We start from the raw sequence: 57671 nt of genomic DNA on the forward strand, positions 1-57671 counted from the left end.
GCGTGTTTTCGTAATTCCAGGGAAGCCAGGCTTGAGGCTCTTTAACAATTTGGTCTTTGTAAACCTGGAGTGCAATTAGGTATTCAAAGGGGTTGATGCCTGCTAACTCACAGGTATAAATAATACTTGTGAGTACGCCGCCTACCATAGCTCCGTATTCGGTTTTATAAAACAACCAGGTGTTACGTCCTCGGATAGGGATTTTTAATCCTCGTTTTAAGGGCAGCAAGGTTAGCTAGCAGTCCTAATAAAATCAATAGGTTGGGGCGAAAATAATGACTCAATGCTTTTTTGCCGTAAAGTCACGATAATCATACTTAGTGGTATTAGCGGATTGGCGGATTCAACTCGTTAACGCAACAACACTAAATTGTGTAATAAATATTACAAAATCATTTTTGCACTTGGAAGAATTACTTCCTATACTAATTTATTTCTTAAAAAGTCCTTGCTCTATCAAAAATTGCACTCTTGACGCCATGGCTTCTGCATCAGGTTTTATATCTGATTTCTTTATAGGTAATAAGGTTCCAAGAAAATTAATATTTTCTGGATCATTCAACATCGCATGTCTGAATGTATCAACCCAGCAGAGCTTTGCATACAGCTTTTGAATGCTTTAGGAATTGCAGCCAGAAAATTTTCTAATTGGAAATCATCCTTTAACGCTTTTTCTGCTTTCTCATTGACCACAGCGTTGGTTCTAGGCGGTATCACGACATCAGCATCAGGAGAATGTGCTAGAACTGCCTCGTAAACAGGGGTTTCATCATAAGCCCCATCGTCTGTGAACTGGTCGATGGGTTCATTAGCCTGTTTCAGTAATGGCTTAACCTGGCTGTCATCATGACAAAAACGGTCAGTTACTGTGCAGGCTTCAAAATAATGATTTTGATTGACTGCTGCATGAAATTTACGCCAGCTGGCTTTACTCGCCAGCAATTCGTTTTGAATATGCCTATAATGAAAATAAGTATTAATGGGAGCCATAATGCCTTACTTTCAAACAGCATTTATTATAAGCAATCAGAATTTCGCCCAGGCAGTTCAAGACTTACAAGCCAACCGAGTGAATTCTAATATCATCCAGTTTAAACTGACAAAGCCTTTAACTCAAAACGAATTAAATGCCTTACAGGCAGCATTGGTTCAGCATCAAGCAGTGGCGTCATCCAATGTGTTTTGCTTGGCTGGGTGCCAAAGCTCTCGCTTAGAACTATTAAACATGTTTCGCGGATTAGAAGACTTTGAGTGGCTGTCTCTTCAAATGGATTATCCATTAAAACTCAGCCTAGAAGAATTTGGAGTGGTATGTCACATTATCCAAGATGCCAAAGAATCGCTTAACATGCTTTCCCTAAGCATCCCCGAAGGGAATGAACAAACTGTGTACCAAGCTCTAGCAAATAATTATTACCTGACAACGATAAATCTTTTCGGACAAGATGAATTTAATTCAATGCCCATTGGATGGGAGTTTGCAGCTCGAAATAAGGCGTGGCTAGATACACTAGAAAATTGGGTGTGTCATGATTTGATGGAGTCAGACTCAAAAGGACTTCCTCCTCGTCCCTTGCAAAACGTCATAGAATTTTCAGCAGACTACCAACTTCACGAAGGGCTCAAAGGATTAAGACAACCCTTGACCGATGAAGGAAACTGGGAAGTATTTCAAATTCTTACACAGTGTTACCCCCATCCCACACTCCAAAGCACTGCATCTCATGCTTTAGGATATTTCTTATATTTAAATCCCAATTTTTTTAAAACAAATCAAGATCAAATAGCTCAAAGCCTATTCATATTAAATGCGTTTCAAGATCTAGACCTTGATCCTACAGACGAAAGTGATATCACCAGAGCAACGCAAATCATGGCGGTGGCTTATGCCATTCAAAAACTTCAACAAAAAGAGCTCTCTCTAGTAGATGTACGGGCATTCCTATCTGGTAACAAAGTATTGCTAAATTCTTTTGTTGTAGGAGAACTCATTGATAAAGCTCGAGAAACACTAACCCAAGCTCAAGACCCAGCATCAAAGAATGAACTCAACTTATTAAACGCCATTTCAAATCAACAAAACTATCACCCTCTTTTTATGGATTACTTGTTACAATGCCCCTCTTTTGTAAGACAACTTAAAATGACCTACCCTTCATCAGAATCTTTTTATATAATAGATGATGGTTTATTCAAAAACAGCGTTATCAGAGAGAAGTCTTTAACAGATGGACAGGTTGTAAAACCAGATCAACAAGGAATACCCAAAGATCTATGCCCTGATTTTGCAGCGACATTACGCGCAGCACCAGCCTTAGTTCCTATTGATATAGAAAGCATCAGAGGCCAAATAAGAGCTTGTGTTTTACCTCATGTCCATTCACGCTATAGAATGTTTCAGCAGGAGCCTCAAGCTGAAAGTTCAGATCCTCGACCAAGTTCATCACATCAGCTAGGCAAATCCTAAATGATTGCCTCGCTAGGGCTTTGTTGCTTAACCCCATGTTTAATGAATACTTATTTTCGCATTGCCTGCTGCATATGGTTAAAGTTTTGGAAGAGAATACTGAAGATATAAGCCATGAGTGAGTGGGATGTAAGAGTTTATAGCGTGATAGGACTACTTTATTTCTAGCTCATAAGCATTGTTACTCAAATATGCCATCTTAATACTAAAATCATTTTTTTCTGTAGTTCTTGAATTTTTTTGATGTATTTTTTTTCCATTTTTGCACCTATTATTACTCCGGGAACTTGCACAGAAGGCTGGAGGAGTTATTAAGGCTAAAATAATATTTTTCATAACGTTCTCAATAAGCAAAGGAGACATTAATTTACATAAAAAAATACATTTTATGAATATACTTTATTAATCAACTTGGTGAGCTTCCTAGTTAAACCCAATTTCAAAATAGCCTTACACTACTTTCAAGTCTATTTGCATTTTCTCTACTAAAATTATCAATGCAAGATTACTTGTGAGTTGGTTGGTATCAGGTCAGGATATTATAGGGAGGTAAGCAAGCGTAGGCTGGGCTGAAAAGCCCAGCAACTGCTCTGATGAATTGATTGATATTAGAATTAATATTCCGTTTTTGAGTTAATAATCGATTTCTAGGTAATACCCAAGCTTGGTCGCTGGGCTTTTCAGCCCAGCCTACGCTTGCTTGAGTTTTATATTTTCCTAGTTTCGATTTGATCCGTCCATTATTTAATATAATAATCCAATTTCCAAATAAATCCTGAGGCAGGCGATTAATTCTTGGTGTGAATAAGTAAAACTTATAAGGGCTTAATAAAATTTATTAGTGTGAAGATAATGATTTTGCAATTAAATTAAATTGGACCAATAATAAATTTATATAGAATAAAATGCATAATCATGAAATGTCCAGAATGTCATTATATTAGGAAAAGAAGGGAAACAGTACCAGAATGGCAATGTCCCAATTGTGGAATTGCATATAATAAGCATCCGGACTATTTTCAAACATACAACTTCAAAATAAAGCTGCTCTATAAAATATATCCAAAAAATAAGGAAATTAAAGCACATACTATTTATGTATATTTATATAAAAATCATTTAAATATAGAGCACATTCAGTTTGCCTTCCTGAATAAGGACAAAGTTATAATTCGTTTGGGCTTAGGTTCGGATCTTTTTATATATTCAGCAGAAATTTTCGAAGTATTAAATAGTACGAGCAAAAAACTCCCAAAACTCCAAGAACATCATAAAAAAGCAATTATTGAGTATATATTACCTGAATATCTAAAAGACTCTTTACCAAAGGATAATACTAAAAAATCAAATGAGATTATCGGCCTTCCATCTTCGAATAAAAAATACAATTTTTATAGTGTGTTTCTTAATAGACTGTCTATTGTTGTAATTATCGGAACTATACTCTTTATTTATTATGATTTTAATTATTACATTATTCATCAGGGGCTGGGATTTGGATATATTTATAAATCACAGACACCTGAAGAAAGGGAGGCGCTGGCTAGATACTATTCACAAAATAATAAAATCAAAACATCAAATGCACCTAATAAAAACATATTTAATGGGACTTTTATAAATTCATCACTAAATGATGAGGGGGATAAAGGCCTTTCGAAATTGCTTGGTGAAAATGGGGAACAACAAAATATCGATGAGGGAATAAGATTGCTTACCCAATCCGCAGAAAGAGGAAATCGTAAATCCCAATATAATTTGGGAATGGCTTATTATGAGGGATATGGCCTTGATAACGATAAGAAAAAAGCTCTTTTTTGGCTTATTAAAGCAGCAGAGAATGGTGAAGAAAAGGCACAATATAATGTGGGAATAATGTATCTACGGGGAGAAGGCACAATTAAAAACAAAAATAAGGCGCTGTATTGGATAAAAAAATCAGCGGATCAGGGTTTTACTCCAGCGATTAATTTATTATCTCAAATTAAAGAGGTAAATGAGAAACCAATCCCTGTCTATGAAGAACTTCCCTCACACAAATTAATTTATAAAAAAGAAGATAAAAATGGAACATTGTTTACTGATAGTCCTAATTAGTGCATCAATACTATTTGAGTAATGATGAATAAAGTGCATCTATCCAAGTCTTTTTGCAGTATCAATTCTCTATTCTATAGTTAATTCAAATCGAATTTAGAAGACGAAGGGAAGACTGCTGGTAAAAAATAAATATTAAGTCTGACTACTTGAAAAGTAGACTTTAAGGAGAAAACTGAAATAGTTCAACGCTTGAAAACCAATTTATTTATCCTCATTAGCAGCAACGTTCGCAAAACCCCCGATTTTTTTCCTTTTAAAGGCTACCAAATGTAAGTGTCATAAAAACACATGGTTTTGAGCTTTGCTGAATTTGTAATTTTAGAAATTAAAAAATCTATTCAGCATCTAATGATCCCTCTTCCGGGACTTCGAATATCCTGTATCCATTTATATAAATTTTGTTTATTTACTTCTTCTATTGGGTATCCTCTATTATTCACAGTTTCCCTGGCGCCGTTACTAAAACTAGAGGTAGTAACTATTAAGCCAAATTTCGCATTGTAAAATTCAATATCTGAAAGTATCAGCTGTTATATGCCGGTACTTATCAGACTTGTGTTTGTTTGATAATTTCTGCGTTAAGCACAAAGCAAGGCTTGACCCTCTAGGTATTTTGAAGTGTACAGAGCGCTTGGGCGTAAAATCGATATTGTCTGAACTTTAAATAAATTTAAGCGAACGGTGAGTAATAAGTTAAATGAACCATCAAGTAGAGATAGGTTCATAAAAAAATGAAATATTATTTGAAACTTAGTTCAAATAATAATCTATTATTTATTTATGTTCACCAATAATAAGATTAAATTGGTAGATGCATTAATGAAAATACTTCTAGCGCGTCAGAGTATCTATGACAGGGAACGGCTAGTTAGAGCTTATGAATTACTTTATAGAGATGGAAGCTCCAAAGCTGCTCATGTGGATAACAAGGATTTGAAAGCAGGGGATCATGCTACTTCGTCAGTGATCACACAATTATTTGCAAATTTAGACCTGAATGACGTGATTGGTGACAAACTAGCATTTATTAATTTTACTTACAATCATTTGATCAATCAAATTCCTAAATTACTCCCCAAAAATAGAATCATTGTTGAAGTAATTGAGGATATGCCTATCAATGATCAATTAATTCATAACTTGATTGATTTGAGCAAAGAGGGATATAAGATCGCTTTGGATGACTTCATCTATACAGAACAAATTATTCCACTGATTCAAATTGCTGATATTATTAAAATAGATGTATTACATCAAAATAAACAGCAAATCCGCAAGCAACTTACTCTACTGCAACACTTCAATGGTAAATTGCTTGCTGAAAAAATAGAGAATAGAAGTCAATTTAATGATTGTGTCGAATTGGGATTTGATTACTTTCAAGGTTTTTTCCTGAATAAACCAGACCAATTAAGAGGACAAGCCATTACTGAAAATAGAACTCATTTAATACGATTATTGAGTGAACTGAATAACCCAGAGGTTTCTATTGAACGCATTGAAGATATTATTTTACAGATTCCAAAACTTAGCTATCGTATTTTACGTTTGGTCAATTCGGTTGCTTTATATAATGGAAAGGAGATTGAGTCTTTATTAGATGCGATTAAACTATTAGGAATTGTTCGTATCCGAGAATGGCTAAGCCTTTTGCTGTTATCAAGTATTCATGATGTTGAACTGGATCTTCTAGAACGCACTTTAATTCGGGCAAGAATGTGTGAAAATCTTGCTAAAATTAAATGCAAATCGAGTACTCATTTAGCATATACAGTTGGTATTTTTTCCACCTTAGATGCAGTTCTTCATGAGCCTATGGAGTCTTTACTTGCCAAGATCCAACTTAGTGCGCAACTCAAGAATGCGTTACTTTATTTTGAAGGCGAGCTAGGGGGTATTTTAAAAATGGTACTGGATTATGAAATGGCCAATTTTAAACAATTAGAGTCTGCCTTAGTTGATAGTAACTTATTGACATCTGCTTATCTTGATAGCGTTAAATATGCAATCAAAACACTCCAGCTTATTAAATAGTGATATAATCTTCTTTATGTAATATTCTATGAATACACTCAGTTTTAACTTTTAAAATCAATTAATGATATTGAGCCAATTATAAATCATAGGAAATTTTGAAAATGACCGTTAAATCCAGTCGAAAACGGAATTTTGCTGATAACGACAGTAGGGTAGCAAAAATAAAAAACCAAGAAACATTTGCTTATGGTACTCATGTTGAGGAAATACCTACTAATCGGCTTCTAATATTGGATGGGTATGCTTTTGATATTGACGAATTGATGTCCCTACCTGAGAAAGATCTTTTTACTAATATGCATACTCAAATGGAGTTTAGTAAAGAAGCAAAAAGAACGCTATTATCAAATGAATCATTAAGAGAGAAAGCACAGCATCTTTTTCCAAAAAAACCTGATTTTCCTGGTACTTTAATCATGGACACTTATAATTTAGGGATCACTTTGCTTCAGCAGTGTAATGACAAAGAACGTCGAGAGGCACTTACAACGTTTAGTCAGGGATTAGAGAAGGTACACTCAGGTATAAAAAGTGAGTTTTTAAATTTTACTATCAAAATGAGTAGCTATAATTACCGAGTAAAAGCCAACTTACTTTCAACCATCCAGGTTAGAAAATTACTTACAGATTTATCTGAAGATAAAATATGTGTTCGTGCCGGCGGAAACTGGTTAATTCAATTAGTACGTAGCATGAAGCCAGATATGGTTAATGAAGCTTATGCCTTAAAATTAAATCAAGAGTTTTCACACGCAACTCCTTTAACTCAAGTAAAAGCCGCACCAAGAATTCCTGCTTTTTTTGCTGATCGATAGCATGCAGAATTCAGTATTGTCAGTTCATTATGGCTAAAGTTATTTTAATTTGTTTTCAATTCTTTTATCTGGAATGAACCAAATCATTGCAACAATTACATAAAGCATTTGCGCAATCCATGCGTAAATATAAGCAAGAGGAATTGCAAGTACATAAAGTATGATGGAAATATTTCCCTTAAAGTCATTGCCAATCGCGCGAGCGACAAGCGAGTCTTTACCTTCATGCAAGATAAGCGTATGCACAAGTATAGAATACGAAAGAGCAGCCATTAAAAGTATTAGGCCATAAAACGATGTTGGGGTTGCTGTAAAGTGGTTTTCTCCCATCCAGCCTGTTGCGAATGGAAGTAAGGAAATCCAAAATAAAAGATTCAAATTTGCCCAAAGTACTTTTCCTGAAATACTTTGAGTCGCGGTAAACAAATGATGGTGGTTATTCCAGTAAATACCAATATAAATAAAACTGAGTAGATAGCTTGAGAAAATTGGAATGAGCGGGCGAAGACTAATTAAGTTATCGCCATGCGGAATTTTAATTTCCAACACCATAATGGTAATAATGATCGCCAGCACACCATCACTAAATGCCTCCAATCGTGTTGTTCTCATCCTTTTCTTCCTAGTTGGGTGCCCTGAATCAATCGTATTTCCCATGCAAACAATCAATAATAGCACAAGATTTTCCTGGAATGTTCACAGGCAGCATACGCGCACGTAAATGAGTCTGTTTGTATGTCGTTATATCTAATAAAAACAATAAGTTTCTTGTTTTTTTAAGGTGCATACATTCAATATTTTAGGCATAATTTGTATTGGATCTATTGACGCTGACCTAAAAATATGCAAAATTGATATTTTGTCTTCACTTATCCTAAAGGTGTCGTCTTCTAAGGTAATTTATTATGAGTTCAAGTAGTTGTAAGCATGCCAAAATTTCATTGTTTAGCGCAACAGCACTTTCTGCTACTGCCATGGTTGGCTCAGGATGGCTCTTTAGCGCTCAATTAAACGCTAAGATTGCCGGAAATTACTCATTTCTTGCATGGATTTTAGCGGCATTATTGGTAATGGCAGTGGGATTGTGCCTTGCACAAGTTGCCTCAATTTTCCCAGTACGTGGTGCTACTGCTCGCTCGAGTGCATTATCACACAACAATATTTTTGGTATGCCGTTCGCTTTTGCTAACTGGTTTGGACTCATGGTAACAATTGGCACAGAAGCCCAAGCAACCACACAATATTTAGCAGCCACCATTAAAAGTGATACCTTGATGATGGGCAATGTCCTTACTATTTATGGTAAGTTATTTGCCCTGGGGATCTTAGTCATTTATTTATTAATTAATTACTTTGGTATTAAATTATTAACCAAAATTAATAATACAATTACCGTAGTAAAAATTCTCAGCCCAATTTTTACGATTATTATTTTTTTGATTCTACATTTTGACAAGAGCAACTTTAGTTTAGACACCAACACACAATATGGAATTGGCTCAGCAATTACGGCAATTATTTCAGCTGGTTTAATCTATTCTTACAATGGGTTCCAATTGGCAGTAGCTTTTGCAAGCGAAATGGAGAATCCAAAGAGGAATATTCCTTTATCAATCGTTCTTTCGATTGTTATCGTCATGTGTGTCTACATGTTACTCCAATTATCGTTTATGGGGGCTGTCCCTCATGAAATGTTAGGTAGTGGTTGGAGCAGCCTTAACTTTCATTCACCATTAATTAATTTAGCGATGTTGATGGGGGTTCATTTTTTAGCAATGATCTTGATTGCTGACAGCATTGTGAGTCCATCAGGCACAGGATACTCTTATTTGGGCGGTGCTTCACGGATGTTTTATGCTATGGCTAAAGAGGGGCAAATGCCAAGTCGGTCAATTACTAAATTACATCCTAAATATAATTTGTGTCGCCGTTCTTTGCTGATTAATTTTAGCTTAACTGCCATCTTTCTCTGGAATTCTGATAGTTGGGCTTCACTCATGGTGATTGTTACTGGTTATCATTTAATTGGGTATATGGCCGCACCGATTAGCATGGGGGCAATTAAACCTAAAACCAGGATATTTGGACTCATTGTTTTTTGTATCCTTGGTGTCATGATGAGTACTTTACCTGCGAATGATTTTCTAAAGATGAATTTGTCGATTTTAATTTTAATGGTAATTTATGGCGGAATACAAATTACACGACGAATGAAAGCAAGTACCTTATTTGTATTATCAACACCATTCCTAACTTATTTGTGGCTAATTTATTTCTATCAAAATGTTTATTATATTCTTTTGATATCTGGTCTGTTTTATTTATTAATTACACATAAAGACTACGTTAAATTATGTAAGGAAACTCAATTTATCGCCAATGATACTGATTTGGTTGCCAATGTAGGTGTTGGCCAGGGGCAACAAGCGTAGGTATACAATTTTTGTTTGCTTCATGCACAACTAAAGACCTGAGCGCATCGATGCATGAGCTCAGGCCAGTGGTCTAACCGAAACGTTTATTTATGGAAAGACTCACAGATTGTACGGCTACTTCCTGAGATGGATTAATGTAGGATGTTCCAATTAGATGGTCAGGTCCTATTTGATTGGTAAACGGACTTACATACTTAACCGTATTTCTTCCCGTTCTAGCGTACGTATAATTCACATCTAAGAACCAAGATGGATCAATGAAATAGGTTAGACCTAATTGTCCTGCTCCTCCCCATTCCCACATGGATTGGGATAAATTAACTGGAGCACCACTAATATCAGTTCCTTGCATACCATTATAATCAGCATATCCAATTAAATGATAAATATTAGATTGCATCCCTAATAATACTGCACCACCCCCCAAATAAGCATGAATATGCTCGAAGGAATGTCCTAAAAATGCCAAGAAAAGCAGCTCATGATTCACACTAGTTTGTGCCGATTCTACAGCATAATTTCCGGTGAAGTCTGTGGTCACGCCGGTGATTTCGTTATAGTTTGAACCCGCCTGAGCGATAGTCATATTGTAATCAGCGAAATGAGCATCTAAGAAATCATAGCTGAATTTAGCTCCCCAAAAATTAGGGCTTCCAGCAAAATGTTGAAAATAACCTGCTTGCGCATGAGGAGAAAATATATTTACGGTTTGATAAAAAGGATTAGAAAATCCTTCTGCGGATCCGGTACTTGTCAAAATCGGGCCCAAATAAGCGTCATTAACTCCTTTTCCCCAAATCTTTTGATTATCAAGGCTTGCGGAGTTATAGTTTCCACCGATACCCACAAAAAAGCCCTTATCTACAACCGGGGCAGTAGGACCCATACTCCCAGCAAACACCGAACTAGAAAGTACTAGAGTACTGAGTCCTGCATAAAATCGTTTAGTCATAAAATATCCGTATAAATAAAGTGAACGTTAAATATAGCAAGGTCAATGATGTATTGACATCTTGTTTGACTATACTAGCCTAAATTTATCTTCAGGCAAAGAATCTAAAAGAATAAATAATGAAGTAAATTCAAGGTAGTTATGTATTTTATGTATGGGGTCTGTAGACAATTATTTTACGTCTGATCAAGAGTGGTTCGTACTGAATATGCAAAATTAAATTTCATATTTGTCTTACAAAAAACCTATAATGAGGTACAAATATGCGTTACGCTAGCGCTCAGAGAGCTGATATATCACACTGAGAGCACGTATTTAATTTCTTTGAGAAGAACATATGAACACATCGAAACGTTTTATTGCAATTGGGGCCTTATCCGCAATGATTGCGACAATGTTGGGTGCATTTGCTGCACATAGTTTGAAATCACAGTTTAGTGATCTCCAGATGGAAATTTTTAAAACAGGAATTTTTTATCAAATGATACATAGTTTGGCGTTATTATTTGATGGGTTCCTTCTTTTGCACATTAATAACCGATTAATAAAAAGTTCAGGATGGCTCTTTTTGGTAGGTATTTGTTTTTTTTCTGGAAGTTTATATTTAATGAGTTTTTTTGCAATAAAAGCCTTAGGTATGGCCACACCACTTGGTGGCCTATGTTTTATTTTTGGTTGGTTTTTATTGGCTATTGGAGTTTACAGGGCGAGCAATGTTGAGAAGCCTCAACACACTGTGAAAGGTGTGCACGCGATTAATTTGAAAGTGCACCGCAATTAAAATATGCTTTTCTCTTTTAGAGTGAAATATATCTGATATATCACAGGAGACGTATATGAGGTATTTGGGGGGGAATTTTCATTTTGGTTTTGAACCTGCTTATTCCAAGCTTGGCTTATGCAAAACTGATTTGGCAAGAAACGCAAATTCCGATTAATACCAAAAATTGACCAGTAAAACTTGAAGCTTTATTGGTCTTTGCTGATGATCAAGCCAAACATCCTCTAGCCCTTATTAGTCATGGTTCTCCACGCAGCGCAAAAGATCGCCCTTATATGACGGCACTTTCTTATTTACCCATAGCTTATGAATTTGCACGACGTGGTTATTCTGTTGCTGTGGTATTAAGAAGGGGCTATGGTAGCTCAGGAGGAGGGTGGGCTGAAAGTTTTGATTCATGTAATAATCCTAATTATATGAAAGCAGCGCGATCTGCAGCAGAAGACTTACATGGAGCAGTGGACTATTTAGGGACATTAAAACAATTTGATACGAACAAGTTCATTGCGGTGGGCGTTTCCGCGGGTGGCTTTGCTTCCATTGCACTTACTGCACTTAATCCTCCAGCAGGATTAAAGGCAGCCATTAGTTTTGCAGGTGGGCGTGGTTCGCAGTCTGATGATAATGTATGTAATGCAAATGCTCTTATTACAACATTTGCTCAATTTGGTAAGACCTCAAGAGTTCCTACGTTATGGGTCTATGCACAAAACGATCATTTTTTTAATCCGGATCTGGCGAAAAAGTTATTTCATGCGTTTACTGGCGTCGGTGGGAATGCGTTTTTTATTCAAGCAAATCCATTTGGGAAGGAAGGTCACTATTTATTCTCGAAAGCTGGTATTCCTCAATGGGCGCCTATGGTAGATAATTTTTTAAAAAACAATAAATTAGCCTTAGTTGATACACTGCTTCCATTGCCTGTTTCTTCATTAAAAACACCAAATTACTTATCAAGCAGTGTCAAACAGACATTTTCCACCTACAAAAAGGCTGCACCACATAAAGCATTTGCTGTTTCTGAATGCGGCGCATATGGTTGGCGCTCAAGTCAACGTACGCAAGAGTTAGCAGAGAAAATTGCTTTAGGTACCTGTAAACAATACGGTGCGGAAGAATGCAAATTAATTGCGGTCGATGAGGAGCTAGTTTAATCCCCCGTATTACTTTGCATTAATACGGGCTATTCTAGCCTTTGCCGCATTATGATCATTTTTATCGATACACTCCATCTCAGAATATAAGCCCAGAATTGTGCTATATATTAACAATAGGCCACTGTTTGGTCGTCATATCAATATGCCCTCATTACCTCAAGAAGTTTTAATAGAAAAGGCGAGTAAATGGCAAAGCCGTTTTATAGGAAATACCGCCAGTTTTAACAAAGAAGTAACAAACGAAGGCGTCTGCCTCGGATTAAGTGTTTGGCGTTTGTATTGCACGTTAACTGGAAAATATGAGCAATATGAACAGTTATTAAAGCTTATTTATAATTCAGACCCACTCGCAGAAGATATTAGTCCTGAACTTCATCAAGCTTATGAAACATTTATTCAAAATACGCTTTGGTTGCATCGACTCTTGGCTGTTGAAGCAGGCACAACACAGGATCGTATGGAAGGCGCTTTAGAGGCTTTATTTAAACGAAAAGGAGAGCCCTTTCCGCTGACCTATCATCAACAATTTGCAGGTATTATTACTGTAGGCGAACTCAAGTCAACGCTTGCAACCTATTTAAAGATTGATCCAAGCCAACAACACGGCGTGGGATTTACGTTGAGCGGCCATGGACACTCCATATCAATAACCCGAGTTGGAAACCGAATTGAAGTGATCGATCCTGCGGATGGCAAGCTATGGGGTATTGATCTCCCTGAAAATGGAACGCCTGAAACCAATGCAGCAGCACTGACATCGGCAATAAATAAAATGTATGACCAAGTGCTTCATGGTGCTTTGCATTTTGATGAACCGAAATTTCAAGGTACTTATCACGGTATCCGCATGCATGTGTATTCTCGACTACATAATCCAAGTCCTGAGGTATTACCGACTATATATCCTTCTAAAACGGAACTAGTCACCGCAATCTATGAAAAAAGAAAGGACACCCTTGATAAACAAGATGGAGTTACAAAGCTCGATGCATTAGCTTATGCAGTGCAAAATGGTGATAGAGAGTTAGTACAATATCTCGAGCGAACTTTAGGAGAGGCAAAGCTTGCCGCGTGCAAAGAACGGGCATTTAAATCAGCAGTCTCATCAGGACAGCTTGAATATGTAACACGTTACTATAAAAAAGAGTATGTAGACCATACAGTACTAGATAATGCATTCACCAGTGGCAACAAACAAATAATAGGTTTTCTGCTTGAAAAAGGACACCGCTTAGTAAAAGCCGGTTTTAACTATGCTCTTCTTAACGCAGCTCGTTTAGACCAGGGTTATACGTTTAATCTTCTTTTAGAATACTATGATAAATTTCACAAAGAGCAACCTGATTTAATTGATCCTGCCGAATTAAACTACTCTGGTAAGTTTCATAAAATCGCTACCCCATTATTGAATATTGCTGCGCAAAACAATAGTGTTGAAGTGATGCGCATGTTATTAGCAAGAAATGTTAATTTAACATTAACCGATGAGTTAGGTCGAAATTGCTTACATTATCTTTCGCTTCATCAACCTGAACTTTTTATTGCGATTGCATCGCGTAATCCAGCATTACTTTTTGTACCGGATAAAAAAGGTGCGCGTCCGATTCATCGATTGTATCAAGAGGGGGATGCGTTAAGTGAAAAAATTTGTCCATTACTCATCAAAGCAGGGCAATGGCATGAAGCTTATATCTTAGCACTAAAAACGAACAATCAACGCATTATAAATTTGGTATTTCAAGTTGAAGACCTAGATTCTAATCTATTTTTTAAAACAAGTACCATCGCTTCGTTACCATGGGAGGCATTGGCAAAAAAACCGGAGTTATTTGAGCTTGTTGCGAAAAAAGTGGATATCAAAAAGTTAGGTAAAGAAGAGCTAGTTGAATATTATGTACTTGCTTTACATCATAAAAAAATGGACCTTTGTAAAGAAATTAGTGGTCATATTATTGATAAAAGTGATCTTTTACTCAAAAGCCCACGCAGTAACACAAATCCTTCAGTCTTTTTTGAAAATGATGAAACTACTTATAATCAGCTAATAAGCCCTATGGATTTGGATGCTTTAAAACCCGTGGCATTAAATCAAGCGTATAAACTAGCATTGTTGCATCATAACCAAGATGTTTATCGGAAGTGTATCAAAAAATTAAAAGAAGATTCCGCTTTTCTCGAGCGTACCGATGATCTTGATTTATGTTACCAAAGAAAAAATAACGCTTTATTTAAGGAATTATTTTCAATAAAAAAAGTGAGTGAAGAATGGTGCAAAACAGCCTTTATCAAATCATTACATGAGAATAATTATGAGGTAGCGAGTGCTATCCTACAAAAGTTCCCTCAATTGGTCGATGCGCAAATAGATAATATTAACGGCGTACCCCAATATCCTTTGTGGGTTGCCATTCATCAGGAAAATAAGGCACGCTGTCAATTTTTATTGACTCATAATGTAGATCCTTACATAAAAAGACTTAGTAGTACGTTAATGCTCGAGGCACAAAGACGTGAACCGTTAAAAGAACTATTTGTTTCCTATGATACGCATATTAAGAGTATGAAGAATCAGTGTGCGGAGGTGCTGGAGCAAATGCATGGATATAAGAAATGGAAGTTAACCAAAAAATACGGGCTTTTTGGTGACTTTACTGATGCCATGCTCTTACCAATTAGGGGTAAATCGGTATACATTCCCAAGGGGGTAAATGACATTGTGCAGAATGTCTTAGCCATTATAAACGCAGAACCCAAAATTTCAGTATTGAAAGAACAAGTAGAGAGGCTAACTAAGAGCATTCATGCAGTACCAGATACGATATTACCTGCAGATTTAAAATTAAAATTACTTAATACGCTTAATCCTGTAGAAGCAACGTCTGCACATAAAGAGTCGCTTCAGGAAATGAGAAGGGGGGCCGACAAACAAGATGGTGCAGCGATAAGTGCCCCCTAATGGACTCGATTTCGATATACACATAGCCCGTATTAGCACAGTGTAATATGGGGTTTAGATATCATGAAGCAAATTACACTACTTTCATTGCAGACGCACACGGGGCAGAATCATGCTCTAAAACTTTAGAGGGTACAATTCTTTTTACTTTAAAAGGTCGTGATGCACCATACTTAATTTCTTCTAAGGGTTCACTGAACACTATATCTTTTACAAATACGGGTGCCAGTTCGGGGGGCGAGACTTTCATTTCGGGTAGATTGAGTGCTTTTTTTAAAACGGCTTTTTTACGTATGAGCAAATTAGCCCATTGTTCTAATAATTTTTTATTATCAGAAGGCAATAGCCCCAAATATTCCTCACGGATAATCAGTTTTTTGATGTGTGCATCGTCTAAACTGGCAAATTTTGCCAATTCAGATTTAAGTTTTTCTTTATCAATATCATGAAAAAATTCACTGAAATGTAAATTTCCAATTATATTTTGAGGATTATTACATACTTTGCTGAATGAAAAGGGGGCATAGATTAAAGGATTATCTAATGATAAATTGGCTGCAAACTTAAGTAGAGCACTATCAATATCTGCTGAATCGAATATGGAATCACCTGGATCTATTTTTATGATTTGATGTTTGCTCGAACACTTAATGAGTCCTATATTACGCATTGCAGAACCAAGCACATCCATATCGTCTAGAATAATCGCGGCAGCAAGCAGCGCTTCTTTTCCACAAATTGATAAATCACTTTCCACTTTCTTATACGCAGCAACACAGTCATCGACTTTACTCTGTTGATTGATTTCTTCTAATGCTTTTTTATTACTAAACCATTCAACCAGATCCTTATAACCAGGTATAACTTTTGAGAATAAACCCAGTTGCTTTTGATAATAGCCAATATATAAATTGGCAGTATGTACTCGAAATACTTGATAAATTGAGTTAGCAATATGATCGCGAATGGCATTGATTGCTGTAAGTTGTTCAAGTCCTTTTTTTAGCTTGATTATATAATACTCTTCAGCATCAACATCTGACCAAAAAGAATATTTTGCCTTAGCCATAGCGTTCCCACGTAGTAATTATGTAAGTTTCTATGGTGAGGAATATTCTTTAAAATGGCAACTATTTGGTGATGAAAAGAGGAATTTGCATTAGAGAAAGACATGACTTAATAAAACCTTAATGTTTGTTGACTAAAATATGATCACACCAACCAATATCAGGTCAATCCTGGTGTTAACGTTATTAAGGAAGCTGTGTGATTAAAATTATGTCCCTTTCTCTTTTTATTATCATTGGATTGTTCTGTTCGCAATCAAATGCATCACAAAAAACAATTAAACTGAATCCAAATGAAACGAAGTCACTTGCAAACAATACGCTATGGACTCTAAATGCCACATGTGTTGTTCAAAGTACCCATCTAAATAAAAGCAAAATTAAAATTAATGTAGTCAAAAATTGTGGCTCTGTTAATGGAAAAAAATTGTCTACAGGGCAAGGAACTTTAATCAAGGTTAAAAATAACAGCAGTGTCTCTGTCACAGCGGAACCTGGCACGCAAATCAATCTTATCAATTTAGGAACAGACGATCTGCAAGCAGTGTGTTCTACTTAAATATGAAGATATAATCAAAATCAAAACTTTAGCCCATATTAGTGCCACGTAATACGGGCTGTCGTAGTTGATTTCTTTATATTCTTTATGCTATGGTGGGTAAATGAACAAATATCGTTCGTTAATCCTATTACTACTTCTGAGTGCTGTTTTACTTACACCACTCAAACTGCCAACGTGCCCAAAACAAAATTTGGATTCGCCTGTTGCTTTTTCTCTTGCAGTGTCTCCTTGCTCTATCCAACAAACCATGAACAGCAGCTGCTTTTCTTCTTCATACTGGCTTCAAGATGAATTTCGTTTGGCTTCATCATGGATAGTACGTAGTCTCATCGGTTTGTTAAGCTTTTTACTTATTTGCTCTAAATACAACTCACCATTGGATGAAATTTATCGTCCCCCGATTTGATTCCTTTTTATTTTTAAATTCAAAAAAATAAATTATTGAGGAATCAAAATGAAAAAACTATTTTTGTCATTATTGATGACATTTATCTCTACTTCTGTTTTTGCAGCGGACTTTGGCAGTGTAAATCCTACAGATTTGATGCTGTTTATCCAAAATAACAGTCCGATTTTTTATTTAACGGCGTTCTTTTTTTTGGGGGTTCTGTTAGCGTTTACTCCCTGTGTCTTGCCCATGGTGCCGATTCTTTCGGGTATTATCACCGGCCAGGGTGCCAGTAGCGGTCGACATGCTTTTAAATTATCTTTAGGCTACGTGTTTGGAATGGCAGTTACTTATGCCATAGCCGGGATGTTGGCAGCATGGTTTGGCTCAACGGTACAAACTCTAATGCAGCAGCCGATGATTATTGGCGGTTTTAGTATTTTATTTACACTTATGGCCTTGTGGCTTCTAGGTGTTTTTGAATTGCGACTTCCATCTTTTATTCGGATTGCTCCCAACAAAGCACGCCAACATGGTGTGATATCAGCTACAGTCATGGGATCTTTATCTACCTTAGTTGTCTCGCCCTGTGTCACCGCACCCTTAATTGGTATTCTTACCTATATTGCACAGAGCAATCATGTCGCTCAAGGTGGTTTATTACTCTTTGTTTTGGCTTTGGGCATGGGAATGCCATTATTGATTGTAGGAGCAGGGTATGGCCGCTTTTTACCAAGTTCTGGTCCATGGATGGTTCGTATCAAACAGGTATTCGCCATGATGATGTTTGCTATGGCTGTCTGGCTATTGAGCCGTGTCGCCCCTAAATTTTGGATCGATATGCTCTGGGTCGTTGTTTTTCTTGTTAATGCATGGGTTTTTGGTGCTTTTCGTCAAGAACATCAATGGGGTGGACGACTGTTACAAGCTGTGGTTTTATTATCCATGATGGGGGCAGGGGCATTGGCTTATCACGCATTTGCTCCCACTCCTCTTGCGCAGGCAGAAACGAACTCTCCATTTGTTATGGTGCATACACTTGAGGAGGTTAATGCAAAACTCGCTGCGGCCAAGGCCAAAAATCAACGCGTGTTTATTGAGTTTTTTGCGGGATGGTGTAGTGATTGCCAGGCTATGGATAAGCATGTTTTTAATCAATCAGAGGTCATTGGTGCCATGCAAGGCTCAGTAAATCTTCGTGTTGATATTAGTGAAAAATCAGAGGCCGTAGCAAAGATTCGTCAAGCGTTCCACATTTATGGTATACCTACTATGCTATTTTATGATAAGCAAGGAAATGCACTGACTCAATTAAGCTCTGTTGGGCAGATATCTAAAGAAAAAACTTTAGAATTATTATCCCAATTTCGCAGCTAGAGTAAGCAACTTCCCTTCTCCCCTTGGGGAGAAGGGACTTTAATGGTAAAAAAACGTGCATATTTACCCTGGCTTTATTTTAAAATATTGGATAGTTTTTTGTTATTCGAGATGGAGTTCCGGAATAGAGAATTATCCATTTCCACGATGTCAGAAGCGATACTATCCAGACTCATAAATACAGTTTCAATCATCCTTTTTGTCTCATCGCCACGCGCAAGCAGATTCTCCAATACTTCTTTTAAACCCATCTGATCTTGTTGGTATCCTAGATATTCAGGATTACTTACGATAAAGGAGTCGATAGCAATACCGGTCTTAAGATTTAATGTGATTGAGAAAAAAGCATCAGTAACCATAACATCTTCAGGAGAGAGATATTCAGGAAGCTTGTCGAGGTCTATCTTTATTGCAAGCAATGCAGATAAACCGGTGTAATTACCAGCATCATCTTTGGTTGTTGAAGTAACTACTCCTTTGATAAAAATAGCGTCACCATATTCTTCGGTATAGCTCTTCACGGTTTCCTCTAAAAGTTCAATGGATTTAGGAACCATTTCATTGCTCTGTTCACGGGACAAAAACTTGGTGAGATCAAAACCTAATGAACCTTTGAGTGTGGTGGTCGGCGATATGCCATCGTTATAGTCATAACCTAGATTATCAACTTTTATGATGAAATTATTTTTCGAGCCAATTTTGCTATAAAGGCCATTTAAAGCGACTTTGAGTGCGCGCTCATTATTTATTTCTACTGCATCAAATTTGAGTTTTGCAGCAGTGGCTTGATTTTGAAAAGGTGTAAGAATGTTAGTAATTTCGGTATTTAATAAATCAAGAGGAGAATCACCGGCTAACGCACTAGAAATAACACTCAAACTTAAACCAAGAGTACAAAAGAATTTTTTCATAATAAAACATCCTGTTATTTATATTGATTCGGGTTTATCAGTTAGTCTTCACAAACTGAGGGGTTATTATGTCATTTTTTATCAGCAAAAAAAATCGTGGTAAACAGAATGTATACGCAATTTTGAAACGATTGAAATGATACTGTTGAAAAAATCAATGGGTTCTGATTAAGTTAGAGCCCATTGATTTATTTGGAAATAGTACTGATTCTATCTATTCATTTTGAATAGACTTTTTCCTGTTAGTGGTTGAGTGTAGACGCCGCTATCATATTCTTGCCAGTTATCGGCAGGTTTGATATTACATTTTTTGGAAACCATGTGCCATCCGGGTTGATGTTTATAACAGTTTGTTGCATGGGCAGATCCAAATACAGCGATCATACCAATAGCAATTAATCCTGCTGTTGATGATTTGATCTTCATTTAGAACTCCTTATCTCGCTAGTAAGATGCAAAATGCATCAATATGATTATATTATGATCAATTGAGATGTGCAAATTTTGTTTCGCTTTTTAAGCAAAGCACAGTCGAATTAATATTGTATATGTTTGACTCGTCAATAGCGGTTATTCCATTTTTCTAGTTCTATTATTATAAGACACTAATAATTAATCAATTTTTTTTACAATCAGAAGAGTAGTCCGTAATGAACTTACTTTGCCAGTTCGTTTTTTTCCTAATTACAAGCCCTGAGGCATAGAGCACAATACCGGTAAGAATAAGGGATAATGTGCGAATAATGGTTGGCGTTGATGACGCGTCATAAAGTAGTGCCTTACCAGCCGCAAAAAATAAAACGATCAGTACTGATTTTGCAATCAGTATATCGTTTCTCAATGTTGAAACCTGTAGCATGATGAGTACATAAGCAAGCCAGGATGCAGAGACTGCCAAGGTTCCATATTCCGAAGTGAGTTGGTAAAGGCTCATGATCGCCAGGAGATGTGTAGCTGCTAGCAAAACGTAACAATATTCTTCTTTATGGACGAATTCTTTGCGATTTTTTATTAGTAGGCACCAAATACTGGCAAAAGATGGCCAAGCCACTACAGACCAAGTTAATTCTTTGCTGCTCAGCAAGTGACCTATCATACTTAAATATTCAATACCTAAAATTGCAGAAAGCGCTACAAATGGGATTAAAAAAGGGATACTCCATTTAACCACACTAATTCTTGTATGCAACAAGGTATATCCAAAAACAATCATCGGGAAAAGCCAAGGCCTGATATTTAAAGGCAAAAGGCCGAGATAAATGGAGTGGAAGCAAACAAGTGTCACAAAGGTCAATAATACATTACGACTGTTAAAGCGACGTTCAGGAAGCCATTTTTTAGCGGAATAATAAAGCCCTACTAAAAGCGCTGCTGCAGCCAGAGAAACGCATGAGGCTATAGTCTGATCAATGCGACTGAGATAATAATATTCCATAGCGTAGAAAATGAGTAATACAGGGAATAGACTCCATGACTCTTTTTCAGTGAGTTGTTGTTGGGTCAAGCGTGTATGAAACAGAGTGCCAATTGAGTAGATAAGAAAATTAATGGCAAGTACTGTAGCAATTAACACATCTTGATGGAGCTTCAGACCAATTGCTGCTGTTATGGATATCGCTAAATAAGCTGAAATCATAGTTAATGTACGTGACTCCACCCAAATAGCAAGCGTTGCAAAATTCAATGAACAGATCGTGAAATAATACAATGAATAGATCGTGTTATATTCAACACCTGAAACAATTGGAGCAATGTAAGCTCCTAGGGCAGCTATAATCGCATAAATGTCATGCTTAAATCGTAAATAAAACCAAATTGAAATCCCGGAGACAACTGTGGTGATGGCAATAACTGTTTGGAATGAAATAAGAAGGTAATACTGATGGGCGGCAAAACCAGTGAAATAAAGCACGGTAGCGCCTGCAGCAGGTAAAAAGCATGCATATATTCTATCTGCATTAGAAATAACAATACCGCCTATAAATAATGCCATTCCAAATAGAGTTGCTACTCCAAGCTGCTTTTCATGCGTGAGCCATCCGGATTCAATGGATAATTTAACAATGAAGCAAGCTGCTAGAATAAAGCAAGCAGAGGCAACAAAACCTAGCCAATTACCCGACATGGGTTTGGGTGTGGACTTTGACCGGTCTACACTTTTCTTATTTTTAATGAGCTTAGATTGTTTGATTGGCGCGATGGGAGATACGCTACCAATAATTTTTTCAACTGTGGATACTCGAGTGTCTAGTGACTCTATGCTTTTTTCAATATCAATCGATTTCAAGAAAATATTCCACACACATTAATAATTGAACAATTTTACACCATTTTGCCTGTTATTTTCGAGTATTATTTTAAAATTATTCATTTTTAGCTGTTTTTATCAAGCCGTTAGTCTTTGTAAGTACTGTAATTAGGGTAATTAAAATAAAAAAAGAAAAATTGTTTAAGTCAAGACTGTTTTTTTCTTTTTTATTTGTTTATGATGACCACGCCTAAGTTCTTTTTTTATATCTACTCTTGTGGATATTTGCGCGTATCAAATATTGAATTGCTCTCCAATAATTACCAAAAGCCATATTCCATCTCGTGTTCAACGTACGAGCTATCGCTGAGTTATTCACATTTTCTGTGGATAAGTCTGTTTATAGCCTGTCAAACACCATATAGAATTTAGAAAGTAAATGGATGGCACATCATGTTCCAAAGTGCTATTTATGGAGCAATGAAATGATTCGTGAATCATGCACAGTCCTTATACTAGATTTTAAAGTGCTCAACAAGAATGCTTCATTAGCATATAAAAAAGTAGATCTCGCCGCTTTTGTTCAGCACTTACTTCATTTGGTCTTCCAGCCAAAATCTCAATAAAGAGGTCACCGCTTGGGGTTGTTCAATGTGAAGCATATGTCCACAATCTTCAATGATTGCTAGTCTTGCCGAATGAATCGCTGCTTTCATTGCTTGTTGTGACTCTAAAGTAAAGGCACTGTCTTGTCTGCCGTACATAATTAATGTCGGACAAACAATTTTGTGAAGTTGCTCGGTAGTTGATTGGCTATTGAGCATCGCTTTGGTTTGATTTAGAAAACCTTGTTTGGGAAACTTTGCTTGTCCTTCGATGAGCGTGTTCATTAATATGGGGTCATTGCTGCGAAAAGGGGCAACACTGGTGGCGTTGACTTCATTGAGTAAACTCTCAAGACGGTTGCTTTCAATTTCATGTTGCCATCGTTCAAAATATTGACGCTTTTCGTGATCTAAATCTCCTGTCCAACTGCCCATGACAATCAGTTGCGATACCCTGTGAGGGGCTTGTATGGCGACCATCTGAGCTAGCCATCCTCCTAAAGAATGCCCACAAATTATAAATTGTTCCGGTGTATCAGCAAGTAGTTGTTCCGCCATTTGTTCTATTGTTTCAACATCAAAAAAATATTTGACAGTAATATCAGCGATATCAGCAAGGTGTTGGTATTGATGTGTCCACAATTTTTCTGTGCCCCCCCATCCAGGGACTATAATCAATTGTTGTTTCATGTTGACTCCTTAGTAGCAGTAGCGTCTTTGCAGAGAATTATAGAACACTTTAATGTAATCTAATACGAGGAAGAATCGAGGGATTTTCAAAAGCATCAGGTTTTTAATGGGGACTAATGTTTGTATCGTGTCATCGCTGTATATATCCGATAATTCGTTCGCCTGCTAAATTGTAGCCTGGCTGCAGCGAGGCGGAACCCGGAGAGCTGCTAAACCAAGCATCTGCAGAGTTAATTTGTACTCTCCAAAAATTTCTTTATGAAGTTCAATTACCCATGGTGTTCGAGCTCATTATTGCATGCTGGGCTTAGCAGCCCAGCCTACGGTTATTTATTTTCCACTGATTGGTATAGGCATTTTTATTGATTGCGGGAGCACAAATCTAAATGAATAAAACACTCTCTTTGTTGAACGTAATCATTTGAGTTTTGCTACTCAGTAGCGATACTGCTGCGCAATTATTATTTAAAGTAGCAGCGCTTATCCATTCATTTTTTTCCATGAGCAAATAAGTCCAATTCAGTGGATAGGTACTTTATTAATTGCCGCAGGAACCTGCCTTTTAGGATATCATGATGGAAAGCAACCTCAGATACCCTAGATATTTTACAAACCCCTTTTCAGCTTGCTCATTATAAAAACGATCAATATGTAACTCATTATTTAGAAATATTTTAAATTAGAATGTGATCGTTAAGATTTTCCCAAAAAAATTTTGATCTTGTAAAAAGAATAAGACATATCAATTATTTGGTATTCTATCGTTCTGTTTTTATTAAAAAATATTTAATATGATTTTTTATCAGAACGCAAATGTCATTATAGTCACTGGATGCCTTTTTTGAGCTCATCATCGAGCGAAAGGTTGTAGCTAAAAACTAAGGAATGGTCGATGCGCAACAGCAAGCAACAAAAACAAAGTCCTCTTGATGAACTCGCTAATGAGATGATATTGGCCGTTCTTAACGCGCGTAATAAGGATGAGAGTTATATCATTGAGCCCAAGGATATGGCGTCGGTTGCTTTAAGTAGCAGACGTTTGAACATGCTAAGTCAAAACGCCAATTGTATTTTTTTTCCACATATGTACAAAAATGTTCGGGAGAAAGCTTCAGATTATCATGACTATAAAGAAAAACGACTGGGTCAATTACAATATGAGCAAAGAATGCGAAACGAAAAAAGCGCTCCATTTTATTTGAATAAGGCTGCAAGAAAAACAATGGCCTGTGGTTTCAGTTTGCTCTTGGCGTCCTTTTTGGCATTCAAATTTGAGATGAGCTATCCTGGTTTTTTCTTAATGACTGTGGTTTTTACCTTACTGACTATGGTCATTAATGAATTTCTTCATCATCATGTAGAATGCACTTTAGATAAATCTAAAGTAAGGGAGATTCCTCTTGAGTTTTTCGAAGAAGAAATAGCAAGTAAAACGACTTCATTTAGTCTGTAAGTAACAACAGATTTAAATTTTCAACATTGCGATAATGTTTTCGGGTGGATCAAGTTTAAAAAATCGATGCATTTGATTTTTAACAATTGATCGTGATTCCCTGCATTAAACACTAGCCATTCTTTATGTGCGAGGCTATCTGCAAGATAGACATCCATACCATAAAGTTCACCAAAAATCGGTAAAGCACCAATTTCGCAATCTTTAAATCGGTCTTGAAATTCAAACTCTTGAGCAATTTCGGCTCGCTTAGCGTGAGCTTCTTTTTTTAATTGCTTTAAATTCAGACGAATATTTGCAGGAATTGCTACAAGTACAAATTTGCCATCCAATTTGACAATGACAGATTTAGCAAAATTGTTCCTTTTAATATGAGCTCCTTGTGCACATTGTGAAGCTGTATATGCTTTAGGATGATTGATTGTTTCATAGGCGATATCATGATCCTTCATATATTTTCTTATGGATAAGCTTAGCATGTGGGGCTCCTACAAAAAATGTATTGTTTAATTATAGTTCAATTTATTGCGTCTAATAGCTCAAATGAAGGTATTAGGTGGGGAGTCTCATTGTCAAAACAAATACTCAAGTAAAAAAGGTAAAAAAACGAAAAGTAGCCCTATGATCAAATAAAACATAAACTGATCTTGAATACGTCTTTGCTCTTCTTCTTTTGAACGTAGCATGTAAAATGCAATAAAAAGAAAGACGATTCCAATTGTGATGCTTAAAACTTGTACATATAAAGGTACTGACGTAAAATAAGATGAAGTGGTTTGTGCAACATTTTCTTTTATTGGACTCACCTCAACTGTAGCAGCATATAAATTCATTGTTTTTGACATAAGATTATTAATACCTGCCTTATTGGTCCATATTTCAAGTATAAACAAAATCCCATAAATCGTAATTTTTTGTTGATATATACTCAAATTGCATTTAAAATGCCCACATTAGGTTTGTTTTATACTTTAAATATGATGAAAATTTATCTAGTAGGTGGCGCAGTACGTGATCAATTACTCGGTCATCACCCTAAAGATAACGATTGGGTTGTGGTAGGCACATCTCAGGAGGGTATGCTAAAACTAGGTTATAAGCCAATACCAAGTAACGCAAAAAATTTTCCTGTATTCTTACATCCTGAAACCAAAGAAGAGCATGCTCTTGCTCGATGCGAAAAGCGAATAGGTCCCGGGCATGCAGGTTTTGAGTTTGACGTTTCTCCTTCAATCACTTTAAACGATGATTTAAGGCGGCGAGACTTGACAATTAATGCCATGGCTCGACCACTTGAAGATGGAGCTTTGGGCGAGTTGATTGACCCTTATAATGGCAAAGCCGATTTAGAAAACCATATATTACGGCATGTATCTGCTGCATTTGTTGAAGATCCACTCCGACTAATTCGCACAGCACGTTTTGCTGCGAGCTTAGGTTTTCAAGTAGCTCCTGAAACGATGATACTCATGAAGCAGATGGTTGTTGAGGGAAAAATCAGTGAACTAAGTATGGAGCAGATCTGGAGGGAGTTGGAGCGTGCACTCATGGGCTCACATCCGAAAAAATTTTTTGATGTACTTAAAAAATGCGGGGCAGATGGTATTTTATTTCCCCTTATAAAAATACCAGGTGCTGGCATCAATGCATTACAACAATCTGCTGCTTATAAAGATTCTGCTTATGTACGTTTTGCTGTATTGATGCATGACTTAACTCAAGCGGATGTAATCAATTTCTGCAAACAATTTAATGTATCAAATCAGTACCGTAATTTGGCGTTATTGGTTAATCAAAATTTAGCAAAATTTCGACGTGTCCCAGAACTGGACGCGGAAGGACTTCTGGATTTATTGGTAAATATGGGGGCTTTCTATAGTAAAGAACGGTTCAACGAGTGCTTACATATTTTTGAGCTATGTACAGAAGAACCGACTTATGTAGCGCAAGTACGTAATGCCTTCCAAGCTGCTAAATCCATTAATACTAAAGAATTCGCCTCGAGATATGTTGGACATGAAATTACGAGTCAAATTAAGGCAGCACGTCTTGAAGCAATCCAACAATGTCTTAATAGCGTAACATCCAGCGCTACATATTACGTATCTTAAAAACTAGAATTGATAAAGCAAACCACGAACATCCTAACTATCTGTTATGTGGTTGTTGCTTCTTTTCATGCTGGGCACTGTATAAAAATAAAAGAATGAACATAGGAATCAACATCAAATACACTCGTGATTCTTTTATCATCGCAAATGTAATAATGCTTAAAATAATTACCACATAGATCATAAAAAGTTCTTTCTGGTTTTGATTGAATTTTCGATAAATTAAGGACAGCAAACCGAGAGTTATCGCAATAAAAAACCATCCTTTATTTAAGGTTAAGTTTAAGGTCAAGTTTTCTTTAAGCACTATAAAATTTCCTAGCATCTCATGTTGTAAATCAGGTGTTCCATCGGGCTTGCTTTGGAAAAGTAATGTTCTTACTATTTTAGTTTCGGCGATTCCCAGTACTATTAACCCTAAGCCTATAGTGACGTCGTTAATGGAGCTAATTGTTATTTTTGGTGCATTGTTTAAGTTAATGCCCCTAATGATAAAATAAAATGCAATAAAGAGGGCGCTTTCTCTATTGAGCAATGCAATGAAAAATAATAAAACAATCCAGACATCGCGCGATTGTGTGAGGATCATATTCGCAAATAAGGTAAAGAAAATGATATCCATGCTATCCCATGGATAGTACCAGTAATCTTGGAAAATTAGGAATAACACACAATAACGCAACATAAATATTCTTACTCTCCGCTCTTCTAGCTTCAGAGTCGTTTTAGCTATTGATTGTAACAATAGATTTTCGATCAGGAATGTAGTGAAAAAATATGTCTTTAATGCGGTAGAGTAAGTTAATCCCAGTTTGGACATTGCCAAAACTATATAAGGGCCCAAAATCCGATTTTGATATGCTATCCAATGTGGTTTTCCTTCAATAACACCATAAGCGGCTTTCACCAATAAATCAAAATTCCTTTGATGACCAATCATAAAAATAAAAAAAGTAACGATCGTTATTATGATAGTAAACTTATATTGCTTTAAGCCATTTACATGCAATAAAGAGGGCATAGAGGTTCTCTAAGGAGAGTATCCAAATAGGGAACAAGCATTATATCAGTTGATTATATTAAATAAATGATTTACTACTTACGAACACTTCGGGGCTTATCATGGCATACATTCTAGACGAGTCTTTGAGAAAAATCGGGGGCAATGACACTCTCATCATTACAGACAGCTTCCATCCTAGTCTTTATTTCCTTTTCCCAGTCTATTGGATTTGCGCCGTGGATGCCAAAAACTTTTCTTAAACCTTCATCTTGAGATATTAGATTAACTAAATTTTCAGCTGATGTGGTTGATGTAGAATAAGATTTGAAAAGATTGGTTCTTGTCATACATACAGTTTTAAACAAGAGACTAATTGCTTCTTCTAATTTTTGTTCATCACCTCTCAGATAATGAACGTTTATTTTCATTAAACTTTGTTTAATATAATGCTCTTTTGTTTCTCTATGCTTCGTTGTATCCACACTTGTTAAATCCAGTTGGATATTAGCTGGCATGAGCTCAGGGTTTTGTTGCAAGATAGCGCGCACTTCATTTTCCGACAAATTTGCATAGGGACCTTCTGAGCCTTTGCTCATTAATACTCTTTGCTCAAATAAGGAAATATTAGCGATCGGGGCGTGGACAAATTGATCTTTTTGTTGTGCATATGCCGCCATCACTTTTTCCCATCCCTGTTGATATCTATCTTCGAATTGCGGGTCTAATTTCATTTGTTGCTGGTAAAATTGATGAAAGTTAGGTGGGGCAGCAATAGCGGCTGGGGTTGGAGGTGATACCTGATAACCTGGGATTAGATCAAGTGCGTACTGTGCTGGTCCAAGCACCTCATGCAAACTATGTAGCCCTCCACTTACCATATAGGCAGACACAGCGGCTAAGTAATTTTGTTTTGCATCAACACGTGTAAAATTTCCATAGTTTTCCATAATGCCCATAAACAAACTGGTCATACCTGATGGTCCTGCTGCATAGACAGCATCATTTTCAAACAAGTCCCTAGCAAATGGAGCATCTAAATTTACCCCTTGATACTTCGAATCAGGTGTCCAACTGGAGCGATCTACATCCAAACCTTCTTGATTTTGCCCAAGCAACATGACGCCCATTTGGCTGGAAAATGTCTGTGGCAATGGTCCTTCTCGCCCTCTTGAAGGATCGGCAGTAAATAATTGGGAGCCATATATTTTGTGGTCAGAAATAAATTTCAATTTCATCATATCAAAATTATCAAAAAAGGCCTTAGGATTATTCCTATATTCTCCATCATTGTATTCTTTAATTAATTCGAGCATTTTCCCTGTAGGCTCATTTCTATTAGGCGGTAAAATGGATTCAGGGAGCATTCGCATATACTTTTGCGCAAATAGAAAGTGGATGAACATGATTTGATTTAAGTTTTTAGGGTCATTTCCTTGTAAAATTTCTTTAACTCGATCAATGGTAATTTCTTCTGGTTGAGAGCCGAAACCCGTCTGCTCTTGTCCGCTGGTTAGTTTTTGGGCAAATTCTTCCAGAATATCACTAAAACCCTGTTCTTCAAGTTGCTTAAAAACGTTCAGTATGGCTTGAGATACATGGCCAACGGACACCATCATCTTATCTGTAGGGCTTTTGAGTAAGGCGATTTGCATTTCAGATTCAAAACGTCTGGCTAATGGGTTTTCGTATTTTTCTCGTGGTGTTTGCTCATAAGTACTATGCTCAATGGCTGAGGCTATGTTGCAAAGTAGCGCTTGTTGTTCTCCATTTTCAAGTTTTGCTGCTAGAGAGGTTAAAATATGCACCGCTTTCTTAGGATTTTGCTCATGATTTTCAATTAGAATTTTCATTTCTTTAATTGCTTGCTTGATATGTGCATTGTCTGTTGTTTTTGCAAGCTCTATTAAGTTGTGCAAAGCAAAAAAGTAGGCTTCTGTTTTTGATTTAAAGGGGGCGTCTTCAACTTTGATATCACGTGCCATGATGGCCTGTAATGCATCTTTTGCCTGCTGTATATTGAGACGGCGATCTGCATCAGGTTCTGTTAAGCCTTGAATCAGTTCTTGAAATTTTTTTCCCTTGGGTGATTGAAATACTTCTGCATCAAATTTCATGAACGTAGGATGATCTTTTGATTCTCGGGGAAATTCACTCAGCTCCGTGCCAGTAATATAACAATATAAGCTTAGCCCCATAAGATAGGAATGTTCTTTTTCTGCAGAAAACGGCTCCACACCTTCAAATTGTGGGGATTGGAATCCTGGCGTATAGAGTATGTAGTTGTCTTCATTTTGTATCTTATTAGGGTCGACGAGTCCATTTTCAGTATTTAAGAAGGATTTCGTATCAGCAATAAACACTTGATCAAATTCATTAACTAAAAAATTCGTAGGTTTTGCATCTGGAAAAAATTTATGATTTGCTTGAAACCTTAAAAAAATATCGGTCATTTGGCCATAAATGTTGGCCGCATTTAAAAATTGAGTTTCTCTTAACTGAGCAAGTATTCTTTGTTTCTCTTCAAGTGAAACCTCATGGTTATCCGTAAACTCAGCATATAATTTTTGTAATTCGTCCTGTTCAGTAGCTTCAATCCCACCAGCAAGATCTTTCGCAATCAGTGCAATTTTTGCATGCATTTTCAAACCATGAGATAATACATCGCCCTTAGGGCAAAACTCAGTCACTTCGAGACTACAAATATAACCACCATGTTTTCCCTGTATCGCTTGCTGAGATGCATATACCTCTGTAATACTATCTTTTACGTCGGTTAATTTAATATGCTCATACGCTTTTCTGGAGTTTCCCTTATGGGGCGTAATTTTTAAAACTTGCCGCTGACCGGTTTCCATATCGGTAAGTAAATAGTTTTTTGCATTTTCACCACCTAAAAATTTTATATTATATTTTTCTAGTCCAGGGATTACGCTGTCAAATTCATCATGAAATACTTCGGCGTTAAACTCTGCTGGTGTAGAAAGAATATCTGTAATTTTTTGTAGGTTTTCATAGCTGAGGTTGTCTATGTTTTGTGCCAAACTTGCAGCTTGAGAAGGATAAACTTTAGAACGTAATTGAGGATTATTTTCTACTATAGTAAATAACCGATTGTTTATTTTCGCAATTAAATTATTTAATGTTGCTCTATCTTCGATAGAAATCGTTTCCGAGGCGATCAACTCACGAAGAGATTGTTTTAAAGTAGTCAGTTGATAATAATTTTTTTCGCTATCTTCACCAATGATTCTCGAATTAATTTCTTTCAATAAACGAGTGGCTTTTGCAATGGCGGGTGATGTTTGGGCGCCGAAAATTCGCCCAAAAAATTCTGGCTTAGTTTCTTTTTCAAATAACAATGCAGAAGGAATGCTTTCATTCGTTTTACACTGTTCTATATCCCATTGATTCATTTGTCTTGTGCTAAAACCGGGACACCCTAAATCACTAAGTTCTTTCTGAATTTTTTGGGATAAATCCTGATAAAATGGAACATAACGGAAGGAGCCTGCTATGGCTAAAGTAGCGATGTCGCGTCCAATATTCGCATCCATCTTGAGTAGTTGTTGGTGCACCTGTAGTAATGCCTCTGCAGTAGGGACTGTATTATATATATCGATTAAACGATTTAATTTTTCTATATCCCTATTAATATTATCTATATAAGTGTCATCATCATATTCTTTTATAAATAGTTTGGCTTTCTCTAACATAGGGCACCTATAAAGTGTAATTAGGCGGTTGAGTTCATGACAGCGCGAGCAAATTTATTATCAAGATAGTCTTGTAATGATTTACCCATGTTGTCCGTGAGCTCTGGTTGGGCACCAGCTTCGCGGAGCTCATTAACTAATGCTTGAACTCTATCAAGGTTTGGCGCATCGTCTGCTGTCTCGTGTAACAGATTCATTAGGGCTGTTCGTCCATATTTATCTTGTTGATTTACATCGATTCCTGCAACATTAGAAATTAACCACTTAACCAACTCGATATCTAACGACATCAATGCATAATGAAGTACATCTTTTCCATGCTGGTCCTGTAGTTTTGCATTAGCGCCTTTTTGAATGAGTAGCTTCACCTTATTCATGTGTCCTTGTTCTGCTGCTAACATTAAAGGTGTTTTTAAATTAAGATCTTGGGAATCAAGATATGGAGCTCTTGCAAAGCTTTCCAGGGTAGAGTCGCTACTGTACATCGCAGCGTAATGGATAGGTAAACGACCATTTTTATCGGGTATCGCTAATAACGCCTCTTCTTTGATTAGTACATTAATACTATCAATTTGGTTATTTAAAATCGCTGAATGCAATGGCGTATGAGTAGCAGAGTTTTTCTTCTTCAGCAGTTTTGGTTGATTCTGGAGAATGTCTTCAAGAATCGTAGCAAATCCATTTTCTGCCGCAACATGTGCTAATGTATCATCACTGTCATCAGTTACAGTGATGTTTCTTGGATTATTAGCCATTAAATCATAAAATATAGCTTGTTTTCTTTCTATGAAAGAAGACCTGTCTTTAGCTAAAATGGTTGGCGGTATGCTCAGTGCTAAATGAGCTGGAGATTGTTGCAATCGAGTCATTAAGTTAGATTTTGCGCCGTGTCCGAGTAAAACTTTTGCTGTAAAATGATGTCCGTAAAGTGCAGCAAGATGTAAGGGGGTTAATTGACTACTCGTTGTCAGATTAACGGCACTTTTATCTTTTTCTAAAGTTTTATACAAGTAAATATCATATCCCTTCTTGCTTGCGTACTGTATTGCATTCATACCGCCTAAACGATTGAGTTTTTCAGAACATTGAGTGACTGGAATGTCGTCGACTGTATCAAGAAAATGTGAAATTTCTTGTTTGAGAGTTGTTAGCTTTTTATCTGTTGTAACAGAACTATCATAAAGAGGCTGTTTACTAACATTCTGTAGATACCATAGCTCTAATTTGCTTACGTCATGCTGATCAGAAATTTTAGGATTTAATGATAAAGTTTTAAGTAGTTCATCCCATTTTGCCACAGTATTCTCCGATAAATTTTAAATTGGTTATGTTATAAAAATGATAGGTTTTAATGTTATTTATTTACCATGCTTTTTTATAAGTATAATTCAATTCAATCAATTTGATTTTTTTTAAAGCGAAATTGTTTTGTGATGGTTGGTGCGCCTGAGCTATATAGGGTTACGGAATAGCAAAATAAGATGTAATTAGATAAAAACAGGTGTAACTAGAAGAGGAAGCCTGTCGTTATCAGCAATGCCTTTTATTAGGAACAACAAGAAAATACGTGTTTTAATTTTTCTATTAATGATTCATCTTTGGGGGCGGGGTAATTTTGAACGGGCATCAGCTCAGGATATTTTTCAAACATCCAACGCATTGTCGCATCCCAAGCATGATTAATATTTTTTGATACCGTTTCATCGTTTCGAAATAAGTTAAAGAAATCATTATAGTTTCCTGCATGAGAGCCATAAGCTTTATAGAAATTGAGTAAGCCTAAGCGTTCATGAAAAACTGTGAGTACTTCATGAATACTATGTAGGCCTCCACCTACAATAAATGACATAATCGCTAAAATATAATGGTGATGTTCTTCTAGGCTTTTAAATTGTCCCATAAATAACATACTGGCACTTAACAATGATGTCATCCCAGAAGGGCCGGCAACATAAGGAATACCACAGCGAATCAGCGCTTGTGTATACTCTGAATCAAGATCTGCTTCCTGACAAATACAATCAGGACTCCATGTCGTTTCAAATAATGGAAAGTTTTCTCGATCTTTTGAGTCAACACAAATACCTAATCTTTGGGAGCTATAAGATTTAAACTCGCCTCTGCCTCTGTCGAAGTATAAAGGGAACGAAGAATAACCCCAGAAAAAAGAACCAATATCAGTCTCTTTATTTTCTAAAGTAAACTGTTTCAGACTTCCTTTATAGTCAAAATTCTTAACGTGATTTTGGATTTCTAGGCTTGGCTCAAAATGACAATAAACATCACGCATCAACATAAAATGAATTAACATTATTCTGGCAAAATTCCGTTGTTCTTTAAGTGTTGCCATAACTTCTTTTATATTGGGAGTAGTTGAATAACGCCCAAAAGCCAAAGGAAGGTTTGGTTTATGCGGATCATTTAGCTCAGGACCTAAATGTTCGAGAAAAGTCTTAAAGAGTTCCTCATCATAGTTTAACTCTATAAATCGAATGATATTGTTACTTACTGTATTGATGCAATCCCATGTTGCTTTGCTGGGATTTTGTAACATTATTGTTGCAATGTTGGATTCAAAAATACGTGCTACTTGACACTCAAGATCTTTCGCACTGACTTTCGTTTTTTTAAAGTAACTTTGAAAAGCAGAATCTTGGATTGTTTCAAGCACATGGCTAATAAAAAATTTAAGCGGTTCTGAAATGTTTGATCGTTGTTTTAAATGATGTTTTAAAGTGAATGCTAGAGTTACAAAAGATTGCTCATGGTTAAGGAACAAATTTTTAAGATCAGGAAGTATTGAGCGAATAAACAGCTTATCTTGGGCGGTTTCTGCTTTATAACGAGATAGCTTTGTTATTAATAAAGCATACACATTAAGTGGTTCTTTGCCAGATAACTGACATACTTCTTGAAAAAAATTGCGCATAAATTTCAAAATGTAATAAAGTGCTCAAAAATCATATTATAACTCACATTTTAAAATATGCGGAGCTCTAATAATCGGTCACATTGATATGGCTACCGCCATCTACAAACATAATATCACCAGTAATATAATCAGCCTCAGCCAAGTATAAAACGGCACCAGCAACATCTTCAGGTCTGTTGTTTCATGTTTCATAGATACTGAATACTATAGCGGACGCTAAGATGATGGAAAAATAATTGATAAAAGCACTAAATAGGAAAGTCAATGGAAGTGAAAAAAAGTAAATTAATTTTGATTACTGGGGGACGAGGGGGCCTTGGTAAAGCATTGGCCGAACAGCTTATCAAGGAGAATGCCACAGTTATCGTTACCTCAAGACACGCAACATTCCAAGAAAATATGACCCTGGTTCCGGGGGATATTCACCTACAACAATTGGATGTAACGCAGGAACACTCTGTACAGCGTCTATTTTCTTGGCTGAATTCGTTGAAGAACCCACTCGATGTGTTGGTTAATAATGCAGGCCTTGGTACGTTCAATTCTGTTGAAAATACATCAACTGATGAATGGGATTTAATCATTAAAACCAATTTAACGGGTGCCTTTTTATGTGCGAGAGAAGCCTACCGTATTATGAAAGAAAATGGCGGTGGTCGCATCATTAACATAGGCTCTATCGCCAATAAAGTAGGACTAAATAATAATCTGGCTTATGGTGCTTCTAAATGGGGGCTAAAAGGCTTGTCTACAAATCTAAGTGAAGAAGGAAAGCCTTATCATATACGTGTCACGCACGTTACTTTAGGCGCAACATATACTGAAATTTGGAATGATCGACCTGGGTTTTCAATAAGCGATATGTTGGACCCTGCGCTTGTTGCGCGATGCTTATCCCATCTGATGTTGTTACCTTTAGAAATCGCTGTTAATGAGATTGAAATATTGCCAGAAAAAGGAATTTTATAATGAAACAATCTAATAAACGGCGCATTGCATTAATTACTGGTGCGGGTGCTGGTATTGGGGCGGCTATTGCAGAAAAAATTATAGAAGCAGTAGATCATTTAATTTTATTCGATCTTATTCTCGAGCCCATCTCGTTGCTTGCGCAAAAACTACAAAAAAAACATAATAAAATCATTCAAGTTTATCAATGTGATGTAGGTGATGGTGTACGCGTAGAACAGATTTTAAACCAGATAAAAGAAACAGGGAACCTCCCCAATATCGTCGTCAATAATGCGGGTTTTGGTGGCTCATTTCATACCCTTGATCAAGTGAGCGATGCCGAGTGGGATAGGGTAATTAATACCAATCTGAGAAGTATTTTTTATTTTGCCAGATACTTACTGCCTGAAATGAAAAAGCAATCATATGGCAAAATAGTGAATATTGCGTCGATACAAGGTTTATTAGGCGCATCCTTATCCTCTACATATGTTGCAAGCAAGCATGGGGTTATTGGTTATACCAAAGCCATTGCAGCGGAATGGGGCGAATATGGTATTAGCTGTAATGCAATTTGTCCCGGATATGTGGACACTCGGATGGGCGTACAAGATGCTGTGATTACTAACCACATGGAAAAAGTAATTCATTTAACCCCAGCAAAACGGATTGCCACCCCTCAGGAAATAGCTGAACTTGCAAATTATTTAATAAGCGATCACGCCGCATTTATTAATGGAGCAAGCATTACTATCGATGGTGGCTTGAGTTGTCATGTGGGTGTTTCATGACGGTATAAGTGCTCTATCAAGTAGCCTGGTTGCTTGCAATCAGGCTCAATAAAACACCCGCTAAATAAAAAATGGCATTTACTTTACAAAAGAGACTATCTTCTAAAGCAATAGCATCGGAAATATCTTTTTTCGCGGTCTCCCTAGGTAGCCCATATTTTTTTGCTGCGTCTCACTTTCATAGGAGTTAATCGTACTTAAATGATGGCGAGAAAGTATTTGGATTTCAGAGGCTACTTCTAAATACCATCTCCTGGTATCGCAAAAATAAACAGGTTGTTCGTTATTTAATCTATACTAATATTAATTTCCTTCTAAATTATTAAGCATCATGTATCAAAAGCTAAGATTTTTTCGTACAGGAGATTCCGTAATCTCTGAAAATAATCTAAAACGATTTTTTGATAATTTCCCAGAAAAAGAATTTTGGCGGTTTTTTGTAGAGCGCGTGCGATATGATTATCGGCAAGAATTATATCGCAAATTGTATGCGAAAATGAACGCTGTACCTGAGGAACAGGCAAAAAAGATCCCGGTTTCTGAAATTCAAGAGATGGTAAAAGACGTTACCATAGGCCATGTATATATGCTTGCAGAACGATTGAGCGACCAGGAAGTTTTAAAGGGACTAGACGATTTATTTCATGTCACCGATCGAAAAGATGAGCACATTACTTCGCTGTTTAACAAACACCAAGGCTGGCTAGGATTTGAGGATAATGAGCCAGGTTATTTACTCAATGTAACCAATGGGTTTTGTCTGATTGTTGAGCATCTATTGTCTGAGCAACCCCTTACATTGGATTTTATTAAAGAGTTACATAAAACGTGCACTCAAGGTGTGAGGAAAATGTTGACGCAAACTCCAGGCGAATTTCGTGCCAACGGAGCCTCATGGCAAATGGATCTTAAAGGGGATTCGCTAGAGGGATTAATCGAAACGATTAATTACCTAAAATCTGTAGAGGAACGCATGGGAACAGCTGGTGTTGATATTATAATAGAAAAAGATGGGAGTTATGAAAGGATTTCAAGTTTTCTTAATGAGGATACTTTTGTTTTAGCGAATAGAATATGGAGCTGCTTCAATAATGGTGCTGTCATTTATTATAATGCCAGAGAAAACAAACAGTTCGACAGCAGTCAATTTTTACATGATGTATGCACAGAGCATATTCGACAATTAGGACAGTCATTAGATAATGCCATAACAAAAGAAGACAAGCTGGCTGCTCTATTTACTTATTTAAAGCACACAGTATTGCATCATCCTTTTCAAGATGGGGTAGGTCGAACTTATTCCATGGTGTTATTGCAATACTTATTAATGCGTGAAAATTTTCTGCCCGTTTTAATTCTTAATTCGAACGCAATTCCTGGACACTCAGTAAAAGAGCTTGTAGATGAGTATTTACGAGCAGAAAAAGAAATGGAGCGAATTCTCGAGGAGCCTCACTATATTTCAAGTGATGAAATGGTAATGCCTAATGTTACTACAGAAGCGCTTTTAGCTGCCTCAACTACCGAGGATGTAGCCATTTTTGTAAAAGCTTTAACGCAGTTTCAGGAAATAAAAAGAAGCTATTTAGAGTGGTGTAGTACACAAGAAAGTCAAAGTTCTACTTTCCTCCATAACAATATGTAGATACAGAATTATTGTATGCTTTCATTAGGTAAGTTGTAGCCTGGTCGCTGTAGGCCAGGCCTACGTTTGCTAAGACGACTTAGAGCGCGTTCTATCCGATTTTTTTGCAAATGGTTTTCTATTGGATTTGTTGGATGGAGACGATGTTTTCATTTTAGCAGGGGACTGTTTTTTAGATTTTGCAGCGATATTGGTTTGGGGTACATTGTGTTTTGGTTCAAAATCTTCTATTTCAATACGGTTTAATTGACGCTGAATTAGTTTTTCTATGGCTTGCAATTGATGTATCTCATCAGCACATACTAAAGAAACGGCCAATCCGGTTGCGCCTGCGCGACCTGTTCGACCGATACGGTGGACATAATCTTCCGCTACTTGAGGTAAATCAAAATTAACCACACAAGGCAATTGATCAATATCGATTCCTCGAGCAGCAATGTCCGTAGCTACTAATATGTGCAATTCTCCTGATTTAAACTCCTCTAAAACCTTGGTACGTTGAGATTGCGATTTATTGCCATGGATGGCGGCAGCATGAATTTGTGCTTCAGCCAATTGCTTAACCAGCTTATTTGCGCCATGTTTCGTTTTTGAAAATACTAAAGTCTGGCCCCATTTATTTTTATGAATCAGATGGCTAAGTAAGGCTGCTTTTCGGCTTTTATCGACTGGATGTATTGTTTGTTGGATTTTTACTACAGTTGTATTTCGAGGTGTAACATCGATTTCAACAGGTTGATCAAAAATGGTTTTTACAAGACTGCGAACGCCATCATTAAACGTCGCAGAAAACAGTAGATTTTGCCGGTTTCTGGGTAGCCAATTAATGATTCGTTTCATGTCATGAATGAATCCCATATCCAGCATTCTATCGGCTTCATCCAAAACAAGGGTTTCAACTTGATCGAACTGAATGGCTCGTTGCTGATGCAAATCCAGTAAACGACCTGGTGTGGCAACTAATATTTCAACACCAGAACGTAGTCTTATCATTTGTGGATTAATTTTTACTCCACCGAAGACTACAGCGGAGCGTAGTGATAAATGACGTCCATATTGCAGAATACTCTCATGTACTTGGTTCGCTAATTCACGTGTTGGCGTTAGAATGAGCGCATATGTCCTATTGCTTTTGGCTCGAGGCTTTGAGCTAAGCTTTTGCAAAAGAGGTAATACAAAACTTGCAGTTTTACCTGTTCCTGTTTGTGCTGAGGCAAGAACGTCTTTACCTGATAATATCTGTGGAATCGCTTGATCTTGAATAGGAGAGGGTTCTTTATAACCTAATTCGTTAATGGATTGAAGTAATGGCTCGATTAAACCTAGGGACTTAAAACTCATGCTGTTTCCTTTATTTATTGGTATCTGCAAAGGGGAACAGGATGTTAATTTTGTTGCCCAATATGCTCTCTTTGGGGGCAATTATACCACAAGTGTTATAGACTACGTTAAAACATCATAAAATGAAATGCATTCAGGCTGACATTGTAAGTTGAAGTTGATTGATTATCTGAGCTAGTACACTCGTAATTAATGTACAATTATGGAGCATCATGGTACTATTCGCGCTTGAAAAAATTGTAACTGTTCCAAGTCGGAGGCAAATGAAAACAACTGCAATGGTACCATCCAATGCTATAAATCCTTTTGATAGTCTGCCGAATGAAATACTGCACTATTTGCTTCGTTTTAGCAATCATCAGGCCATGCTAGTATGCAAACGCTTTCTGAATGCTGATAGAGTAGCAACCAAAAATGAAGCGCGCGAGTCATTCAATGACTACCTAAGAACAAGAACGATAGACTTGGGCTCAGTAAACCCTCTAAAAATAATACATTTTATAACTGTTTTTGCGCAGAATGAATTACCTAAAATATCAGATTCAGTCGAAAAAACGGCCAGTATTGGTATCTTATTAGTACAATTGTATGAAGTGCTGTATTTCTATACCAACCATAACCAGATTAAATTTACACTGCCACGCGAACCAGACATACTAGAGAGTTCTGCATTGGCAGTTTCTTATTTTATTACTTCTAATGATGAGAGTGATTCCCTAAGGACCTCTATTAGTGAACAAGACATTGAGCAGATCAAAGACGATGTAGGTGATATGCTGGTTTTTCTTAGCGATAAAAAAAGTAAAAAAAACATCAAAACAGGTTATTTTAATGGAATTGTCACAGGCATGCTGCACGATTTCCAAACTGGCTTGAAGCATGCATTGGCTAATACATCTGGCTATAACTTACGTTTTTTTAGTTTTACCGCCACTGAAAGTAAAGAGCAAATGATTTTGCGTTTGCTGAATCAATGCGCTTCTATGCTTGAAAACCAGCTCTTTACACCTCAACCAAGCTGCACCTTATTTTAAGATTGAAACTGTAAGGATAATAGGAAGCCACATAGGAGTATTGCCCGCAGGGTCTCCCTAAAAAGCAATTTTGCTGGCGTGTTTTTGCCAAAATTTTGAAAAATTTTGGTGATTTTGATAAACATCTTGCCAGCGGACCCATCCAAAGTGATATAAATGACTCGATTTATTTTCTCTGAAATAGGGGGCTCTCAGCCAGAGTAAATCCTCTACTACAATACAAGAATTCAAAATTTACAATGACCAAGAGTCGAATCAACATAAAAACCTCCATTTCAAAAAAATTGTCTTGAGGTTAGAGTAAAAAATTCTATAAATTGAAAAGATGCTTATACGAATTAACGCGAAAGCCATTGATTGATTGCATCTTTAGTTTCATCAATTACTTCACATAACTGTTTATAAAGTGGTTCAAGAAATTTTTGATACCCGGCTTTATGATATCGTTCAAGATATTGACAGGCATGGATTAATTTAAAAGCGCCACAATAAACTAAGCCCCCCTTCATTTGGTGGGCAAGCTTTTCAATTGATTCCCATTCTCCAGAAGCATATGCCTTTTCCAGGGCCTTAATTGTCTTGGGTATTTCTTGTTCCATCATAAACTTTAAATTCTGAGTGAGTAAGGTCGCATTATTACCCATGCTTGTCAGCGCACTATCAGCATCTAATAATAGAAAGACATCTAGTTTAAATAGTTCTTCTTCTGTATCAGGCAAATCAGGACCAAGCTTTTTTGACTTATTTTTGGGAGTAGAACTGGCGGTTTGCATTGTGGTTGTAAGGTAAGTTGATTTAATTTTTTCTAGAGTTTCTAAGTTTAATGGCTTGGTAAAAGCGGCATTCATCCCTGTTTTGATGCATTTATTTTTTATTTTATTTTCATCATGACCTGTTAGTCCAATAATCGGAACGGGTATTTTGTGATGTTTTTTTTCATGCGCTCTTATTCTTTGTGTGAGCTCGAGGCCTGATAAGCCTGGAAGTCCCAGATCTGTAATAATTAAATCAAATGTTTCTGTTTTAGCCAGCTCCAGTGCTTGTTCTGCATCGTTAGCACTGCTATAGCGAAGGCCTGCTTGGTTAACTAAACTTTCAAGAGAAACCAACGCAATGTAATTGTCTTCAATAAGCAATAATTTTGGTGCATTTGAGGGGGCTTCAGAACGTAGAGGCGTGGGAGTTACTTGTAATTTTTCCTTGTTATTTAATAACATTTGATTATGGTTGTCATCGCCAATTTTTAATAAGAGATCAAAATAAAACGTCGTTCCTACACCGGGTTCACTCGTTAATAGAAGTTGTCCACCTAATAAATTTGCATAAGATTGTGCGATGTGTAAACCCAGACCATGTCCTCTATATACTCCTTTATATGAGGGGGTGCCACGGAAAAATTTATTGAATACTTTATCTTGTAGTTCATAAGGAATACCAATACCTGTGTCGGTGACACTAAAGTGTAGCAATGCGTGTGTTTTCATTTGCTTGAGGAGCATTACCTCAATCGTAATATGGCCTACCTTTGTAAATTTAATCGCATTACCAAGCAAATTTAATAAAATGCGACGTAGTTTCAGGTGATCACCGACTAAAGAAGGAGGGATGTTCTCATCTATATGAGTTTTTAAATCAATACCTTTTGTTATCGTAGAGGGGCGTACAAGTTGTAAAATTTCTTGAATGATTTGATTGAGCTCGAAAGGTTCTTCGTGTAACGCTGCTTCATTGACGTTTTCTGCCGAAACTGTGTCCAATATTACGTTTAACATATTTAGAAGTTGTTTCGCACTATCGCTTAACCATTGGGCATATTGTTTTTGATTAGGATCTTCGACTATGTCCTCTAATAATTTTGACATTCCTATAACCCCTGTTAGGGGAGATCTGATGTCATGACTCATATTGGCCAGGAATTCAGTTTTTAAACGATTTTGTTGCTCGAGTTCTTTATTTTTTCTTTGTAATTGCTCTTCGAGTTGTTTTTGTTCCGAGATATCACGTACAGCGGCTAAAGCCAACAAACCGTCCTCGGTTTCCAATGGACTTAAACTAATCGCAACGGGAAACTCATGTCCCTTTTTATGCTGTCCATATAACGCTAAGCCTGCGCCCATAGGCCTTACTCGTGGCTCAGAAAAATAATTATTACGATGATGAACATGATTGCCATGAAAGCGTTCAGGTATTAAGCATTCTATATTTTGGCCAATGAGTTCATTGGGTTTGTGCCCGAACAGTTGTTCTGTACGATTATTAACTAAGACAATTTCTCCCTCATTATTAATAACAACCAAACAATCAGGGGTGGCTTCTAAAATGGATTTAAATTTTGCTTCGACTTTTTTACGGATGCCAATGTCTCGTACAGCAGCGAGGGCAAAAGTGCCATCATCTGTTTTAAGTGGGCTTAAGCTTATTTCTACAGGAAATTCAGTGCCATTTTTTTTTATGCCAAATAACTCTAATTCTGAACCCATGGAGCGCATTTTGGGTGCTACAAAATAATGATCACGATGGTGTACATGTTTGCTGTGATAGCGTTTGGGCATTAATTGTTCCACATGTTGACCCAATAATTCAGTCCGTGCATATCCAAATAATTTTTCTGTTTGGCCGTTAATTAAAATAATTCGCCCATTATTATCAATAATAACCAAAGCATCTGGCATTGATTCTATGATGCTGGAAAGATGAAGAAAATAAGATAATTGACTGTCCATTGTCCCTCTGTATCAGTTGCACTGTTTTTTGCCGTTGAGAATAGGTGAAAGAGCTTGCTTCTAATCAAGTAATTACTAAGGAATTAGATTTTGGCAATTTGAAAAGTATAGAATATATACTTGGAAATTTGAATCATAGATTCTACTGCTATCTTGAGCAGGATTGTCTCTTATAAAGTCAGTTCTTCAATGTTGTATGTGGATGAAACCTTAAAGGCTACTTGATGAACAATAAAATAGAAATCATAGTTGATCCATCGTTTGCAAATCTTAATTTCGTTGAGCATGGTTTTTTCACCCGTACTGGAGGAGTCAGCGAGGGCGTATATGCTTCATTGAACTGTTCTTATTTTCAAGAGGATAAAAAAGTCGTACGAGAAAACAGGCAATTGGCTATGTCACACATCAATAAGTCATTATCTCAACTCGTACTTTTTACTGACTGCTATAGTAACAAAACGATTATTGTTGACCAACCTTGGGGGGCAGAGGAAACAATTCATGCTGATGCTATGGTGACTCAAAATAGGAATATTGTTCTCGGTGCGTTAAGTGCTGACTGCCCAGTTATTTTATTTGCTGATCACGATAAAAAAGTCATTGGCATAGCGCATGCTGGTTGGCGCTCTGCAAGGGCAGGCATTATAGAATCTTGCGTACACACGATGTTTTCGCTGGGTGTTTTCCCGGGTAACCTTTCTGCTGTAATTAGTCCTTGCATTACGCAGCCATCTTATGAAGTGGATTCTGAATTCTATAAACAAATCATCAGTGACTCCCCCATGTACTCAGAATATTTCAATTCTTCAGTAAATAAAGATCACTATATGTTTGATTTAAGGATGTATGTATATAAGAAATTAATCAATTTAGGTATCGAGCAGGTGTCTTTTGTAGATATAGATACTTACCAAGATGAGGCACGTTTTTTCAGTTGTCGTCGCGCATATCATAAAAAAGAGCAGGGACACGGTTGCCAATTATCTTTTATTCATTTTGCCTAAGTGAAAATAGACCGTGTCATTGAGTCAAAGTACAACCTACATTTGCTGAAAATTTGTGAGGCATCCAAGCCTCATTTAAGAAATACGTCCTCTATTTTTTATTCATAAATAAATCTGACGGATATAGGATCATAAAATACGTAGTCAATGAAACGTTCCTTTAACATTATAAATGTTACTCTTGATATACCAACTGAGTAAAAGGAAATATAAATGGCTACTCTATACATTTCGCATCAATTGGCGTTGGAGCTCAAAAAACTACCGCAAGGAATTGAAAAACTATTTCCAAATTGCTTGCGAGGAATCCCCAAAATTGTTGATATTTTATATGCAATAAAAGGTAGCCATTTTAAAATATTCAGCCACAGAGATTCCCTAAAAGAATATGGCCTGTCAATAAAATATGAAATTAATCATCTTAAAATCAACTCAATAGAGGATTTCTTTAATGCGGGATTAATGGAGGATTATCTCCAAAAAATAATTGATATGTTTGGAAAATATCCAAATACAATTTTTGAAAGTGAGAAAATTTCTCTTGGAGTAACAATAAATATCAAAGAATACCTTAGCGCTTACATGCATAAAATCCAAAACATCAGAGCGAGGTATTTGATTGAGCATATTAATGAAATATATAAGGAATACTGTAATAGGTATGATCAAAACAAAGATGTCAGTTCCGAATGTAATCTAATTATTCATTTTATAGGAAAAATATTTCCAGAAAATCAAGATGAGAATATTACCAACGCAATTGAAGCCTTTAAAACATTAACTTTACCCAAACCATTAAAAACCGAAACTATGGGTTCGATGGAAACTTTTCCTGTTGAACAGGAGAAGAAACGCGAGCATAGTCATCGAGAGCTCGCTAAGACAAAGAGTGAGACAATTACTTACAAAAAATCACCTTCGAAACATGTCATGACCGTACCTGAGTGGGATGCACAGGAATATGTACCTACTGAAAATATAGTGGTAAAAAGCAAGAAGCATAGAGCAAGCCACTTACCTAAACTACATGTACCTAGTGTGTCTAAAAAATTAAGACCAAGTCATAAAAAGAAAACGACACAGATCGGGCTAGAGCAAGATATTCAGGACTCCGTACCAACAGAAACAATCATATCTGAAAAAAGTTCCAGGTTTAAAAAGCTTAAAAAAATATCATTATCACCAATGAAATTTAAACGAAAAAGTGAATCTAAGTCGAACAAGATTGAAGAGCAACTTGAGGATTTTTTAGATAAGGAACCTTCTGACGAAACAACAATAATCAATATAAAGAAAATTTTGGCAAGTTCTAGTGTGCACCAGGAACGCCCTCTAACAACAATTGCGGATTTAAGAAGAGCTGCTTTTGATCAGGAGTTTGCTCAGGAAAAACAAAAATTACGAGCGCTTTTTGATCATAAAAAGACGAGTATTGGTGACTTACAAGAAGGTTTTAAAAAACTGTGTGCAGAAAGAGAAAAACGCAATGCGAATACTTGCCTTAGCTACACAGAAACACCTGATAGCCTTTGTAATGCGCTCTATTGGAAAATAGCTTATGAGCTCTTTCAACCTGATTCATTACACGATATCTGTAAGATTTTGTTGCCTGGTGTTAAACAAAAACTGAAAGTTGATGTCCTTTATAACACACACTCCAACCCAAGGCCTGTACCTGTACTGAAGTGTAATGTCACCGATTCTCCATTCAGCATGTTTGATCCGGCCGATGAAGTAATAACAGAAGAAGTATCAGGCCAGCTCGCATCTTTTACCATAGAGGGTGACACTCTTTTTGATGTGAACCAAATTGCCCGCTTTCCTTTTTCGTTGCATAGGCAATTTTATGATTACCTTGATTCGAATACACAATTAAGAAGCGCTATTTATCAAAAAAGCAACGATCTACAACAGCTTCTAGTTGATATTTTGAACGTTAATGAAAACGGAACTCCACCCCTGGTAGTTCTGAACAAATTAATTGATGGACTGGCTCTGGGCAGTAAAAATCTTCGCGGTACTGAAGAATATGCCACAGTTGAGGCTGAATTAGCTTATGAAGCCTTCTGTTTCTATTTAGGAAGCTTACCTGAAAAATATAAAAATCAATTATTACAACTGACATCACCTCAAGATAAAACTATTGCGCAGGTAATAAAAAATCTGGGTGATCGCTCCGCTGGTTTTGCTCGTTGCACGCAAACTGCTGTGACTGATTTATTTCATATTATCAATAATCCAGACAATAAAGATTTTTTAAGCCGACCGCTTAAACTTCAGTCGGAGGATCTGACACAGATTATTGCACGTTATAGACATAAAGAGCTGAAGGTTGTAGGGCAAAAAAATCCTAATTTACCAGTTGATATTAAAGAGAATCTCTATAAGAAAATGACTGTAGAGTACCATACACTTACTGGACTTTTGCTTGAGTTACCTAGTGATGAATATGCATCTTTCATAAAAAATGCCAATTTCAAGATTATCCTAAACGAACACAATAATTCCGCAGATTTTAATAAAGTAACCAAACAGCAAGCATCACAAATTATTCACGATCTTTTTGAAAAATTATCACCATTAGATCATCGAGCTAAGAAAGTAATTTGCTATTTTTGTTGGTTATATGGTGACCGAAACGGATTGGAAAAAGTTGCTAAAGAACTAAAGAATGATGACTTAAATAGCCATGATATGGGAGTTAATCTTAAAGAGTTATTTGCTTCAATGCCAAAGCATTTCGGATGCGAATTACTCACTTTAAGTGACAGGACACCGCTTGGTGATAATTCACTTTACCAGCATATTTATGTTTTACATGGAGATAAGCTTTATTATTACGACAGTAATTCAAAACAAACAGAACTAACCATTGATAGTGATAGCGCAAGAAAAAAACGTTTATTTTCTGATATTAAAAAAGAGTTCCCCGCTGTTAGTGGGCATCGTATCAAAGCAACAAATTCCTGTATGGCTTTGATTAATGAGGCCTTTAATAGCAATGCAGAGCGTACTGAAAAAAAACCAGAAACAAGTCATATAGAGGATGACGCGTTAACACTTACGAAAGTTCATAGCCCATCACATGACAATAGTGAGCAAACTGTTCCTGTATCAAGGAATACAGGGAACACGAATGATACTACACCTATTCATAGAGATGCTTCTCCTTTAAAAAGAGAACAAGTTGGCATAAAGGGAAAGTCAGTAACAAATACAGAAGCGCAAAAAATTGAAGAAGTTTCTATCTTTGACATTGCATACGATGTGCTCTTATTTATTGCTGGAATGGCAGCAACGGCAGGTCTTGGTGCATTTATAGGTACACTTATTGCTCCGGGTATTGGTACTGCGATAGGTGCTGCAATTGGAGCAGGTGTCCCAATTGTAACGGGGCTAGGCGCGTTATTGTATAATACCTGTGTTAATTCATCTGAGGAAATTGAGTCTTCCATTACTGAACCAACTGAACCAACTGGTCCAGCTGTCCCGCTTTATCAAAATATACATATGCAACCAAATCCTGAAAAGCAAAGACAAGCTAAACGAGAAGCTGCTTTAAGCGCAGAGACTTCTTTAAAATCAGATCAAGTGTCAAGTTCGGAGTTTAGAAAAGTTGAGGAGGATGATGGTTTAACTCAAGTTTCCTTTCAAAAATAAGGCTGGATAGTAGTGCCGTGTTAATAGCTCTTTTCTATGTGGATATATATCCAGTGATTTGAGTTCATTAAAAAATCAGCATATGCTTTTTTTATCACTTAATGGACTTTGCTCTATAAAATGCGCAGAATTGATGTGGGAGCTAATGAAGATAAGGGCAAAGGATTATGCCAAAAAACTATAAATTCCATGATGACGATGATAATAGTTCTGAGGAGTCGTGTTATGAAAGCGAAGAAGGAACGGAATATTATCCAGTAAAAACCATTGGTTCTGGAACATACGCCAATGCAAGAAAGTTCCAATCTGCTGATGGCCAAAGATCACAAGCAGTGCTTAAGCCTCTAGATCAGGATAATATTGATTATAAGGAAGTTTATAATAAATATAAATTTTTCAAGACTCTGTACCCCACACAGAATATTAAATTAATAAAACGTGAAGATACTTATAGACTGGTGCTTCCATACATTGCTGGCATACCTTATGAGAGTCTGCATTTCACTAGCAAAAAACAACAAATAAAACTTTTTATTTCTGCAATTGAAGCATTAAAAGATTGTCATAATAAGGGATTTATTGTTCTGGATTTAAAAGCAGATAATATCCATTACGACATGAGTTCTGGTAAGAGTTATTTACTTGATGGTGGGCTTTCAATAAAGGAAAATAAGCTGCTCGATTCCGATATCTTTGTTGTAGAGACAAACGAAGAGAGGATATCAAAAAGAAAGAAATATACACAAATTGCACCAGAGTGTTGGTCACAAACGCCGATACCTGCTAAAAAAAGCATGGATGTCTACGCGCTGGCTTCTATGATGCAATCTGTATTAAAGAAGCCTTCCCCTGATATCAATCGTCTCATTCAATCATGCCTAGTTCCTCGACCAGAACGAAGGCCTACTTTACATACGCTGGAAAAACAACTTCGAAAACTATTACTTCCTCAAAGAAATCAGACAAATGAGGTGCCTCATGAAAAACGCTTAAGTAATGAAAAAAACAATTATGCCTATTCTTTGAAAATACTGACAGCAAACAATATTGTACCCACAAAAAAACAATATAAAAGAATTAGAGAAAATAATAATATTCAAAAGGCTATAATTGATTTTAATAAAGCATGTACTCAGCTCCATGGGAGCCTTGATATAATAAAACACATTTATTTTAGTATTTATAAAAGAGAAACTTTAAGCTTAATGCTCCGTGGTGCTATTGAATTTATAAAGGAATATCCCGCTATTGAGAAAAGGGCTATGGTCTTTATTAATACGGCATTGTTTAAACAATTTATTCAGATTCACGCCGGAATGATTGTAACAACGCTATGCAGCTCCAAAACAGGATTAGCTACAACATCTACTTCGCATCAATCTAGGGGTAGCCTTTTATTATTTCAAGCGCCTAAAAAAGTACCTGAACGTGATGAAACACTTTGGTTGAGTCAAATGGATCAACCAATTCGTTAACGGCATTTGATTAAATTGTCATTCCTGCCATTCGTAGGAATGGCAACAAATTCCTGGGATACACCGGCTCGGGATAGGTAATAACAAAAGAAGCTAAATAACCGTAGGCTGGGCTGTTAAGCCCAACATTTACGGAATTAATTCTTATGCTCTAAAATGTCCATTCACGAAACCTATCACTGTAAGTTCAATTAACAAATACTTTATCCCTTGTTCTTAAAGATATGGGTGTTGTGGCATGCCGGGCTTATGGTTATTTAGTTTTGTCACGAATCACCTAAACATATAGGGATGGCGTGCTGGCTACAGTGCGAACTCTTATGCCAAGCCTATGACTAAAATGCCGATGAAAATTAAGAGCCCACCAATAATGACTGAAAGATTCACATGCACTTGATTAAATAAAAACCAAGTAAAAATAATGGTAAATATGGGGTACGTTAATTCGACGATACCTGCAATTGTAGCATTTTTAAGATTGATAGAGGCAGCGATAAAATAACTGGCGACAAGCACGATTACTATCTCGGCTATAGTTAATAAGAGCAAACCGGAATCTGTTGTTAGAAGTTCAACATCTCGTTTCATAGTAGTAAAAAATGAAATGCAGGTAAACAATACAGCACCAATTGTCATTTCCAATGCTAATAGAGTCACGGGGGAAATGCTGTTTAATATTTTTTCAGCCAATGCGTAATTAAAACCCCATAAAATGGCAGCAAAAATAGCAAATGTGAACCACATGACTTACTCCTGAGAAACAGATTATCTTGTTATTTTTTTAATGAGGACACGCCTTTTAAAGCAATCTGGGGCTTAAGTTGAATGAGCATTATAACATCAAATAGATAAAAAATCAATCACATAGGGGTAGGTTGGAGTAGTAGTCATCTTTACAAACAAAAAATTATCAAGAAATGCTTCGGAGGTAATTATGGCAGTAACACTCATTTTCAATGAAGACTTGATGTAATAAAAGATCAGTTTGGTGAATTTCTTTACTCTTCATTAAATAATGAGTATAACGCTCTAAAGGAGCTGGCTTTTGCGGTTATTGGCAACGAGCGAGGAATTTTAATCAAAGCTAGAAAATCTGGTAAAATCTCCAACGAAGTCTTTTATCTTCTTTGAGATGAGCTGATATATAAGAATTACGAGCAAAGACTGATGCTTATAATTACCGATAGCAAAGTCTGACTTTTGTTATCCCTCAAATTTACAAAAATTTATAAATATGATTCTTCATGAGAAGTAGGAAAAACGTGCCATGTTAAAAAAAATATCTCAAGCTGAAATCCAACTGGCTCGACAAGCACTAAGTCTTCTGGATCCTTCTCTTGCCAGAGCAAATGAGGTCATACCTATATTGGATTGGTGAACAAGGGCAAGCGGTTTTGCTGGTCTGGTGCGACTTATATTGGAACAACAGGTGTCAGTTGCTTCCGCCAATGCGATCTGGAATCGACTTGAGATGGGACTAGTTATAGTTAATCCACAGCAGATTCTCAGTAGAACAATTGAAGAACTAAAGACTTATGGTCTGTCCGCACCAAAAGCACGCTACATTCATGGACTTGCTCAAGCGTATGAAAAGGGGGAAATCGATTTTGAAGCGCTTAAAGGACTTGATGATGAAGCAGCAAGTGCCAAGCTTGTAACATTAAAGGGGATAGGGCGATGGACTGCGGAAGCCTATTTAATGTGGTGTGAAGCACGTACCGATGTATTTCCCGCTGCAGATATAGCATTGCAAGAAGCAATTAGAATTCTTGACGGTGTTGCGAGCCGTCCTACAACTGAAGAATTATACTTGAGATCCAAGAAGTGGAGCCCATATCGAAGTTTTGCTGCCGATCTGCTTTGGGGCTATTATGGAGCCATCAAAAAAAACACGATTCCTATGCCGCAAGGTGTGCAGCCCTTGAAAAAATCAACTCGATCTACAGAGAAAACAAATGCAAGCGATCGATGATGTCAGGAAATTTTTAGGTTCGGTTATGAATGCTGAGCAAGAGTATTCGGGACTGGGGGAAATCGTAGAAAACAAGAATCTGCCTTCAAGAACGACAGCCTTTATTTGGTGCATCTTGGTAGTTGGTCAGTTGTTGGTGCTGGGAAAATGAAATTATTTTTTCGGAGGAATGTCACTTTTTCTTACAGGAGCCGAGCAATTTTTCGGAGCTTCATTGGCTTTTCATTCCTCTTTTCCCTGGGATTCTCCTTCGCTCAAACCCTTCCATTGCATGTGGATGGTTCTATCTTAAGGGATTCCAATGGGCAGGCTATCATCTTGCGTGGGATCAATCACCATGGTTTCCTTGATGTGCCTGATGGGGCTTGGGATCCTCCGGGTTTACCCCTCTATTCAGGAATGGGCAATTGGGATCCAGAAGTAGTGAAGGAAACCTTGGATTCCTACAAAAAGCTTGGGTTCAATGTGGTCCGCCTCCACACGGTGGTGGATTGGTGGAAGAATAATCCTGTTACCTACAAAGATCCTTATCGGGAGGTGACCTACCAGGAGACATACCGTCAAATGATACAGGACACGGTGAAGTGGGCCGGAGACAGAGATCTTTATGTGATTTTTGATTTTTTTGCACTGAAAAATGTTCAAGGGCGCCAATCAGGCCAGGAGTCCCTTCCATGGGCCCCTTGGGGGAGATTTCCCGAGGTTGTTCGAGATCGCTCTGAATTTATTGCTCTTTGGGATTCGGTGGTAGACCAATTAGGTGCTTATCCAAATGTTCTTTTTGAGTTATATAACGAGCCGCATGGGGATAGTCAAGCTGAGGAGGAATGGTTCAAATTCGTCGAAGAAGTTCTTCCCATCCTCCGTCACCGGACGAGCAATCCAGTGATTGTTCAATGGAATTATGACTGTTGGGTCAATCTCGACTACCCACCACCATCCCACCCTGCATCCACCTTGGAATGGATTGAAAAACATCCTTTGAAAGATAACAATTTAATCTATGGGGCTCACCTGTACCGAAATTCCGGAGGAGGATCATCGGGACTGGCTCACCGAGGAGTGAGCTCCATTGTCAATCTATGGGAACGAGGTGATATCCTCCAGGCCCTTCAATGGGCTCTTTTTCCAAAGGTCTTAAAAACAGATAAAAAGCTGCTTCTTGTGACAGAAATTGGAGCTTATCTTTCCAATGGAGAAGAAGACCAAGAACATGAATTGGAGTGGTTGAAGAATACTCTCTCCATTCTCAACGAGTGGGGAATAGGTTATGTGGCTTGGGCCTGGCGATCTGACCAACAACTAGGACACGGGATGCTTCACGAAGGATATCCTAACCGGGCTGGCAGTCTTTTTCTAGAGTCTCTGAAAGATCTGAAAAACCCTGCTAATACATCAATATCCTAGTATCAAAGCAACTCATCAGAGAGGATGATTTCGATATTATTTCGCTGTTTTAGTGCTTCTTAATAATCTGACACAATTTGCAATGTGCGGCCTTTGTTTGTTGATCATATGATCTTAACCAGTTGATTGAATATGAAAATTGGTTATTTATTGAGTGGTTCAACAAAATAAAAATTAGTCTATAGTATAATAAATGGTTTATATATTTGCCAAAACCAACGCTTTTATAAAATATTTTTTGGGACAATGTCGCTATTCGGAGTAAAGTATGTATTCAAAATTAGCTCTAATACATAAAGTTGTATTTCTTGTTGCTGGTTTAGGGATTCGATTTTACCAGCTACAAAAGCCTCTGCTAAAGAAATGTTACCTGTTATCTGAGACATTAATCGATTCGATCAACCAGGCGTTGAAAGTTCAAAAAAAGTACTTAAACAAAAAGCAACATAAAATGTAATACCACTAAAAAGCCTAAACTGGGAGTAAAAAAAGATGAATCAGGACAAATCTATCAAATTATCCCAGAAAACAACGTACCGACAAATACAAGTTCCTAGCACTGTTTTTAAAGCCTATGATATTAGAGGGATAATAGGTAAAGAATTATATGAGGACTCATTTTATAGTATTGGTTTGGCTTTAGGTTACTATTTAAGTAAATTACAACGTCAGAAAATTGTACTTGCTCGCGATGGTCGCATAACTAGTCCTGTTTTAGCTTTAGCCTTAAAACAAGGATTGCTTGATAGTGGCATTGATGTTTTTGATATAGGCTTGGTCACCACACCAATGATGTATTTTGCAACACATACTAAAGGTATTGATTCTGGTGTAATGGTTACTGGAAGCCATAATCCAATTAACTATAACGGCATCAAAATAGTATTGTCTGGTAAGACTTTAATGCAAGAAGATATTCGTATTTTATACACCATGATTGCTGAGGGTAAGCGAGTTAATGGATGTGGTAAAGAAATAGAGCTAGATATCATGGAAGAGTATACAAAACGTATTGTAAGTGACATACAAATAAAGCGTTCATTGAAAATTATTGTGGACTGTGGGAATGGCACTGCAGGACTAGTCGCCCCGCAAGTGCTTGAAAAATTAGGTTGTGAAGTCATTCCGCTATATTGTGATGTAGACGGTCGTTTTCCAAATCATCATCCTGATCCAACAATAGAAGACAATTTAGTTGATTTAAAAAATGAAGTTATTGCGCAAAAGGCCGACCTTGGTTTTGCTTTTGATGGTGATGCCGATAGACTTGGTTTAGTGACTAATACTGGCGAAACGATATATCCCGATCGTTTGATGATGCTATATGCTCGTGAACTCTTAACCAGATGTCCTGGTAGCGTTATAGTTTTTGATGTTAAGTGTTCCAATAATTTGGCGGCAGTGATTAAAGATGCAGGGGGAATAGCTAAAATGTGTCCTACTGGACACTCTATAGTGAAGGATGTGATGAAAAAAGAAGGGGCTATCCTGGCCGGTGAAATGAGTGGGCATTTGTTTTTTAAGAATCGTTGGTATGGATTTGACGATGCGCTTTACAGTGCCTGTCGTTTGCTGGAAATCATTACCTCATCTAATCTAACAGCAAGTGATCAATTTAAATTAATTCCTAAAAGTGTCGGTACATCTGAGCTAAAAATTGCTATGCCCGATGAGAAAAAATTTGTGTTTATGCACCGTTTTAGGGAGAAAGCACAGTTTCCTCAAGCACAAATTATTACTATTGATGGAGTACGCGTTGAATTTGCTACAGGTTGGGGCATACTACGTGCTTCTAATACCACTCCATGCTTGGTGGCTCGCTTTGAGGCGGTAGATAAAGAAAGTTTGCTCCACATTCAGCAACTATTTAAAACACAAATCCTCTTATTAGAACCGAAACTGGCGCTGCCATTTTAGTACCCATTACATCAATGCCAATTGATCATTTCCTTTTTTTGAACCAATCTACTACTTTTTTCTTGAACAAAGAGGTGTTTGCATTAGTTTTGGTAGTACGAATCCATACAAGCCCTCCTTCCCCTAGATACATACTAAACCCAATTGTGATAGGAACAAGCCAGAAAAACCACCAAAACATGGCAAAAATTGGATTCACTCGGAACATGTACCAAATTCGCGAGGACAGATTATCCAGCACTAGACTCGTTCGTTTCCACGTTTTGTAATAAAGGAATGATTGTTGAATAATACAAGCTGCAATGTTTATTATGCTAAGTATGATCAACCACATGGGAAAGATGTTGCGATTGTGAATCCAGGCCAATAAGGCCCATACCCCCGTAGGTAGGCCAATTATATTAAACCATAGGCAGAGGCAGGGTAGAAAGTTCATCCATGCTAGAATTTTTTGACGTCTACTCATACCAAGGCGTGACAACGGCTCGGTTAGACTTTGAAAAAATCCGCAGATCCATCGCTTTCGTTGAGTAACCCCACCCATGAAAGTAAGGGGAACTTCTTCAATAACAGGTTTTTCAATGATTCCAAGTTTTTTTCCATTCATCCAAAATCGCATACCGACTTCAGGATCTTCTATTGCCATCCAAGGATGAAATCCACCAAGATTGAGTAGATCTGATGCTTTATAATAAAGTGCTTTCCCTAACACCCAATAAGGGTGCTTTCCATTAGCAGATAAATGAGGATATTTTAGTCCATCCCATAACATATGATCAAATGCATGAAAACTTGAAGGCCATGTTTGATTCAGATTGCCTGCAATATTTGTAGCCTGTAATACGTCATAATGTCGAATGCCAACTGCAGCGTCAAGGAAATGATCTATAGGTAAGCACGTGTCTGCATCAACATAATTAACGAGAAAATCTTCTTTCCCATCAAACTGCTGGGCAATGTGATAAAAAGCATAAATGAGCTGGCGGGTCTTTTTAGGTGGGAGATTAGTGACCCCAGCGTGTTTTCCTAGATGCCACCAGTACGCTTTTTCATTAGCACTCCAGTTGTCCCACACGATTTGCCAAGAAGGATCATCAGTAGGAGGTACCTCCATGATTTCTAAAAAAACAAATGTCTTTTGTAGATCCCTCAGTTTTTCTATCGTCTCAAAATCATTCGAATTAGGAATTGCAATAATGCGGTATCTATCTTTAGGATAATACAGTTTCTCAAACGATTTCATTGTTGTATACATTGTTCCTTCTGGTTCTTTCAAAACCGGATAAAACAATACAATAAAAGGAAATTCATCCTCACGAGGGTCAATGGTTTCTTTCGTATCCACCCAATTCACGGGGCGGGAGTATAAATATAAATCCACAAGAAAAGAAAGCGAATAAATAATTTGTGCAAAAGCATATAATGTTGTCAAAGCAATGAAGTAAGGTTCTGCCATAACTATTTCCCCGCCACTATTGATGAATCAAAAGAGTTTTTTACCAATGGTCCTAGAACTTATTTTACCCAGTTGATTAATTCCATCATTCCTTCTGTAAGATTTTTTTGAGGTTTAAAACCATAAACTCGCTCAATTTTTTTGATATCTGCAAAACAATGCCGAATATCCCCAACCCTATATTCATTTGAAATTACAGGCGCAATTTTTTTATTCATTAGGCTTGCAAGCGTTTCCGCAACCTGCTGGATGCTCACAGCAGAACCGCTTCCCACATTAAAAACATCATATACTTCTTTTTCATTCTCTAAGACACAAGCAAATGCATTGGCGACATCGCTAACATGCACAAAATCACGCTGTTGCTTCCCATCTTCAAACACTAAAGGGGGTAAATCCTTCAGCAAGCGAGCAATAAAGATAGCTCCCACTCCTGTATATGGATTGCTCAAGGCTTGACGAGAACCATAGGTATTAAAAAGTCTAAGGGCGACAGTAGGGATATTAAGGGCTCTTCCCACAACGAGGAACATCTCTTCGTGATCCCGTTTATTAATTGCATAAATTGACGCTGGCATTAATGGTTTTTCTTCTGTGGTAGGAATAGGAATTAGGATCTCACCATCGTGATACAGTTCCCATTTTTTTTCTTTGAGCTGTTTATTGTTCCTAAGACTTGGCGCAAATGTCAGAGGGCCTGCGGCTGTTCGATATTGTCCTTCACCATAAATAGACATAGATGATGCAGTTACAATCTTTTTGACTGAATGATTTCCCTTTGAAAGCACTTGAAGCATAACTGCTGCTGACATAGTATTGTTTTTAGTATAGTCAACAATATTAGCCATACTTTGCCCCACACCAACAGAAGCAGCTAAATGAACAAGGTGGGTTATTCCCTTTAAATTCTTTTCAAATTGGTCTTCTGAAGAAAGGTCGCCTTTTATTCGTCGAGCACGTTTATTTAAGTAAATAGGCCATCCTTCTGAATCCTTTTCTTCATCATGATGAACTTGATCCACTAAACAATCCAAAATTGTAACTTCATATCCTCGATCAAGAAGCCGGTCCACAAGATGAGATCCAATAAAGCCTGCACCACCGGTGACTAATACGTGACCCTTTCCCATATAAAAATGTCTCCATCAGTTTATACTTTATAAATAAATGAAAGGCTTGCAGCCTTTGCCCAAAAAGACCCACCGTTGCGACTTGTTCTAAAAATGCTGTTATTTTGATTATAATATTGTGCGCCCAATCTCATTCCCAAATGGGTGATGATTTTATAATCCATATATCCGGCTACTGCATTTCCATAACTAGAATTTTGTGGAAAAAAGGACAATCCATCTTCAATCCCCATCCGTAATTTTGATGTGACAAAATGTTCTATTCGCACTTTCCCTGTATGAACCTGAAAATCTATCGGGTCATAATATGCTGATTGACTGTGATTGTTTTGAGTAAATATCGGGGCAGGGTTGGAATAATTGAGGTAAAAGAAATCGTATATAATTCTTACCTCAGGAATATTT

44 protein-coding genes and 1 pseudogene (1 of these 45 running past the window's edge) are annotated in these 57671 nt (G+C 37.0%); 23 read left to right on the plus strand and 22 right to left on the minus strand.

What is annotated here, in order from left to right; all coding sequences use genetic code 11:
* Positions 1-558 precede the first annotated feature (558 nt).
* Positions 559-939: pseudogene (locus Lste_RS19560) on the minus strand (transposase); the annotation flags it as partial.
* A 52-nt stretch (positions 940-991) separates the two neighbouring features.
* Between Lste_RS19560 and Lste_RS05730 the strand changes: the two are divergent.
* A complete protein-coding gene (locus tag Lste_RS05730) occupies positions 992-2467 on the plus strand; it encodes a hypothetical protein (protein ID WP_058510101.1) in 1476 nt (491 codons plus the stop codon).
* 153 nt (positions 2468-2620) lie between these two features.
* On the opposite strand, the gene Lste_RS05735 is transcribed toward Lste_RS05730, so the two are convergent.
* Positions 2621-2803: a hypothetical protein gene (locus Lste_RS05735; RefSeq protein ID WP_058510102.1), complete on the minus strand. Its 183-nt coding sequence runs from the start codon at positions 2801-2803 to the stop codon at positions 2621-2623.
* A gap of 579 nt (positions 2804-3382) precedes the next feature.
* Between Lste_RS05735 and Lste_RS05740 the strand changes: the two genes are divergently transcribed.
* Positions 3383-4564, plus strand: a complete 1182-nt coding sequence (locus tag Lste_RS05740) for an SEL1-like repeat protein (protein ID WP_058510103.1) — start codon at positions 3383-3385, stop codon at positions 4562-4564.
* Between the two features lie 341 nt (positions 4565-4905).
* On the opposite strand, the gene Lste_RS19800 is transcribed toward Lste_RS05740, so the two are convergent.
* A complete protein-coding gene (locus Lste_RS19800; protein ID WP_157070759.1) occupies positions 4906-5094 on the minus strand; it encodes a restriction endonuclease in 189 nt (62 codons plus the stop codon).
* A gap of 292 nt (positions 5095-5386) precedes the next feature.
* On the opposite strand from Lste_RS19800, the gene Lste_RS05745 reads away from it, so the two are divergent.
* Entirely contained in the window at positions 5387-6601 is a 1215-nt protein-coding gene (locus Lste_RS05745) for an EAL and HDOD domain-containing protein (protein ID WP_237760434.1), read from the plus strand.
* Between the two features lie 104 nt (positions 6602-6705).
* Positions 6706-7419, plus strand: coding sequence for a hypothetical protein (locus Lste_RS05750; RefSeq protein ID WP_058510105.1), 714 nt, complete (start codon positions 6706-6708; stop codon positions 7417-7419).
* A 39-nt stretch (positions 7420-7458) separates the two neighbouring features.
* Here Lste_RS05750 and Lste_RS05755 read toward each other — a convergent pair whose 3' ends face one another.
* Entirely contained in the window at positions 7459-8031 is a 573-nt protein-coding gene (locus tag Lste_RS05755; protein WP_058510106.1) for a TMEM175 family protein, read from the minus strand.
* 293 nt (positions 8032-8324) lie between these two features.
* On the opposite strand from Lste_RS05755, the gene Lste_RS05760 reads away from it, so the two are divergent.
* Positions 8325-9851, plus strand: a complete 1527-nt coding sequence (locus Lste_RS05760) for an APC family permease (protein WP_058510107.1) — start codon at positions 8325-8327, stop codon at positions 9849-9851.
* Between the two features lie 73 nt (positions 9852-9924).
* On the opposite strand, the gene Lste_RS05765 is transcribed toward Lste_RS05760, so the two are convergent.
* Positions 9925-10806, minus strand: a complete 882-nt coding sequence (locus Lste_RS05765) for a hypothetical protein (RefSeq protein ID WP_058510108.1) — start codon at positions 10804-10806, stop codon at positions 9925-9927.
* A 337-nt stretch (positions 10807-11143) separates the two neighbouring features.
* Between Lste_RS05765 and Lste_RS05770 the strand changes: the two genes are divergently transcribed.
* The 3 genes from Lste_RS05770 to Lste_RS05780 all read left to right on the plus strand — a co-directional run bounded on the left by Lste_RS05770 (position 11144) and on the right by Lste_RS05780 (position 15700).
* Positions 11144-11587 carry a DUF423 domain-containing protein gene (locus Lste_RS05770; protein WP_068310909.1) on the plus strand — a complete coding sequence of 148 codons (444 nt, stop codon included), beginning with the start codon at positions 11144-11146 and terminating at the stop codon, positions 11585-11587.
* A gap of 191 nt (positions 11588-11778) precedes the next feature.
* A complete protein-coding gene (locus Lste_RS05775; protein ID WP_058510109.1) occupies positions 11779-12741 on the plus strand; it encodes an alpha/beta hydrolase family protein in 963 nt (320 codons plus the stop codon).
* A 100-nt stretch (positions 12742-12841) separates the two neighbouring features.
* Positions 12842-15700 (plus strand): hypothetical protein, encoded by a 2859-nt coding sequence (locus Lste_RS05780; RefSeq protein ID WP_237760435.1) that lies wholly within the window; start codon positions 12842-12844, stop codon positions 15698-15700.
* A 73-nt stretch (positions 15701-15773) separates the two neighbouring features.
* Here the strand turns inward: Lste_RS05780 and Lste_RS05785 are convergent, their stop codons facing one another.
* A complete protein-coding gene (locus Lste_RS05785; RefSeq protein WP_058510111.1) occupies positions 15774-16769 on the minus strand; it encodes a hypothetical protein in 996 nt (331 codons plus the stop codon).
* Between the two features lie 209 nt (positions 16770-16978).
* On the opposite strand from Lste_RS05785, the gene Lste_RS05790 reads away from it, so the two are divergent.
* The 3 genes from Lste_RS05790 (at position 16979) to Lste_RS05800 (ending at position 19094) form a co-directional block, all read left to right on the plus strand.
* Positions 16979-17326 (plus strand): hypothetical protein, encoded by a 348-nt coding sequence (locus Lste_RS05790; protein WP_237760491.1) that lies wholly within the window; start codon positions 16979-16981, stop codon positions 17324-17326.
* 103 nt (positions 17327-17429) lie between these two features.
* Positions 17430-17735, plus strand: coding sequence for a hypothetical protein (locus Lste_RS05795; protein ID WP_058510113.1), 306 nt, complete (start codon positions 17430-17432; stop codon positions 17733-17735).
* 48 nt (positions 17736-17783) lie between these two features.
* On the plus strand, positions 17784-19094 hold the full coding sequence (locus Lste_RS05800; protein WP_058510114.1) for a protein-disulfide reductase DsbD family protein: 1311 nt from the start codon (positions 17784-17786) through the stop codon (positions 19092-19094).
* 74 nt (positions 19095-19168) lie between these two features.
* Here Lste_RS05800 and Lste_RS05805 read toward each other — a convergent pair whose 3' ends face one another.
* The 4 genes from Lste_RS05805 to Lste_RS05820 form a co-directional block, all read right to left on the minus strand.
* Complete coding sequence (locus tag Lste_RS05805) at positions 19169-20005, minus strand: hypothetical protein (protein WP_058510115.1); 837 nt, start codon at positions 20003-20005, stop codon at positions 19169-19171.
* A gap of 210 nt (positions 20006-20215) precedes the next feature.
* Complete coding sequence (locus tag Lste_RS05810) at positions 20216-20431, minus strand: hypothetical protein (protein WP_058510116.1); 216 nt, start codon at positions 20429-20431, stop codon at positions 20216-20218.
* A 190-nt stretch (positions 20432-20621) separates the two neighbouring features.
* Positions 20622-22292, minus strand: coding sequence for a DUF2339 domain-containing protein (locus Lste_RS05815; protein WP_058510117.1), 1671 nt, complete (start codon positions 22290-22292; stop codon positions 20622-20624).
* 551 nt (positions 22293-22843) lie between these two features.
* Positions 22844-23548 carry an alpha/beta fold hydrolase gene (locus Lste_RS05820; RefSeq protein ID WP_058510118.1) on the minus strand — a complete coding sequence of 235 codons (705 nt, stop codon included), beginning with the start codon at positions 23546-23548 and terminating at the stop codon, positions 22844-22846.
* A gap of 892 nt (positions 23549-24440) precedes the next feature.
* On the opposite strand from Lste_RS05820, the gene Lste_RS05825 reads away from it, so the two are divergent.
* On the plus strand, positions 24441-25001 hold the full coding sequence (locus Lste_RS05825) for a hypothetical protein (RefSeq protein WP_058510119.1): 561 nt from the start codon (positions 24441-24443) through the stop codon (positions 24999-25001).
* Positions 25002-25021: 20 nt separating this feature from the next.
* Here the strand turns inward: Lste_RS05825 and Lste_RS05830 are convergent, their stop codons facing one another.
* Both Lste_RS05830 and Lste_RS05835 read right to left on the minus strand, forming a co-directional pair.
* Positions 25022-25480 (minus strand): aminoacyl-tRNA deacylase, encoded by a 459-nt coding sequence (locus Lste_RS05830; RefSeq protein WP_058510120.1) that lies wholly within the window; start codon positions 25478-25480, stop codon positions 25022-25024.
* Positions 25481-25573: 93 nt separating this feature from the next.
* Positions 25574-25846 (minus strand): non-structural protein NS4A, encoded by a 273-nt coding sequence (locus tag Lste_RS05835; RefSeq protein ID WP_237760436.1) that lies wholly within the window; start codon positions 25844-25846, stop codon positions 25574-25576.
* A 99-nt stretch (positions 25847-25945) separates the two neighbouring features.
* Here Lste_RS05835 and Lste_RS05840 point away from each other — a divergent pair, with 99 nt between their 5' ends.
* Entirely contained in the window at positions 25946-27112 is a 1167-nt protein-coding gene (locus Lste_RS05840) for a tRNA nucleotidyltransferase/poly(A) polymerase-related protein (protein ID WP_237760437.1), read from the plus strand.
* A 37-nt stretch (positions 27113-27149) separates the two neighbouring features.
* Here Lste_RS05840 and Lste_RS05845 read toward each other — a convergent pair whose 3' ends face one another.
* The 4 genes from Lste_RS05845 to Lste_RS05860 form a co-directional block, all read right to left on the minus strand.
* Positions 27150-28133, minus strand: a complete 984-nt coding sequence (locus Lste_RS05845; RefSeq protein WP_058510121.1) for a hypothetical protein — start codon at positions 28131-28133, stop codon at positions 27150-27152.
* A 113-nt stretch (positions 28134-28246) separates the two neighbouring features.
* A complete protein-coding gene (locus Lste_RS05850; RefSeq protein WP_058510122.1) occupies positions 28247-31828 on the minus strand; it encodes a hypothetical protein in 3582 nt (1193 codons plus the stop codon).
* A 20-nt stretch (positions 31829-31848) separates the two neighbouring features.
* The gene (locus Lste_RS05855) at positions 31849-33126 is read right to left on the minus strand and encodes an ankyrin repeat domain-containing protein (protein WP_058510123.1); all 1278 of its coding nucleotides are present in this window, start codon (positions 33124-33126) and stop codon (positions 31849-31851) included.
* A gap of 248 nt (positions 33127-33374) precedes the next feature.
* On the minus strand, positions 33375-34757 hold the full coding sequence (locus Lste_RS05860; protein ID WP_058510124.1) for a hypothetical protein: 1383 nt from the start codon (positions 34755-34757) through the stop codon (positions 33375-33377).
* Positions 34758-35024: 267 nt separating this feature from the next.
* Here Lste_RS05860 and Lste_RS05865 point away from each other — a divergent pair, with 267 nt between their 5' ends.
* The 3 genes from Lste_RS05865 (at position 35025) to Lste_RS05875 (ending at position 38147) form a co-directional block, all read left to right on the plus strand.
* Positions 35025-35729, plus strand: coding sequence for an SDR family oxidoreductase (locus Lste_RS05865; RefSeq protein WP_058510125.1), 705 nt, complete (start codon positions 35025-35027; stop codon positions 35727-35729).
* On the plus strand, positions 35729-36502 hold the full coding sequence (locus tag Lste_RS05870; RefSeq protein WP_058510126.1) for an SDR family NAD(P)-dependent oxidoreductase: 774 nt from the start codon (positions 35729-35731) through the stop codon (positions 36500-36502). Before Lste_RS05865 ends, Lste_RS05870 begins: the two co-directional genes overlap by 1 nt.
* Before the next feature lie 331 nt (positions 36503-36833).
* Positions 36834-38147 (plus strand): hypothetical protein, encoded by a 1314-nt coding sequence (locus tag Lste_RS05875; protein WP_058510127.1) that lies wholly within the window; start codon positions 36834-36836, stop codon positions 38145-38147.
* A gap of 69 nt (positions 38148-38216) precedes the next feature.
* On the opposite strand, the gene Lste_RS05880 is transcribed toward Lste_RS05875, so the two are convergent.
* Complete coding sequence (locus Lste_RS05880; protein WP_058510128.1) at positions 38217-39488, minus strand: DEAD/DEAH box helicase; 1272 nt, start codon at positions 39486-39488, stop codon at positions 38217-38219.
* Positions 39489-39751: 263 nt separating this feature from the next.
* Here Lste_RS05880 and Lste_RS05885 point away from each other — a divergent pair, with 263 nt between their 5' ends.
* On the plus strand, positions 39752-40522 hold the full coding sequence (locus tag Lste_RS05885; RefSeq protein WP_237760438.1) for an F-box protein: 771 nt from the start codon (positions 39752-39754) through the stop codon (positions 40520-40522).
* 338 nt (positions 40523-40860) lie between these two features.
* Here Lste_RS05885 and Lste_RS05890 read toward each other — a convergent pair whose 3' ends face one another.
* Positions 40861-43245, minus strand: coding sequence for a PAS domain S-box protein (locus Lste_RS05890; RefSeq protein WP_058510129.1), 2385 nt, complete (start codon positions 43243-43245; stop codon positions 40861-40863).
* Between the two features lie 224 nt (positions 43246-43469).
* On the opposite strand from Lste_RS05890, the gene pgeF reads away from it, so the two are divergent.
* The 3 genes from pgeF (at position 43470) to Lste_RS05905 (ending at position 49384) form a co-directional block, all read left to right on the plus strand.
* Positions 43470-44249 (plus strand): peptidoglycan editing factor PgeF, encoded by a 780-nt coding sequence (pgeF, locus tag Lste_RS05895; protein WP_058510130.1) that lies wholly within the window; start codon positions 43470-43472, stop codon positions 44247-44249.
* A 213-nt stretch (positions 44250-44462) separates the two neighbouring features.
* Positions 44463-47909 (plus strand): glycine zipper family protein, encoded by a 3447-nt coding sequence (locus Lste_RS19465; protein WP_058510131.1) that lies wholly within the window; start codon positions 44463-44465, stop codon positions 47907-47909.
* Positions 47910-48076: 167 nt separating this feature from the next.
* Complete coding sequence (locus Lste_RS05905) at positions 48077-49384, plus strand: protein kinase domain-containing protein (RefSeq protein ID WP_058510132.1); 1308 nt, start codon at positions 48077-48079, stop codon at positions 49382-49384.
* A gap of 318 nt (positions 49385-49702) precedes the next feature.
* Here the strand turns inward: Lste_RS05905 and Lste_RS05910 are convergent, their stop codons facing one another.
* Positions 49703-50128 (minus strand): DMT family transporter, encoded by a 426-nt coding sequence (locus tag Lste_RS05910; RefSeq protein ID WP_058510133.1) that lies wholly within the window; start codon positions 50126-50128, stop codon positions 49703-49705.
* Between the two features lie 661 nt (positions 50129-50789).
* On the opposite strand from Lste_RS05910, the gene Lste_RS05915 reads away from it, so the two are divergent.
* The 3 genes from Lste_RS05915 to Lste_RS05930 all read left to right on the plus strand — a co-directional run bounded on the left by Lste_RS05915 (position 50790) and on the right by Lste_RS05930 (position 54680).
* A complete protein-coding gene (locus Lste_RS05915) occupies positions 50790-51356 on the plus strand; it encodes a DNA-3-methyladenine glycosylase family protein (RefSeq protein WP_272947114.1) in 567 nt (188 codons plus the stop codon).
* Positions 51357-51503: 147 nt separating this feature from the next.
* The gene (locus Lste_RS05920) at positions 51504-52763 is read left to right on the plus strand and encodes a glycoside hydrolase family 5 protein (protein ID WP_058510135.1); all 1260 of its coding nucleotides are present in this window, start codon (positions 51504-51506) and stop codon (positions 52761-52763) included.
* 492 nt (positions 52764-53255) lie between these two features.
* Positions 53256-54680: a phosphomannomutase/phosphoglucomutase gene (locus Lste_RS05930; protein WP_058510137.1), complete on the plus strand. Its 1425-nt coding sequence runs from the start codon at positions 53256-53258 to the stop codon at positions 54678-54680.
* 25 nt (positions 54681-54705) lie between these two features.
* Here Lste_RS05930 and Lste_RS05935 read toward each other — a convergent pair whose 3' ends face one another.
* The 3 genes in view from Lste_RS05935 to Lste_RS05945 are tightly spaced (at most 59 nt apart) and all read right to left on the minus strand, a layout consistent with a single transcriptional unit that may run on beyond the window.
* Positions 54706-56136, minus strand: coding sequence for a glycosyltransferase family 2 protein (locus tag Lste_RS05935; RefSeq protein WP_058510138.1), 1431 nt, complete (start codon positions 56134-56136; stop codon positions 54706-54708).
* A gap of 59 nt (positions 56137-56195) precedes the next feature.
* Entirely contained in the window at positions 56196-57266 is a 1071-nt protein-coding gene (locus tag Lste_RS05940; protein WP_058510139.1) for an NAD-dependent epimerase/dehydratase family protein, read from the minus strand.
* A gap of 20 nt (positions 57267-57286) precedes the next feature.
* On the minus strand, positions 57287-57671 hold the 3' portion of the coding sequence (locus tag Lste_RS05945) for a tetratricopeptide repeat protein (protein ID WP_058510140.1). It continues 1688 nt past the right edge of the window; only the last 385 of its 2073 coding nucleotides appear in the window; its start codon lies off the right edge, out of view; it ends in the stop codon at positions 57287-57289.

This window comes from Legionella steelei, from assembly GCF_001468005.1.
Classification (GTDB): Bacteria; Pseudomonadota; Gammaproteobacteria; order Legionellales; family Legionellaceae; genus Legionella; species Legionella steelei.

Excerpts from the sequence above, each read along its gene's own strand:
- Lste_RS05890 (WP_058510129.1), bottom strand. The coding sequence starts at position 43,245 with ATGGACAGTCAATTATCTTATTTTCTTCATCTTTCCAGCATCATAGAA.
- Lste_RS05860 (WP_058510124.1), bottom strand. The coding sequence starts at position 34,757 with ATGCGCAATTTTTTTCAAGAAGTATGTCAGTTATCTGGCAAAGAACCA.
- Lste_RS05885 (WP_237760438.1), top strand. The coding sequence starts at position 39,752 with ATGAAAACAACTGCAATGGTACCATCCAATGCTATAAATCCTTTTGAT.
- Lste_RS05905 (WP_058510132.1), top strand. The coding sequence starts at position 48,077 with ATGCCAAAAAACTATAAATTCCATGATGACGATGATAATAGTTCTGAG.
- Lste_RS05805 (WP_058510115.1), bottom strand. The coding sequence starts at position 20,005 with ATGAAAAAATTCTTTTGTACTCTTGGTTTAAGTTTGAGTGTTATTTCT.
- Lste_RS05825 (WP_058510119.1), top strand. The coding sequence starts at position 24,441 with ATGCGCAACAGCAAGCAACAAAAACAAAGTCCTCTTGATGAACTCGCT.
- Lste_RS05810 (WP_058510116.1), bottom strand. The coding sequence starts at position 20,431 with ATGAAGATCAAATCATCAACAGCAGGATTAATTGCTATTGGTATGATC.
- Lste_RS05755 (WP_058510106.1), bottom strand. The coding sequence starts at position 8,031 with ATGAGAACAACACGATTGGAGGCATTTAGTGATGGTGTGCTGGCGATC.
- Lste_RS05820 (WP_058510118.1), bottom strand. The coding sequence starts at position 23,548 with ATGAAACAACAATTGATTATAGTCCCTGGATGGGGGGGCACAGAAAAA.
- pgeF (WP_058510130.1), top strand. The coding sequence starts at position 43,470 with ATGAACAATAAAATAGAAATCATAGTTGATCCATCGTTTGCAAATCTT.
- Lste_RS05740 (WP_058510103.1), top strand. The coding sequence starts at position 3,383 with ATGAAATGTCCAGAATGTCATTATATTAGGAAAAGAAGGGAAACAGTA.
- Lste_RS05745 (WP_237760434.1), top strand. The coding sequence starts at position 5,387 with ATGAAAATACTTCTAGCGCGTCAGAGTATCTATGACAGGGAACGGCTA.
- Lste_RS05835 (WP_237760436.1), bottom strand. The coding sequence starts at position 25,846 with ATGTCAAAAACAATGAATTTATATGCTGCTACAGTTGAGGTGAGTCCA.
- Lste_RS05830 (WP_058510120.1), bottom strand. The coding sequence starts at position 25,480 with ATGCTAAGCTTATCCATAAGAAAATATATGAAGGATCATGATATCGCC.
- Lste_RS05790 (WP_237760491.1), top strand. The coding sequence starts at position 16,979 with ATGTCCCTTTCTCTTTTTATTATCATTGGATTGTTCTGTTCGCAATCA.
- Lste_RS05865 (WP_058510125.1), top strand. The coding sequence starts at position 35,025 with ATGGAAGTGAAAAAAAGTAAATTAATTTTGATTACTGGGGGACGAGGG.
- Lste_RS05785 (WP_058510111.1), bottom strand. The coding sequence starts at position 16,769 with ATGGCTAAGGCAAAATATTCTTTTTGGTCAGATGTTGATGCTGAAGAG.
- Lste_RS05870 (WP_058510126.1), top strand. The coding sequence starts at position 35,729 with ATGAAACAATCTAATAAACGGCGCATTGCATTAATTACTGGTGCGGGT.
- Lste_RS05750 (WP_058510105.1), top strand. The coding sequence starts at position 6,706 with ATGACCGTTAAATCCAGTCGAAAACGGAATTTTGCTGATAACGACAGT.
- Lste_RS05920 (WP_058510135.1), top strand. The coding sequence starts at position 51,504 with ATGAAATTATTTTTTCGGAGGAATGTCACTTTTTCTTACAGGAGCCGA.
- Lste_RS05940 (WP_058510139.1), bottom strand. The coding sequence starts at position 57,266 with ATGGGAAAGGGTCACGTATTAGTCACCGGTGGTGCAGGCTTTATTGGA.
- Lste_RS19465 (WP_058510131.1), top strand. The coding sequence starts at position 44,463 with ATGGCTACTCTATACATTTCGCATCAATTGGCGTTGGAGCTCAAAAAA.
- Lste_RS05800 (WP_058510114.1), top strand. The coding sequence starts at position 17,784 with ATGAAAAAACTATTTTTGTCATTATTGATGACATTTATCTCTACTTCT.
- Lste_RS05760 (WP_058510107.1), top strand. The coding sequence starts at position 8,325 with ATGAGTTCAAGTAGTTGTAAGCATGCCAAAATTTCATTGTTTAGCGCA.
- Lste_RS05850 (WP_058510122.1), bottom strand. The coding sequence starts at position 31,828 with ATGTTAGAGAAAGCCAAACTATTTATAAAAGAATATGATGATGACACT.
- Lste_RS05875 (WP_058510127.1), top strand. The coding sequence starts at position 36,834 with ATGTATCAAAAGCTAAGATTTTTTCGTACAGGAGATTCCGTAATCTCT.
- Lste_RS05765 (WP_058510108.1), bottom strand. The coding sequence starts at position 10,806 with ATGACTAAACGATTTTATGCAGGACTCAGTACTCTAGTACTTTCTAGT.
- Lste_RS05880 (WP_058510128.1), bottom strand. The coding sequence starts at position 39,488 with ATGAGTTTTAAGTCCCTAGGTTTAATCGAGCCATTACTTCAATCCATT.
- Lste_RS05795 (WP_058510113.1), top strand. The coding sequence starts at position 17,430 with ATGAACAAATATCGTTCGTTAATCCTATTACTACTTCTGAGTGCTGTT.
- Lste_RS05840 (WP_237760437.1), top strand. The coding sequence starts at position 25,946 with ATGCCCACATTAGGTTTGTTTTATACTTTAAATATGATGAAAATTTAT.
- Lste_RS05735 (WP_058510102.1), bottom strand. The coding sequence starts at position 2,803 with ATGAAAAATATTATTTTAGCCTTAATAACTCCTCCAGCCTTCTGTGCA.
- Lste_RS05845 (WP_058510121.1), bottom strand. The coding sequence starts at position 28,133 with ATGCCCTCTTTATTGCATGTAAATGGCTTAAAGCAATATAAGTTTACT.
- Lste_RS05935 (WP_058510138.1), bottom strand. The coding sequence starts at position 56,136 with ATGGCAGAACCTTACTTCATTGCTTTGACAACATTATATGCTTTTGCA.
- Lste_RS05930 (WP_058510137.1), top strand. The coding sequence starts at position 53,256 with ATGAATCAGGACAAATCTATCAAATTATCCCAGAAAACAACGTACCGA.
- Lste_RS05730 (WP_058510101.1), top strand. The coding sequence starts at position 992 with ATGCCTTACTTTCAAACAGCATTTATTATAAGCAATCAGAATTTCGCC.
- Lste_RS05910 (WP_058510133.1), bottom strand. The coding sequence starts at position 50,128 with ATGTGGTTCACATTTGCTATTTTTGCTGCCATTTTATGGGGTTTTAAT.
- Lste_RS05770 (WP_068310909.1), top strand. The coding sequence starts at position 11,144 with ATGAACACATCGAAACGTTTTATTGCAATTGGGGCCTTATCCGCAATG.